At 64.3% G+C, this 56284-nt stretch carries 56 protein-coding genes (1 of these 56 cut by a window edge); 21 read left to right on the top strand and 35 right to left on the bottom strand.

The features are described 5' to 3' along the window. The 3 genes in view from KZO25_RS18360 to KZO25_RS18350 are tightly spaced (at most 7 nt apart) and all read right to left on the bottom strand, a layout consistent with a single transcriptional unit that may run on beyond the window. Positions 1–615, bottom strand: partial view of an NAD(P)H-dependent flavin oxidoreductase gene (locus tag KZO25_RS18360; protein ID WP_223138050.1) — the 5' portion only. It extends 426 nt beyond the left edge of the window; the window shows 615 of its 1041 coding nt (coding positions 1–615); it begins with the start codon at positions 613–615; the stop codon falls past the left edge of the window. Next, positions 612–1604, bottom strand: coding sequence for a YihY/virulence factor BrkB family protein (locus tag KZO25_RS18355; protein WP_066449348.1), 993 nt, complete (start codon positions 1602–1604; stop codon positions 612–614). The genes KZO25_RS18360 and KZO25_RS18355 overlap by 4 nt, the downstream gene beginning before the upstream one ends. 7 nt (positions 1605–1611) lie before the next feature. Continuing rightward, the gene (locus KZO25_RS18350) at positions 1612–2139 is read right to left on the bottom strand and encodes a TIGR02281 family clan AA aspartic protease (protein ID WP_066449346.1); all 528 of its coding nucleotides are present in this window, start codon (positions 2137–2139) and stop codon (positions 1612–1614) included. Positions 2140–2295: 156 nt separating this feature from the next. On the opposite strand from KZO25_RS18350, the gene KZO25_RS18345 reads away from it, so the two are divergent. After that, a complete protein-coding gene (locus tag KZO25_RS18345; RefSeq protein WP_223138049.1) occupies positions 2296–3534 on the top strand; it encodes a homoserine O-acetyltransferase family protein in 1239 nt (412 codons plus the stop codon). Here the strand turns inward: KZO25_RS18345 and KZO25_RS18340 are convergent. Then, entirely contained in the window at positions 3531–4289 is a 759-nt protein-coding gene (locus tag KZO25_RS18340; RefSeq protein WP_235588853.1) for a sulfite exporter TauE/SafE family protein, read from the bottom strand. The two genes, KZO25_RS18345 and KZO25_RS18340, sit on opposite strands and share 4 nt — an antisense overlap. Beyond that, complete coding sequence (locus tag KZO25_RS18335) at positions 4289–5665, bottom strand: MFS transporter (protein ID WP_262489128.1); 1377 nt, start codon at positions 5663–5665, stop codon at positions 4289–4291. Before KZO25_RS18335 ends, KZO25_RS18340 begins: the two co-directional genes overlap by 1 nt. 295 nt (positions 5666–5960) lie before the next feature. On the opposite strand from KZO25_RS18335, the gene KZO25_RS20105 reads away from it, so the two are divergent. The 3 genes from KZO25_RS20105 (at position 5961) to KZO25_RS18315 (ending at position 9090) form a co-directional block, all read left to right on the top strand. Continuing rightward, a complete protein-coding gene (locus KZO25_RS20105) occupies positions 5961–7364 on the top strand; it encodes a substrate-binding periplasmic protein (protein ID WP_262489127.1) in 1404 nt (467 codons plus the stop codon). After that, a complete protein-coding gene (locus KZO25_RS18320; protein ID WP_223138048.1) occupies positions 7361–8632 on the top strand; it encodes a diguanylate cyclase in 1272 nt (423 codons plus the stop codon). Before KZO25_RS20105 ends, KZO25_RS18320 begins: the two co-directional genes overlap by 4 nt. Positions 8633–8724: 92 nt before the next feature. After that, positions 8725–9090 carry a hypothetical protein gene (locus KZO25_RS18315; RefSeq protein WP_235588851.1) on the top strand — a complete coding sequence of 122 codons (366 nt, stop codon included), beginning with the start codon at positions 8725–8727 and terminating at the stop codon, positions 9088–9090. Between the two features lie 20 nt (positions 9091–9110). Here the strand turns inward: KZO25_RS18315 and KZO25_RS18310 are convergent, their stop codons facing one another. From KZO25_RS18310 to KZO25_RS18295, 4 genes are all read right to left on the bottom strand, one after another. Further along, positions 9111–10340 carry a toxic anion resistance protein gene (locus tag KZO25_RS18310; RefSeq protein WP_223138047.1) on the bottom strand — a complete coding sequence of 410 codons (1230 nt, stop codon included), beginning with the start codon at positions 10338–10340 and terminating at the stop codon, positions 9111–9113. 54 nt (positions 10341–10394) lie between these two features. Further along, entirely contained in the window at positions 10395–11342 is a 948-nt protein-coding gene (locus KZO25_RS18305) for a cobyrinic acid a,c-diamide synthase (protein WP_066449335.1), read from the bottom strand. Between the two features lie 85 nt (positions 11343–11427). Continuing rightward, on the bottom strand, positions 11428–12126 hold the full coding sequence (locus KZO25_RS18300; RefSeq protein WP_223138046.1) for an extensin family protein: 699 nt from the start codon (positions 12124–12126) through the stop codon (positions 11428–11430). Positions 12127–12149: 23 nt separating this feature from the next. Next, complete coding sequence (locus tag KZO25_RS18295; protein WP_201025316.1) at positions 12150–12326, bottom strand: hypothetical protein; 177 nt, start codon at positions 12324–12326, stop codon at positions 12150–12152. A gap of 215 nt (positions 12327–12541) precedes the next feature. On the opposite strand from KZO25_RS18295, the gene KZO25_RS18290 reads away from it, so the two are divergent. The 5 genes from KZO25_RS18290 to KZO25_RS18270 all read left to right on the top strand — a co-directional run bounded on the left by KZO25_RS18290 (position 12542) and on the right by KZO25_RS18270 (position 17291). Then, complete coding sequence (locus tag KZO25_RS18290; RefSeq protein ID WP_223138045.1) at positions 12542–13537, top strand: LLM class flavin-dependent oxidoreductase; 996 nt, start codon at positions 12542–12544, stop codon at positions 13535–13537. Next, positions 13534–14250, top strand: coding sequence for an AzlC family ABC transporter permease (locus KZO25_RS18285; protein WP_223138044.1), 717 nt, complete (start codon positions 13534–13536; stop codon positions 14248–14250). The genes KZO25_RS18290 and KZO25_RS18285 overlap by 4 nt, the downstream gene beginning before the upstream one ends. Beyond that, complete coding sequence (locus KZO25_RS18280; RefSeq protein ID WP_223138043.1) at positions 14247–14555, top strand: AzlD family protein; 309 nt, start codon at positions 14247–14249, stop codon at positions 14553–14555. Before KZO25_RS18285 ends, KZO25_RS18280 begins: the two co-directional genes overlap by 4 nt. Positions 14556–14703: 148 nt before the next feature. After that, a complete protein-coding gene (locus tag KZO25_RS18275) occupies positions 14704–15090 on the top strand; it encodes a hypothetical protein (protein ID WP_223138042.1) in 387 nt (128 codons plus the stop codon). A gap of 488 nt (positions 15091–15578) precedes the next feature. Then, positions 15579–17291, top strand: coding sequence for a methyl-accepting chemotaxis protein (locus tag KZO25_RS18270; RefSeq protein WP_223138041.1), 1713 nt, complete (start codon positions 15579–15581; stop codon positions 17289–17291). Between the two features lie 254 nt (positions 17292–17545). Here KZO25_RS18270 and KZO25_RS18265 read toward each other — a convergent pair whose 3' ends face one another. From KZO25_RS18265 to trmB, 17 genes are all read right to left on the bottom strand, one after another. Beyond that, positions 17546–18154 carry a class I SAM-dependent methyltransferase gene (locus tag KZO25_RS18265; protein ID WP_066452332.1) on the bottom strand — a complete coding sequence of 203 codons (609 nt, stop codon included), beginning with the start codon at positions 18152–18154 and terminating at the stop codon, positions 17546–17548. A gap of 127 nt (positions 18155–18281) precedes the next feature. After that, complete coding sequence (locus KZO25_RS18260) at positions 18282–19349, bottom strand: GGDEF domain-containing protein (RefSeq protein WP_223138040.1); 1068 nt, start codon at positions 19347–19349, stop codon at positions 18282–18284. Between the two features lie 307 nt (positions 19350–19656). Continuing rightward, positions 19657–20490: a universal stress protein gene (locus KZO25_RS18255; protein ID WP_223138039.1), complete on the bottom strand. Its 834-nt coding sequence runs from the start codon at positions 20488–20490 to the stop codon at positions 19657–19659. A gap of 84 nt (positions 20491–20574) precedes the next feature. Then, positions 20575–21330 (bottom strand): enoyl-CoA hydratase-related protein, encoded by a 756-nt coding sequence (locus KZO25_RS18250; protein WP_066449318.1) that lies wholly within the window; start codon positions 21328–21330, stop codon positions 20575–20577. 154 nt (positions 21331–21484) lie between these two features. Continuing rightward, on the bottom strand, positions 21485–22804 hold the full coding sequence (locus KZO25_RS18245; protein ID WP_223138038.1) for a flavin monoamine oxidase family protein: 1320 nt from the start codon (positions 22802–22804) through the stop codon (positions 21485–21487). A 412-nt stretch (positions 22805–23216) separates the two neighbouring features. Further along, complete coding sequence (locus KZO25_RS18240) at positions 23217–23882, bottom strand: NapC/NirT family cytochrome c (RefSeq protein WP_223138037.1); 666 nt, start codon at positions 23880–23882, stop codon at positions 23217–23219. Further along, on the bottom strand, positions 23879–24370 hold the full coding sequence (locus KZO25_RS18235) for a nitrate reductase cytochrome c-type subunit (protein ID WP_066449310.1): 492 nt from the start codon (positions 24368–24370) through the stop codon (positions 23879–23881). Before KZO25_RS18235 ends, KZO25_RS18240 begins: the two co-directional genes overlap by 4 nt. Before the next feature lie 24 nt (positions 24371–24394). Next, positions 24395–26899: a nitrate reductase catalytic subunit NapA gene (gene napA / locus KZO25_RS18230; protein WP_223138036.1), complete on the bottom strand. Its 2505-nt coding sequence runs from the start codon at positions 26897–26899 to the stop codon at positions 24395–24397. Next, positions 26896–27207, bottom strand: coding sequence for a chaperone NapD (locus tag KZO25_RS18225; protein WP_066449302.1), 312 nt, complete (start codon positions 27205–27207; stop codon positions 26896–26898). The genes napA and KZO25_RS18225 overlap by 4 nt, the downstream gene beginning before the upstream one ends. After that, on the bottom strand, positions 27197–27694 hold the full coding sequence (gene napF / locus KZO25_RS18220; protein WP_223138035.1) for a ferredoxin-type protein NapF: 498 nt from the start codon (positions 27692–27694) through the stop codon (positions 27197–27199). The genes KZO25_RS18225 and napF overlap by 11 nt, the downstream gene beginning before the upstream one ends. 7 nt (positions 27695–27701) lie before the next feature. After that, positions 27702–27875 (bottom strand): periplasmic nitrate reductase, NapE protein, encoded by a 174-nt coding sequence (locus KZO25_RS18215; protein ID WP_066449298.1) that lies wholly within the window; start codon positions 27873–27875, stop codon positions 27702–27704. Between the two features lie 172 nt (positions 27876–28047). Then, positions 28048–28485 carry a type II 3-dehydroquinate dehydratase gene (aroQ, locus tag KZO25_RS18210; RefSeq protein WP_223138034.1) on the bottom strand — a complete coding sequence of 146 codons (438 nt, stop codon included), beginning with the start codon at positions 28483–28485 and terminating at the stop codon, positions 28048–28050. Between the two features lie 89 nt (positions 28486–28574). Continuing rightward, a complete protein-coding gene (glnE, locus tag KZO25_RS18205) occupies positions 28575–31568 on the bottom strand; it encodes a bifunctional [glutamate--ammonia ligase]-adenylyl-L-tyrosine phosphorylase/[glutamate--ammonia-ligase] adenylyltransferase (RefSeq protein WP_223138060.1) in 2994 nt (997 codons plus the stop codon). 87 nt (positions 31569–31655) lie between these two features. Next, positions 31656–32027 (bottom strand): diacylglycerol kinase, encoded by a 372-nt coding sequence (locus KZO25_RS18200; RefSeq protein WP_223138033.1) that lies wholly within the window; start codon positions 32025–32027, stop codon positions 31656–31658. Positions 32028–32127: 100 nt separating this feature from the next. Then, positions 32128–33570 carry a D-alanyl-D-alanine carboxypeptidase/D-alanyl-D-alanine-endopeptidase gene (dacB, locus tag KZO25_RS18195; RefSeq protein ID WP_066449291.1) on the bottom strand — a complete coding sequence of 481 codons (1443 nt, stop codon included), beginning with the start codon at positions 33568–33570 and terminating at the stop codon, positions 32128–32130. Positions 33571–33628: 58 nt separating this feature from the next. Continuing rightward, positions 33629–33958 carry a DMT family transporter gene (locus tag KZO25_RS18190; RefSeq protein WP_066449288.1) on the bottom strand — a complete coding sequence of 110 codons (330 nt, stop codon included), beginning with the start codon at positions 33956–33958 and terminating at the stop codon, positions 33629–33631. 1 nt (position 33959) lies between these two features. Then, a complete protein-coding gene (gene trmB / locus KZO25_RS18185) occupies positions 33960–34667 on the bottom strand; it encodes a tRNA (guanine(46)-N(7))-methyltransferase TrmB (RefSeq protein WP_223138032.1) in 708 nt (235 codons plus the stop codon). Between the two features lie 189 nt (positions 34668–34856). On the opposite strand from trmB, the gene KZO25_RS18180 reads away from it, so the two are divergent. The 7 genes from KZO25_RS18180 to KZO25_RS18150 all read left to right on the top strand — a co-directional run bounded on the left by KZO25_RS18180 (position 34857) and on the right by KZO25_RS18150 (position 41460). Next, positions 34857–35900: a substrate-binding domain-containing protein gene (locus KZO25_RS18180; RefSeq protein ID WP_223138031.1), complete on the top strand. Its 1044-nt coding sequence runs from the start codon at positions 34857–34859 to the stop codon at positions 35898–35900. Then, the gene (locus tag KZO25_RS18175; protein WP_223138030.1) at positions 35897–36877 is read left to right on the top strand and encodes a 2-hydroxyacid dehydrogenase; all 981 of its coding nucleotides are present in this window, start codon (positions 35897–35899) and stop codon (positions 36875–36877) included. The genes KZO25_RS18180 and KZO25_RS18175 overlap by 4 nt, the downstream gene beginning before the upstream one ends. A 61-nt stretch (positions 36878–36938) precedes the next feature. Next, positions 36939–37691 carry a 2-dehydro-3-deoxy-D-gluconate 5-dehydrogenase KduD gene (gene kduD / locus KZO25_RS18170; RefSeq protein WP_223138029.1) on the top strand — a complete coding sequence of 251 codons (753 nt, stop codon included), beginning with the start codon at positions 36939–36941 and terminating at the stop codon, positions 37689–37691. 320 nt (positions 37692–38011) lie between these two features. Next, positions 38012–38761, top strand: coding sequence for an SDR family oxidoreductase (locus tag KZO25_RS18165; protein ID WP_223138028.1), 750 nt, complete (start codon positions 38012–38014; stop codon positions 38759–38761). A 16-nt stretch (positions 38762–38777) separates the two neighbouring features. Further along, a complete protein-coding gene (locus KZO25_RS18160) occupies positions 38778–39629 on the top strand; it encodes an ureidoglycolate lyase (RefSeq protein WP_223138027.1) in 852 nt (283 codons plus the stop codon). A gap of 12 nt (positions 39630–39641) precedes the next feature. Next, positions 39642–39842 (top strand): hypothetical protein, encoded by a 201-nt coding sequence (locus KZO25_RS18155; RefSeq protein WP_066449272.1) that lies wholly within the window; start codon positions 39642–39644, stop codon positions 39840–39842. Beyond that, the gene (locus KZO25_RS18150; protein ID WP_223138026.1) at positions 39820–41460 is read left to right on the top strand and encodes a UxaA family hydrolase; all 1641 of its coding nucleotides are present in this window, start codon (positions 39820–39822) and stop codon (positions 41458–41460) included. The genes KZO25_RS18155 and KZO25_RS18150 overlap by 23 nt, the downstream gene beginning before the upstream one ends. Positions 41461–41541: 81 nt before the next feature. On the opposite strand, the gene nanR is transcribed toward KZO25_RS18150, so the two are convergent. The 8 genes from nanR to KZO25_RS18110 all read right to left on the bottom strand — a co-directional run bounded on the left by nanR (position 41542) and on the right by KZO25_RS18110 (position 49488). Further along, entirely contained in the window at positions 41542–42264 is a 723-nt protein-coding gene (nanR, locus tag KZO25_RS18145) for a transcriptional regulator NanR (RefSeq protein WP_066451417.1), read from the bottom strand. 65 nt (positions 42265–42329) lie between these two features. Next, entirely contained in the window at positions 42330–43421 is a 1092-nt protein-coding gene (locus KZO25_RS18140) for an Ldh family oxidoreductase (protein WP_223138025.1), read from the bottom strand. Between the two features lie 24 nt (positions 43422–43445). Further along, entirely contained in the window at positions 43446–44825 is a 1380-nt protein-coding gene (locus tag KZO25_RS18135; RefSeq protein ID WP_223138024.1) for a TRAP transporter large permease, read from the bottom strand. Then, complete coding sequence (locus KZO25_RS18130; protein ID WP_223138023.1) at positions 44826–45371, bottom strand: TRAP transporter small permease; 546 nt, start codon at positions 45369–45371, stop codon at positions 44826–44828. It lies immediately after the preceding gene. A gap of 62 nt (positions 45372–45433) precedes the next feature. After that, positions 45434–46429: a sialic acid TRAP transporter substrate-binding protein SiaP gene (locus KZO25_RS18125; RefSeq protein ID WP_223138022.1), complete on the bottom strand. Its 996-nt coding sequence runs from the start codon at positions 46427–46429 to the stop codon at positions 45434–45436. Positions 46430–46523: 94 nt separating this feature from the next. Continuing rightward, positions 46524–47732, bottom strand: coding sequence for a four-carbon acid sugar kinase family protein (locus tag KZO25_RS18120; protein ID WP_223138021.1), 1209 nt, complete (start codon positions 47730–47732; stop codon positions 46524–46526). Next, positions 47729–48727, bottom strand: a complete 999-nt coding sequence (pdxA, locus tag KZO25_RS18115) for a 4-hydroxythreonine-4-phosphate dehydrogenase PdxA (RefSeq protein ID WP_223138020.1) — start codon at positions 48725–48727, stop codon at positions 47729–47731. Before pdxA ends, KZO25_RS18120 begins: the two co-directional genes overlap by 4 nt. Next, positions 48724–49488: an SDR family NAD(P)-dependent oxidoreductase gene (locus KZO25_RS18110; RefSeq protein WP_223138019.1), complete on the bottom strand. Its 765-nt coding sequence runs from the start codon at positions 49486–49488 to the stop codon at positions 48724–48726. Before KZO25_RS18110 ends, pdxA begins: the two co-directional genes overlap by 4 nt. A gap of 231 nt (positions 49489–49719) precedes the next feature. On the opposite strand from KZO25_RS18110, the gene KZO25_RS18105 reads away from it, so the two are divergent. Together KZO25_RS18105 and KZO25_RS18100 are read left to right on the top strand one after the other, a co-directional pair. Further along, positions 49720–51021, top strand: a complete 1302-nt coding sequence (locus KZO25_RS18105; RefSeq protein WP_223138018.1) for an L-fuconate dehydratase — start codon at positions 49720–49722, stop codon at positions 51019–51021. 1 nt (position 51022) lies between these two features. Next, entirely contained in the window at positions 51023–52456 is a 1434-nt protein-coding gene (locus KZO25_RS18100; RefSeq protein WP_223138017.1) for an FAD-binding oxidoreductase, read from the top strand. A 52-nt stretch (positions 52457–52508) separates the two neighbouring features. Here the strand turns inward: KZO25_RS18100 and KZO25_RS18095 are convergent, their stop codons facing one another. Then, complete coding sequence (locus tag KZO25_RS18095; protein WP_223138016.1) at positions 52509–53279, bottom strand: aldolase/citrate lyase family protein; 771 nt, start codon at positions 53277–53279, stop codon at positions 52509–52511. A gap of 163 nt (positions 53280–53442) precedes the next feature. Between KZO25_RS18095 and dgoD the strand changes: the two genes are divergently transcribed. From dgoD to KZO25_RS18080, 3 genes are read left to right on the top strand one after another with little or no spacing between them, the layout of a single operon-like run. After that, positions 53443–54591, top strand: coding sequence for a galactonate dehydratase (gene dgoD / locus KZO25_RS18090; protein WP_223138015.1), 1149 nt, complete (start codon positions 53443–53445; stop codon positions 54589–54591). A gap of 10 nt (positions 54592–54601) precedes the next feature. Next, positions 54602–55564, top strand: a complete 963-nt coding sequence (locus KZO25_RS18085; RefSeq protein ID WP_223138014.1) for a 2-dehydro-3-deoxygalactonokinase — start codon at positions 54602–54604, stop codon at positions 55562–55564. Continuing rightward, the gene (locus KZO25_RS18080) at positions 55561–56166 is read left to right on the top strand and encodes a 2-dehydro-3-deoxy-6-phosphogalactonate aldolase (protein ID WP_223138013.1); all 606 of its coding nucleotides are present in this window, start codon (positions 55561–55563) and stop codon (positions 56164–56166) included. The genes KZO25_RS18085 and KZO25_RS18080 overlap by 4 nt, the downstream gene beginning before the upstream one ends. Positions 56167–56284: the final 118 nt, after the last annotated feature.

Raw genomic sequence — 56284 nt, 5'->3', positions numbered from 1 at the left:
GGCCGCCTTCACCTGGGGCAGCAGCGCCAGGGTGCCAACCTGGGTGGTGAGGTCCTCGGTGAGAAACATCCCACGATGCCCACCCGCCTCAAGCCCCTGGACGATCACCGCATCGGCACCATTCGCCTCGAGCCACAGAGCCTCCTCCACCGTGGTGGCCGAGGAGAGCACCGTCGCCCCCCAGGCCTTGACCCTCTCGAGCAGCACCGGAGACGGCAGGCCGAAGTGAAAACTCACCACCTCGGGGCGGAATGTCTCCAGCACATTGCAGGCCTCGGCGTCGAAGGGCCGCCTGCCGGGACCAGCCGGCACGCTGTCGATGTCGAGGCCCATCTCTTCATAGTAGGGCGCCAGCGCCTGATGCCAGCGCGCGCCGCTGGCAGGATCCGGCTCTACCGGCAGGTGGCAGAAGAAATTGACATTGAGCGGCCGTGAAGTCTGCGCTCGAATCCTTTCAAGTTCGTCGCTCATGACCTTGGGGCTCAGCATGGCGCAGGGCAAGGCGCCGAGCCCGCCGCCCTCGGATACCGCGACGGCCAGCGCCGAGCCCTGGACGCCGGCCATGGGCGCCTGAAGGATGGGAAGCTCGATGCCGAGTCGCTGGGTCAGGCTCATGATTCGTCTCCATGCTGGGTTGGCTTGGGCCGTCGCCAGGGGCGCTTGGCGCCCAGGGTGTCGGCGGCATGGGCACCACGCTCGCCCATGGGTCGCGGCTCGCCGATGGTGGTGTCCTTGCGGGTCTGTCGTTCCATTTCAGCGTTGATCTCGGCACCAAGCAATACCACAAAGGCTGAAAGCCAGAACCAGAGCATCATCACCACGACGGTACCCAGCGAACCGTACAGCTCGGCCATGTCGGCCACATGGCGAACATAGAGCGAAAGCCCGCCGGAACCCAGCAGCCACAGCAACGTCGCAATCACGGTGCCGACACTGACCCACTCCCAGCGCGGCGCACTGCGGTAGGGGCCGAAGCGATATAGCGCAGCAATGACCAGCATCATCACCAGCAGCAGTACCGGCCAGCGCAGCCAGCCGATCACCCTGACCGCCGTGCTGTCCAGGCCGAGCATGCCGATCGCCAGGGGAAAGAATGCCACGAAGATGGTGGCGCCCAGGGAAATCAGGATCAGCCCCACGGTAAGAATGGCAACGACCAGGAAACGCTGGAAAAAAGGGCGCCGTTCATCCTCGCCATAGACGGCATTGAGCCCCACCATCAGGCCACGCACGCCCTTGGATGCCACGAACAGTGCTACCAACAGGCTGATGATGGCGGTCAGACTCAGCCCCGTATCGGTGCTTTCGCTGACTTCTTGCGCCTGTTCATTGATCAGGCTCGCCCCACCCGGCGGCATGAAGCGGCTGATTTCACTGATCTGACTGACAATCTCATGAGGATCAAAGGCCAGCGCCCATAGGGAAATGACGGCGGCAAGTGCGGGAAACAGCGACAGCAGAGCATAGAAGGCAATGCCGGCCGCCAGCAGGTTGACCCGGTCGTCAGCCAGCTCCTGCTTGACCCGCCAGACGACATCCAGCCAGCCAGGTCCCGGTATCTGCTTGGGTCTTTCGGCGCGTCGGCCTCTCGGTTGGTCGGTCATGAGCTCCTCAGGGTTGCTGTGCCGGGCGCAGGATCATCCGGGCATCGCGAATCTCGATATCGAAACGGTTGAGAAAGCTCATCCCCAGCAGAGCCACGTCGCCGTCCAGCCCCGGGCTGATGGAGCCTCTCACCTGATCCGCTGTGAACCCTCCCAAACTGACCTCATTGAGCATCGTCAGATCCCCACGCACACGGCCGTTGGCGGTATTGAACCAGGCCGATCCCGTGCGCTCGAGGCCGAGCCGTCCCGCCAGATCCGCAGGTACGGCGACATAGGTGGCGCCTGTGTCGAGCAGAAATTCCACCGGCTCACCATTGATGCGTCCGGTGGCCATGAAATGGCCCGACCGATTGCGCTCGAGGACAACCGGCTCGTCTTGCCCGCTCACTGCATTGACAAGATGGGCGTTGGGGTTGCGCTGCTGCTCGAGAAAACCGTGAAACCACCAGACACCGGCACCGATGAACAGTATCCAGAACAGCAGCATCATACCCAGCCCGGTCCGTCGGACTGACCCGTCACCACGGCTCATAGCACATCTCCCCTGGCCATTGTCGGAGGCAGCCCCTTTGGCATTGACACCTCTGCGCCTGCTGTCTGTACTGAAGAGCGCCTATCGCCCAGGACCATGAAGGTTCTGGCGTGATCTGACGACTATTGCGCGAATGACTACAACAAGGATAGCCACATGCAAGACAGCTTCGAGTATTCGACCCCCGTCTCGGCAAAGCATTCCCCCACTGGGCAACGCCTTGTCGGCGCAACCCTGTGTATCAGCGCTCTGCTGACATGCAGCTCGGCCGCCCTGGCCTGGGATGGCCTGGTGGAGAAGCAGGTCTTCGAAATGGACGAGTACACCACCGTCAGCGGCGAGACCATCGCCCCGGTGAGGATCGGCTGGGAGGCCTACGGCACCCTCAACGAGGCGAAGGACAACGTCATCCTGATCACTCACTTCTTCTCGGGCACCAGCCATGCGGCGGGCCGCTATGCCGAGGACGATGCCGCACCGGGCTATTGGGATGCGATCATCGGGCCCGGCAAGCCGCTGGATACCGACGAGTATTACATCATCTCCTCGGATACCCTGGTCAATCTCAATGCCCATGACCCCAATGTCATCACCACCGGCCCTGCCTCGATCAACCCGGAAACCGACGAACCCTGGGGGCTGGACTTTCCGCTGGTGACCATACGCGACTTCGTCGAGGTGCAGAAGGCGCTGCTGGAGAGCCAGGGCATCGAACAGCTGCACGCGGTCATGGGTCCCTCCATGGGAGCCCTGCAGGCCTATGAGTGGGCCAGCGCCTACCCGGAGCGGGTCGAACGGCTGATCCCGGTCATCGGCGGGGGCCAGAGCGATCCCTGGCTACTCGCCACCCTGAGCGCCTGGGCGGCCCCCATACGAGTCGATGCCAACTGGAATGACGGCGACTACTACGACGGCGAGGCGCCCCTGGACGGCCTGCGGGAAGCGCTCAAGCTGGTGACCCTGAACGCCAACCACTGGCAGTGGGCCAACGAGACCTTCGACCGCAGCTGGGCTGACGAAGACGCCGATCCGACCCGCGACATCCACGCCCGCTACGCCATCGAGCAGACTCTCGACGACATCGCCGCGGCCCGGGCCGAGATCGCCGACGCCAACCACCTGCTCTATCTGGTCAAGGCTAACCAGGCATTTGTCACCGGTCACGGCGACAGCGTGGAAGAGGGGCTGGCCGACATCGACGCGCCGACGCTCATTCTCTACAGCGAGAACGACCTTGTCTTCGCGCCAGAAGGCGTCCGCGATACCGCCGAGATGATTGGTGCCGACGGCACCTCGGTGGAACTGGTCACTCTCGACGGCAACCGCGGCCATCTCGATGGCGTCGTCGGTATCGACCAGGCCAGCGACAGGATCCGTGCCTTCCTCGCCGATTAGCCGGAGAGTAGTGCGCTCAATAGTAGATAGCTTCCCATGACCAGCAGGCCGGTCAGGAAAACGCGACGAAAGGCAGCCTCCGACAGCCGGTGTCGGAGTCGCTGCCCCAACTGCATGCCGAGCAGTGCGGGCACCACCGCCACCAGCGAAAGCAACGCCAGTTCGACAGTGAGCAGACGCTGCTCCCCCATGGAAAACCCCAGCGCCGCGGTCGTGACCACGAACAGCACGCCCATGGACTGGATCAGCATGTCCCGAGGCAGGCCCAGCGCCTGCAGGTAAGCGACACCCGGAAAGACCGATGAACCGGTCATTCCGGTGATCAGTCCGGTCAAGGCACCATTCACCGCCCCGGCATGGCGGCCATGGCGCATGATCGCCCCTCCCCCGAGGCGGAATAGGCCGGACAGCGCATAGTAGATGATCAGCAGTCCGAGCAGGGCAGAGAGCCAGCGCACGTCGACCCTGGCCAGCACCGACACCCCCAGCCAGACGGTAACCGTGGACGCCAACAGGAAAAGCCACAGACGCCGGAGGATCTGCACCAGATATCCTCCAACCAGTGCCTGCCAGATATTGGTGATGATGGTGGGTGCCAGCAGCAGCGCCATTGCCGAGGGTAGTCCCACGGTGGCCGTCAACAAGGCCAGCGATACGGTCGGCATACCCATGCCGATGACACCCTTGACGGTGCCGGCCACCAGAAAAGTGATGGCCACCAATAGGAGCAGCAGCGGATCTTGCAGCAGCGACACTAGCCTGCTCTTCCCTGAATCGGGTTTCTCGTCTCCCAGTCGCGGGCCGCCTGCTGGCCACGCGCCTGATTGACGGCAAGACAGATCAGGATCGCCGCGATGAACAGCGCAGCGCACAGCAGGATGGAGGCCTGCAGGCCAACCACCGACTGCAGCAGCCCAAGGCCGATGATTCCGATGACACCGGCCAGCTTGTTGGCCAGCCCCCAGAAGCCGAAGAACTCGGCCGCCTTGCGGGTAGGCGAGAAGAGACCCACCAGGGCACGACTGGCCGACTGGCTCGAGCCCAGGCTGAGCCCGGCCAGGCAGCCCACCACCAGGAAGAGATGCTGCGCCTCCCACTCGAGCCCAAGGCTTTCGTTGAGGAAGGCCGTGACTTCCGGCGTGGCCCAGATGGCGAAGATCGCCGCCACCCATAGCGTCAGGGTGAACAGGTAGGTGAGCTTGGTACCGATGCGGTCCTGGATGAAGCCGAACCCCAGCGCACCTGCCGCCGCGGTGATCTGGACGATGATGAACATGATATTGCGGATCGCCTCGTCCCAGCCGATTACCTGGGCACCGTAGATGAAGGCGAAGGCAATGATGATGTAGACCCCCGCCATGGAGAACAGCAGCGAGACCAGGAAAATGCCCAGATCGCGGAAATGCCTGAGCTCATGCAGAGTCGTCGCGACCCGCTCCCAGGCGATCTGCCGGTAAGGCTTGCCTGGCGGCTGCGGTGTGCCCCGCTCCTTGACCCAGAGAAAGGTAGGGATGGCCGTTACCAGGAAAAAGCCGGCAGCGAAGGGCCCCACCCAGCGGATACGCTCGAAGTTGTCGGCGGTGGCCTCGCCCAGTACCAGCAGGGTGAAGCCGGCGGCGAAGAGCCCCCCCACATAGCCCAGCGACCAGCCGAAGCCGGATATCTTGCCCATATCCTCTGGCGGACCGAGGTCTGGCAGGAAGGCGGCGATGAAGGACTCGCCCATGGAGTAGGCGTAGTTGGCAACCACGATCAGCAGCAGGCCCAGCACCACATAGCCGGGCTCCACGAAATAGAGCATCGCCGTGGCACCCACCGTTGCCAGGTAGCTGACAAACAGGAAACGTTTCTTGGCCGCATGGTAATCCATGACCGCACCGCATAGCGGGCCTGTGATCACCACCATGAGGTAGCTCACCGCCAGGGCGAGGCTCCACAGCAGGTTGGCCAGCCGATAGTCGTCTCCCCGGTCACCGACGATCACCGTGGTGAAGAGCTCACCGAAGACCACGGTGATGATCAGCAGGGTAAAGGCCTGGTTGGCGAAGTCGAACATCGCCCAGCCGAAGATCTCCTTTCTCGACGCCCGCTGCCGGGGCGTGTCGCCGGCAGCCACAGGTACCGCGCTCATAGTGTACTTTCCTTGCCGTGGGTGGGCTCTTTCGGCTCATAGCCTACCAGCTAACGACGCAGCGGGAGCATTCACTGACGGCTTGGCATTTCGCTACCGCATGCCGGCAGTATCGGCGACGCTCGCCAGGGGTGCGGCACGGTCCCATGTGGAGGGACGGCGCTTGCGTTGGCGGTGTGAAGATGACTTTACGAAAGGTATCGACTAGGTTAGTTCCGACAGCTGCCGCCAGCAGCCACGTTCTCCATGGAAATTGGCACATAATAATACCCACACAGGAGGCAACGACAGCCGCATGAGAAAATGGCTACTGTTCGCGGTCTGCCTACTCTTGCCTGTCCCGGCCTCTGCCAGCCTGGACGGCCTCACCTTCATTACCGAAGAGTATCCGCCGTACAACTACAAGCGAGAGGAGCGGCTGGAAGGCATCTCCATCGAGATCCTCGAGCGCATCTTCGAAGAGACCGAAACCCCACTGACCCGGGAAGACGTCCTCTTCTACCCCTGGGCTCGCGGCTACGACACCGCCCTGGCCGAGCCCGGCACGGTACTCTTCTCCACCACCCGCACCGAGCAGCGCGAGGCGCTGTTCCAGTGGGTCGGGCCCATCGCCACCGACCGGGTTGTCCTGATCGCCCGGCGCGACAGCGGCATCCAGCTCGACAGTCTCGACGACCTGGTGAATGGCGGCTATCGAGTCGCCGTCATCCGTGAGGACATCGGCGCCCAGCGACTGGAAGAGGCCGGGGTTCCCGCCGATCAGCTGCGCCTGGCGATGTCCAATCTCAGCGCTCTGATGATGCTCGACCGAGGACGGGTCGACCTCTGGGCCTACGGTGAGGATGTGGCGTTCTGGCTGATGCAGGAGCACGACCTTCCCATCACCGATTTCATGTCGGTACTGACGATCAGCGAATCGGATCTCTACTACGCCCTGCATCGCGATACCGACCCGGACCTGGTGGCACGAATGCAGGCGGCTCTGGATGCCCTCAGGCAGCGGGGTGAGCTCGGCGACATCTTTAGCACCGAGGTGATCTTCAATACCGAGGAGTATCCGCCCTACAACTACCTGACGGATGACGGCGACATCGACGGCGAGTCGACCCAGCTGCTGCGGGCCGCCCTGGAAGAGGCGGGGCTTTCCGCCAGGTTTCGGCTGCTTCCCTGGGCCCGCGCCTATACCGAGGCCCAGTTGAAGGATAACCACTGTGTCTATTCGACGACACGTACCAGTGATCGTGAGCCCCACTTCACCTGGATCGGTCCATTGGCGACCAACGAGTGGGCGGCCTTTACCCAGGCGGACTCTGGCATAGAAGCCAGCTCGCTGGAGGACCTCCAGGAGCTGCGCGTGGGTAGCTTTCGTGAGGATGCCGTGGGGCAGTTCGTGGCAAGTCAGGGGGCATCGATCGTTCTGGCAACGAGCGAGCGCGAGAATATCAATCGCCTTCAATCGGGTCTCATCGATGTCTGGGTCACGGGTGAGCAGGCAGCCGACTATCTTGCCGCCGAGGCGGAAATTGACCTGAAACGACTTTTCGGCTTCCAGCAAGCCCAGCTCTATCTCGCCTGCCACCCCTCGGTGCCCGAAGCCTATGTGGCCCGCCTGCAGGCTGCCATCGACAGGCTTCGCCCCCCCGAACCACCTGAGGTCGTAGGGCTCGAATCAAGCGATGACGCGGATGCGGAGCGATGACAGCAGCTCCCCCAGCGCGCCAGCAACGCCCACGCCGCAGCAGCCTGACCGCCAAGCAGGCTGTCTTGACGCTCTCCATCGCGCTGCTGCTGAGCATCATTGCCGGAGCCATCGAACTCGCCCTGGACGCCCGCAAGATGCGGCATGAGGTACAGAATCAGACCCAGCACCGGCTGGATCTGGTTCACGGCACCGCCGCGGAAGCCGCCTTCCAGCTCAACCCCGAACTCGCGACGCAGGTGGTGGAGGGCCTGTTCAGCGGCGGCAGGGTAGCCGACGTGGTCATTCGAGACGACTTCGGCCGCAGCATGGCCTCGCGTGAAAGAGACGTGTCGCCCGATAGCAGCTGGCTGGCCCATGCGCTTTTCGGCGACATCCTGCATTACCAGGAGGTACTGATATACGATCTGGGTACCGCTTCGCCGACCGAACCGGTAGGCGATATCGAAATGACGCTGGCACTCGACAGCCTGGCCCGGGACTTCATGGATCGAAGCCTGCTGATCTTCTCACTGGGCGTCTTCAAGGCGCTGGCCATCGCCGCTCTGCTGGTGGTGGTCTTCCATGCCTTCATTACCCGGCCATTGCTGCAGGTTCATGCGGCCATCATAGAGACCAACCCCAGTCAGCCCGGCCAGTGGCGCAAACCCAATCTGGAACACCATGGCGATGACGAGCTGGGCCATCTGGTCGAGAGCCTGGATGAGCTCCTCCATGCCTTCCAGCGAGGCCTCGACCAGCGCGATCAGCTGCACCAGATCTCCACCGTCGACGGACTTACCGGCATCGCCAATCGGCGCCAGTTCGATACCTTCCTCGAGGCCTCGTGGCAGCGGGCTCGGCGCTCCGGCAAGCCCCTCGCAGTCATCTTCATCGACATCGACCGCTTCAAGGACTTCAACGACCACTACGGCCATGTCGCCGGCGACGACACCCTGCGTGCGATCGCCGATGCCCTGGCCGGCGTGGTCACCCGCTCGACCGATCTGGTGGCCCGTTACGGGGGGGAGGAGTTCGTCTGCGTACTGCCCGATACCGATCTCGCGGGTGCCCGCTTGGTCGCCCAACACATACGTGATGCGATTCGAGCGCTGGCAATCCCCCATGCTTATTCGGACCATTCCGACCAGGTCACCGCGAGCCTGGGGGTGGCCAGCACCGTTCCCGCCGCCAGCGGGATCACCTGCGAACAGCTGCTGGAGCAGGCGGACAGCCAGCTCTACCGGGCCAAGCATCAGGGCCGCGACCGGGTGGCGTGGGAGACATGAGCGATTTGGCCACGCTTGTGGGAAGCCGGCTTCTATCTCATGCTCAAGCGAGAAGAGTCTTGCGATAGCGGGACAGGACGGGGGATGAGACCATGAGCAAACGCGACGAATTCGTCGAGCAGATGAAGGCCCGGCTGGACGAGTGGAACGCCGAGATCGACGAGCTGGCCGCCAGGGCCCGTCAGGCCAGCGACGAGGCACAGGTCAAGTACGAGGAGGATATCGAGCGGCTGAAGCAGCGTCGCGACGAAACACGTCGCCGGCTCGATGAACTACAGCACGCCAGCGAGGCGGCCTGGGACTCGCTACGCCAGGGCATGGAGGAGTCCTGGGAACTGATGCGCAAGGCGTTCCGGGATGCCTGGCGCAATGAGGGGCCTCCGGGCAGCCCGCCCGATACCACACCCCCCGACACCGCTCCCGAGGACGACCGCGACGAGCGCCCCGGCAGGCGATAGTCTCGCCTGCCGGGTGCCGACTAGCTGTCGCCGCGCCGCTCCGATGGTGACGTCTTCTCTTCGACCGACTCGGGCTGGGCTTCGCTGCCGCGCTGGAGTCGGTCGATCGCCTCCCCTCCCTGGCGCGACAGCTTCGCCAACCGGGTGATCTGCTCGTCCAGGCGAGGCAGGGCCTCCTGGCGGTAGCGGGAAAGATCGTCGATGGCCCCCATGACGTCACCGAACGCCTGCTCCAGGGCCTCCATGTCCAGCTGGGCCGAAGCCGCCCGGGTCTGGATCTCCACCCCCTGGTGGCGCAGCGCCTTGGCGGTACCGGCGATCATGTCCGAGGTGGTGGTATTGAGCGATTCGACGCGATCGAGCACCAGCCGCTGGTTGGCCAGCGCCATGGCCACCGCCACCGCCACGGTCAGCGCCGAGACGGTGACATGGATCGCCCGGTCTACCCCGCGAATCAACTCACGGTTGTTGCGGATGATGACTTCCAGCGCCAGCACCCCCTGCTGGCTGACCGCCATCTGCTGCTGCAGATCGACGATGCGCTGGCGCAGCGGGAAGAGCAGCTCCTCCTCGATGAAGGGGCGCTGGGGATGGTCGGCAACGAGTCCGGACAGCGCCTGCTGCAGGCGCCGGTCGATCAGGCGCCCGAGACCGATCTGACGCTGCAACCGCCCCATCAGCTCGCGCAGGGCTTCCTGGTCGTCATTCAGCGTCAGGTTGTCGCGATGCAGCATGTCGCGTCCCGACTCCAGGTCGGCGATGATCGCATCCAGCGCCTGCTGCGCATTCTCGAACTTGCGGAAGTAGCGCTGTACCCGGCTACCGGCGCCGGGAATTCGCGCCAGCAGTCGGTCGAGCCGATTGGGCGAGAGCCGGTGCTGCTGGGGATCCAGTTCCTCCATCCTGCCGCGCAGGTCGACCAAGGCACGGGCTACCGGCCCGCCGTCATCGCCCTGGTGCGCCAGCTTCTTCAGCGGGGTCTGGAGCATCTCGCTCTTGTGCGCCGCCTGCTGTTGCAGCTCCAGGCCCATCTCGTCCACCGCACGGCGTTGACGCTCCAGTGCCGCACCGTCCTCACCGCTGGCCAGCACCTCCTCCACGAAGGCGTCGGCCATCTCGCTCAGCTCAGGGTCATCTGCACCGGGAGTCGCCTCCTCCTCGACCTCGGGCAGGGATTCAACCAGCTCGCTGGCGATCTCCTCCACCGGTGGCAAGGAGAGGCGGGATCCGCGTCCGGACGATTGATTCATGCTACCTTCCCCTTATCTCAAGGTCCTTGATGCTAGGCTAGCATTCTGACAGGTTCAGCGCTGGCCCCCGCGCCCGTAACGCTCAGCCCTGCCAATGAAGCGCCGCAGTTCCTCCAGGGCCTGGTCGGTGGCCACCGATGCCTGTGGACGCCCCGTCTCGATCCGCGCCAGGGCCACGGCGGCATCATCGAGCAGCGTCAGCGCCGACTCGTTTCGCGCCACCAGGCGGCGCAGTCGCAGCTCGGTGTCATCGATCAGTTCCAGGCGGCGCTTCAGCGCAATCCGCTCCTCCACTGACAGCTTGGTGCCGTCCTGCTCAAGGCGGCGACGCACGAAGTCCCCATCGAGCCCCATCACCCCCCGCGCCTGTGCGGCCATGGAGGTGAAGTTGTCCACTGCACCCAGACAGACCTCGGTGACCAGCCCGCGGGAGCGCGCAAAGGCCAGCTCACTGCTATCGAAACGAGCCACCAGCACGTCCATGACGTTGCGATAGCGACTGTAGAATCGGTCCACCTGGATCGCCAGGTCGGGCCGCCTGGTATCGAGAAGAGCTTGCTTGGCGCGGCACAGGGCCATGATCAACTCATCGGCGTCTGACGGGGGATGTGACGGGTCGAGTACCGCCACGCCGGCTTCGCGCGCCTCGCGCTCCTGCTCGGTGCGTCGACGTGCTGCCTCGGCTTCGAGACGCGCCTCCAGCCGGCGGCGATGCCGCCTGGCCCGCCAGCTACGCCAGGCACGTTCGAGGGGCAGCGCCACGGGGACCGCAACCAGCCCGGCCAGCCAGCCGCCCAGGCTAGGGCCGAAACCGCCCCACAGCGACGTCAGCCACAGCAGCATGCTGAGGAACGGGATCAACAGGCAGTAGCGAAAGACCACCTGCAGGCGGTTGGGGGAATCGGTAGGAACCGCCAGGCGTGGATTGGCCATGCCGACCAGCAGCCACGGCAGGCAGGTGACGAAGAGGCCATAAGCAAAGCCCTGGAGAAATCCCAGCATCGGTCTCCTTACTCAGCGACCTTGGAGGATACAGTCAGTGTACGGGGGCTTGAGGTCGCATGCGACAGCTAACCGGAAGCCGGTATCAACGACACAGCCGGTAGCCCCGCATGCCGAAGTGGAAGTGGTCCGCATGGGCGGCGTTGTAGTCGGGGCCCAGCACATTACCGAAAAGATCGCAGGCGCCGTCGCGAACCTCACGCAGGAAGTCGCCTCGTTCGCCCTCCTCACCCCAGTGTTCCTGAAGGGCGATCTGCTGGCCGTCCGCCAGCCGGAATGCCGCCACATCCAGCGCCTCGGCAGTGGCATGCTCGCTCATGCGACCTGTTTCCCGACCATAGACCCGCCGACAGGAATAGCTGCCGTAGTGTTCGACGTGGGCCACCCGGCTGCCGAAATGGGTCTCGGCGGCCGGCTGCAGGCGCTGCCGCTCGAACATCACCCAGGCCAGCGCCAAGGGACAGGCGGCGACGAAGCTGGCATTGAAGTCGACGTCGCTGCCATGCATACGCACCACGTTCTCCAGCGGGCAGCCCTCTACCGGCTCATGATCATCAAGTGGCGTCATGCGCAGTGCCCCTTCGGGTACGGTAGCCAGTGCTGCCAGGCAGTCATCGCGGCTGTCGCCCAGGCGATGGAGCTTCCATTTCGTCACCGGGGTCAGGGGGTCATCCACCGAAATCGGCTTCAAGGGATGCCACTCAGAAGGTATCTGCGCCTCGAACTGCCACCAGGCAATGGCCGCTACCATGCCCAGCAGGGCAAGGGTCAACAGAAAGCGCATACCACCTCACATCCCAGCAGAGATCACAGCAACAGGTTCAGCATCAGGGCCACACCGCCGACAATCAGGGCAGTGATCACGGCGACGTCCACTGCGCGATCGAGCCAGCCATCGAAGCCTCTTCGGCGCTGGCGAGGGGTTTTTCGTCGACGGGTAGCGCCACGGCGGGAGTTGCCGCGGTTCGATCCGATGAGAGACATGGCTGAAGTCCGGTTTCACCCTTTTGCTGAGCTTAAGGCCTGCGCTGTCGCCTGACTACTGTATTGCAACAAACAGCGGAGAGAGCGGGCTCTTTCTGCGGCTCCTCAAGGCTGCCGCCAGCGTTTTCTGACAGCAGGGATTGCATATTTCCGGGCTAGGCCCGATGTTGGTGGCAATACACAGCAGGCTAACCAATTAGCGGATGAACCCGATCATGTCCCGACTCGCCGATACCCCGCTCTCCGTGCTCGATCTGGCACCCATCCGCCAGGGCGGCACCATCGCCGACAGCTTTCGTGAAAGCGTGAGCCTGGCACAGCTGACCGAACGCCTCGGCTTTACCCGCTACTGGCTGGCCGAGCACCATAGCCTCGACGGCATCGCCAGTGCCGCCACCGCCGTGCTGATCGGCCATATCGCCGGTGCCACCTCGCATATCCGTGTCGGCAGTGGCGGCATCATGCTGCCCAACCACCCGCCGCTGGTGGTGGCCGAGCAGTTCGGCACCCTGGCAACGCTCTATCCCGGCCGCATCGACCTCGGCCTGGGCCGGGCTCCGGGGTCTGACGCCGCCACCATGCAGGCCATGCGGCGCGACCCCCATGCCGGTGTGGAGGACTTCCCCCAGCGGCTGGCCGAACTGCAAGGGTTTCTTGGCGAAACCCAGCCCGAACAGCGGGTCCGGGCGGTACCGGGCCAGGGCACCCACGTGCCACTATGGCTGCTCGGTTCCAGCGGCTACAGCGCCCAGCTGGCGGCCCGGGAAGGGCTGCCGTTCGCCTTCGCCGCCCAGTTCGCCCCGGGATACCTGCATGAGGCGCTGCGCCTGTATAGGGACAATTTCCGCCCCTCCGAGACACTCGACAAGCCCCACGCCATGGTCGGCCTGCCGGTGATCGCCGCCGAAAGCGACGAGCGGGCGGAGTTCCTGGCCACCACCGCACAGCAGAAGTTCCTCAACCTGGTTCGCGGCGGGCGCACCCGTTCGCTGCCACCGGTGGAAGCCCTCGACTGGTCTCCCATGGAGCGGGCCCAGGTCCAGCAGTTCCTGGGCGCCGCGATCATCGGCGGGCCAGAGACGGTAAAGGCCGGGCTCGAGCAGTTCCTCGAGCAGACCGGCGCCGACGAACTGATGCTCAATACCGACGTCTTCGAAGCCGAGGATCGGTTGAGGAGCTACGAGATAGTCGCCGAGGCGTGGCGAGGATGAGCCAAGGCCCGAAGAGCGCGCAGCTCGACCTGGCCGGCATTCTCGTCGGCATCCGGCGCATGGCGCCGCTGTCGCTGTTCGTTGTCGTCTTCGGCCTGGCCTTCGGCGTGGCCGCCCTCTCCCGAGGCCTTTCCGGCCTCGAGGCGATGCTGATGAGCGCCCTGGTCTTCGCCGGCGCCTCGCAGTTCGCCGCCCTGGAGCTGTGGGGGCCGGAGATTCCGCTGCTGCCGCTGATCGCCACTACCTTCGCCATCAATGCCCGGCACCTGCTGATGGGAGCCGCCATCCAGCCCTGGCTCGCCCACCTGCCAACGGCCCAGCGCTATGGCAGCGTGGTCATCATGAGCGACTCCAACTGGGCCATGGCCGCCGCCGATTACCAGAAGGGCGAAACCAATGTCGGCATGCTGGTGGGCGGGGGCATCGCGCTGTGGGTGACCTGGCTGTTCGGCACCCTGCTCGGCGTGCTGTTCGGCAGCGGCATCGAGGAGCCGCAGCGCTTCGGCCTGGACGTGATCATGGGCTGCTTTTTGCTCGCCATGCTGGTGGGCGGCCGCCGCGACCTGTCGATGCTGCTGCCCTGGGCCGCCGCCGCGCTGGCGGCACTGGCGGCCATGGCATGGCTACCCGTTCACTCCCATGTCATCGTCGGGGCACTGGCAGGCGGGCTCGTGGGCCTCCTGCTGCCGGCGCGCAAGGGAGAGCAACCATGACCCTTCCCGCCACGCTGGCCGGTGCCATCGCCGCCATCGTCATCATGGCCCTCGTCACCTACCTGACCCGCGCCGGCGGCGTCTTCATCATGTCGCGGGTACCGATCGGCCCCAAAGTAGAGCGTTTCATCAATGCCATGGCCGGTTCCGTGCTGGTGGCGGTGATCACCCCCATGGCCGTGCATGGCGACTGGGGCGCCCGGCTGGCACTGGTCGCCACCCTGGCGGTCATGCTGCTCCTGCAGAAACCCCTGCCCGCGATCACTGCCGGCATCGTCACCGCCGCCCTATGGCGGATGCTGTAGCGCGTCTGCGTGAGAGGTGCCCTGGCAGAAGCGACCGTGGTAGCGTGTCGCACCCCAGGAACGTTTACCCAGTCGTGGCCTCCAAGGGAGAGCCATTCACCCGTCGTCGCCCCTTGATGGCGACGCCATGCTCGCGCTGGAGATATCCATGACCGATCCCAACGACCCGCGCCGCAACGCCGCCTGGCACGCGGCACAGCAGTGGCGTGCCCGCGCTCGCCAGACGCCGCGCGGGCCGCTCGGCGGGCTGAAGCTGATCCTGACCTGGCTGCTGTTCGGCATGCTGCTGATCGTCGGCACGGTGCTCGGCCTGTTCTTCCTGCTGATCGGCTGGGCCATGCTGCCCATCATGCGCTATCGCATGAAGAAGCGCCTCGAGCAGATGCGCGCCGAGCAGGCTAGCGATGTCGGCTCCGGCTTTCACTACCGGGAGACGCGCTATCGCACCCGGACTGGCGGAGATTCCCACCACGAACAGCAGGTGCTGGAAGGCGACTACGAGGTCCGTGAAGACGAGCACAAGAACTCGCCCTAGCCAACTCACAGTATTCTTGTCATGGCGCACTGAATCACTCCGCAACGCCTGATATCACTCTGATAAATCTGCGACTTCACACGGCCGCCCAGCACTTCACTCCCAACCCGTCTACCAGCCTGCTCCCTGACCAGTGTCAGTAAGCAGGCTGGGCAAGCACTAAGTACTCAGCTTTCCTGCGCCCTGCCTGATTTCAATGACAACGGCAGTTGGAAACTGTCTGTCGCCATCAAGAATATTAGATATCTGATCAGGCGGCCCATGCATGTCACTATCACCATGTACAGATCACCTACAATAAAAACCTTTTATATCATGCGAATAAATGACAATACTCAAGAATAGCTGTACATTTTGGAAATATACTACCCCAATGCATAGCTTTTGTGTCATTATTTTGAGGATAATACTTGACATGAAAGGCATGCGCACAGCCAATCTCTGGCATCGCTTGCTAGCCGCTTATTGACCCTGCCAGGAATCCGGGGATGAACCTCACCATCAAAGCTCGACTGACCGTGCTGATCACCCTGCTGGTCGCACTGATTGCCATCGTTGGCAGCCTCGGCATACGCGGAATGACCGCACTGAGCAGCGCTATCGACACCATCTACGAGGACCGGCTGGTGCCGGTGCAACAGCTGACCCGCATCGATGAACTGATGCGGGACACCATCATTGAGCTCAACCAGATCAGCCTGACCAATGACCATGCCGGCGGCGAGGCAGCCAGTCAGACAAACCGACAACCCTACCTGGATGCCGTGGGCGCCAATATCGCGGCGATGGAGCAGGTCTGGACGACCTACATGGCAACCTTCCTGACCCCACGCGAGGCGGAGCTTGCCGAGCGCTATGCTGATCAGCGCCGTGCCTTCTTACAGCAGGGAGTGGAGCCGGCCATCGCCCTTTATGAGGCCGGCCAGATCGATCAGGCATCTGCCCATATGATCGAGGCGACACGCCCCGCTTTCGTTGCCGCCAACCAGACGCTGCATGAGCTGATCGACCTTCAGGGGGAAGTGGCCCGTGCCGAGTATGCTGCGGCCCAGTCGACCTCCGATTTCATGCGCTTGCTGACCGCAGCCATGATCGTCCTGGCATTGATCATAGCCAGCCTGGGCGGCTGGACCCTGATTCGCGCCATTACCCGGCCCTTGGGACGCATGATCGAGTACTTCCAGGCGATTGCCGCCGGCAGCCTCGACAACCGCATTGAGGTGGAACGCCGTGACGAGATCGGCCTCGCCCTACAGTCCCTGAGTGAAACCCAGTCCCAGCAGCGCGAGCTGGTGGCCCGGATCCAGTTCTCCGCTCAGGCCATCCATGCCGCCTCCAGCGAGATATCCTCGGGCAATCACGATCTCTCCCAGCGCACGGAAGAGCAGGCCGCGAGCCTCCAGGAAACGGCCACCAGCATGGAGCAAGTCGCCTCGACGGTGAAGCAGAACGCCGACAACACCCGCCAGGCCAACGAGCTTGCGCGCAATGCTCGTCTGCTGGCCGATAACGGGGGCGACAAGACGGCGCAGGCCATGGGTAAGATGCAGGAACTCGAAGAGAGTGCGGAGAAGATCGGCAGCATCATCTCAGTGATCGACGGTATCGCCTTTCAGACCAACATCCTGGCACTCAATGCCTCGGTGGAAGCCGCCAGGGCCGGCGAGCAGGGCCGAGGGTTCGCCGTAGTAGCCGGCGAGGTACGCAACCTGGCCCAGCGCTGCGCCACGGCCGCCAAGGAGATCCAGACGCTGGTCACCCTCGATGGCGAGCTGGTCAAGGACGGCAGCGCCCTGGTCAAGCAGGCCGGCGAAGCCATGGAGCAGGTCGTGGGCAGCGTTCGCCAGGTCTCGGAGCTGATGGCCGACATCAACGCCGCCTCGGAGGAACAGTCCCAGGCGGTCGAACAGGTCAGCGTTGCGGTTAGCCAGATGGATCAGGTCACGCAGCAGAATGCTGCACTGGTGGAGCAGTCTGCAGCGGCAGCCTCATCACTGCAGACCCAAGCCGAACTGTTGGCAAATGCAGTCAGCTCATTTCGTATGGGAGAGAAGTCATCCTCCTCAACAACGGGCAACTTGGCACCGGCCATCCCCAGCAGCTTCATTTCATCCAACCAGGTAGAAATGGATCGCGATCCCATGCCGCGATCTCGTCAGCAGCGAAAGACAGCAGAGGAGCCGGAATGGGAAGCCTTTTAGGCTTTCCAGCCCTCTGAGCAAGGAGATGCCGTCCCGTTCGACTGTCGCGATGTCGGAACCTTCAGTCGGCGTTTTTGTATCAAGGCACCTGGCGCTACTGGCCCTGGCCGCTGACGCAAGCAACAGCTTTCTTGATTGATTTGCTCTACCGTAGCCTGTCACCAAGGACGTGGAGTGAGGCAAGCCAATGCGGTGATGGACCTTTCACAGCCCGCAGGACATCCTGCCGTTGAGCGTGGAATGGTTCGAAAGAGTCAGCTTCGTGGTCGTGCCACGGCCAGGCACGAGGCTCGATTGCCGTGACGCGACAGCACCGTTAACTCTTCCAGCGACAGGCCGGCGGCGTCGAGCTGCGCCTTGAAGGCATCTTCATAGGTCACCCGCCCGAAATCGATGCTGGTGAGCCGCTTGAGCATGGGCTTGAACCACTCCATCCCGCGCGAGGGCCGCTGCTGGATGGTCTGGGTGAAGAAGATGCGTCCGCCCGGGCTGAGCAATGCCGTGCAGTGGCGCAGCGCCCGTTCGGGCTCAGGCAACAGCATGAAGCTGGCCGAGAAATAAACGGCGTCATAGGGGCCGGCGCGGTGGTCGTAGACAGATTCGAGACGTACTTCGGCATGGGCACCGAGCGCTGTCTCCTCGAGCCGGCGCCTTGCTCGGACGATGTAATCGGCGTCGATATCAATGCCGGTAATGCGCACCCCCTTGCACCTCACCGTCTCGGCGTTGGCCGCCAGCGCCCCGGCCGTGCCTATCCCGACATCCAGCAATACTGCACCTGCGGGCAGGCGCTTGAGCACCTCGGCATACCAGCGGGCCGTGAGCCTGAGGATGAGGGAGTCATAGACCCAGCTTCGAAACATCGCTTGGTTTCCTGTGCTCTCGGCCCCGGCCGTCAGGCGATAAATGTCACCTTAGCCGCCCCTGCCAAGGCCCAGCATAGGCAATCCTGCCAGCGAGAGCGAACGGCAAGCGGCGTCGGAAACAACATCACGGCGACAACTGCCCCACCACCCGATCGCGCCCCCTTGCCTTGGCGGCATACAGGCGCCTGTCCGCATCCGCGAACATCTCGTTGAACCCCTGGGACCGAGGATCCCCATCGGCGACCCCCGCACTGATCGTCACCATCACACTCTGGCTGTCCACCGCCACCGGCTCAGCACCGACAACCCGACGGAGCTCCTCGGCACGGCGCCAGGCATCGCTGCCCCCGCAGTCGTAGAACAGGACGCAGAACTCCTCTCCACCCAACCGGGCTACCAGATCCTGAGACCGAACGGCCGAGAGAATGCGTCGGGTGACAGCAACAATGACCTGGTCCCCCACGGCATGCCCGTGGGTGTCATTGACCGACTTGAAATTGTCGATATCGATGAGAACCAGGGAATACTGCCCGCCCAGGAGGCACAAGGCTTGGCGATCCCGCTCGAAGCGCTGCAAGAAATGGCGGCGGTTCGAGATGCCGGTCAGGCTGTCCTGGTTGGCCAGGGCTTCGATCCTATCGTGGGCGGCTTCCCGGGACCGTTCCTGATAGTAGGCCGCGGCACCGAAAGCCATCATCCCGCCGAGGATATTGGTCAGTGCGGCTCCCGATGCCAGTGCTGCCCAATCTTCTCGGTATGCAACGGTCATCGAGAGGATGACCGCGAAGAAGACCAAGTAGACTGGCAAGCCCTTGCGCGTGCCGAGCAGGAAGAAATTGATGATAGCGAAGAAAACCGTCCATACCGCCGCCGAGACATCGGCCTTCACGTACCAATAGAAGAACGCCGAGAGGCCGCCACAGGACAACACCGTCACCCAGGCCGATCGCTCGATATTACGGTTGACCCGCATGTCGGCCAGTGCCAGCACGACGATGACGAAGAAGGCCAATTCGACGGCCGCCAGCAGGATGGCCTCGAACAGGAAAAAGTTGACCACGGTATAGACCAGCGAAGTCAGCGCAACGATGATCAAGAAGCAGTTGGCCAGCCAAAACCGCCGCGAATCCGCTCCCGAACCGGCATCGGTATCGCTCGCGCCCCGCCAACTCAGCCACTGCGGTGTCTTCATGGGTACCCGCACTCCCTGCTGTCGCGCACCCATCGAGTAAGCAGGCCTCACGAAAGCAAGACCTCACCCGCCGCTGGCGATCATGTTTGCAAAAGGTGATAAAGGTTTATCGGCTGGGCTGCAGAGGTCTTTAAATTTTTTTCAACACCCACAGTATGGAGTAGGCTTTGCTGCGCCATTGCGCCCGTCGCAAGGGCGAGCTCCCCACACAGGCCATGCGGGAAGCCAATGTGATTCTTGCTGTGCTGGTGGAGAATCGCCGCAGCGGGCGCTATCCGAAATAGTGAAAACTCCCGAAGAAGTGCCATCACCCCCCTTTTACCGGGCGCATAATCCCCACCGGACAGTGCGCCTTGTGCAATATCTCGCGGCTGACACTGCCTGTGGCCACTTGTGAAAAACCACTGCGTCCATGGGTCGTCATGACAACCATGGCATTGGTACAAGGAGTCAGGTAACGGTGGATAGCCTCTGCAGGGCTGTCCCCATGCAGCACTTCCCACTCCACCTCGAAACCGTCCGCCTCGCGAATCCGGCGCGCCAGGCTTTGCACATACCCCGACTCCATGATGTCGCCATGCCCCGTACCACCAGGCAGTACTGATGCCGCATCGGTCTCGACCTCTACCACATGCAACAATTGCAGCCTGGCATCGAGTCGCCTGGCCAGATTGACTGCAGGCTCGAGCACCGACTCAGCTGGGCGCGATCCATCGACGCAGACCATCAGGGTATCGATACGCCCCTGCCTGCCAGGATCGAACCGGGGGCCGCCAAGCACCACCAGTGCGCCAGCACGGCGCACGGTTTCTGCCGCAACGCTGCCAAGCAATAACTCGGACGCCGGACGTCGACCATGGGAGGTCATGCACAGCAACCCTTCGCCAGGGTCGGAAGCCAGCCCGGCCAGCACATCGGCGGCATCACCTGTCACTATCTCGAGTGACTCCCGATAAGCCCCCAGCTCTTGCCGGTCTAGCGCATCATGCAGCGCGGCCCGGCGCTTATCCACCTGGTCGGATGACGCCACGACGGAAACCAACGCCATTGTGCCGCCCCACTGACGATGTAACAGCTCGCCCAAGTGGATGCCCTGCAATGAGCGCCTGGACTCGTCCACTGCCACATGAAGTACCTGCATATCGTCCCCTTCTATCGCGGCTGGTCTTGCCTTCATTACAGCAGATCAGCAAGGAGTTGCGAGCAGCTGGCTAGACGCTTATCGCTAGTGGCTCGCTTTCTTGGCAAAGAAAGCGTCAATGGCACTCTGGGCTTCCGCGGAGCGGCACCGCTCCAGCAGCTGCCTTTCTTCCCGGTCGAAGGCATGGCCCACTGCTTCGGCTTCGCTCTCCCGCAGCAGCGCCTTGGTGGCCAACAGCGTATCGGAGGGCTTGGCGACAAGCCGCGTGGCACAGTCGATCGCCTGCTCCAGCGCCTTGCCATCGGGGGTGGTATCAGTCAGCAGGCCCAGGTCACAGGCACGGGACGCGGAAAGGGATTTTCCGAGCATGAGCATTTCACTGGCCAACTTGTTACCGGCCAGCTTGGGCAGCAGATGTGTCGTGGCGCCCAGGGGCGTCAGGGCAAAGTTGATGAAGGGCAGGTAGAACTTCGTGGAATTTCCCGCATAGGCGAAATCGCAGTGCAGAAGAATCGACGAACCAATCCCCAGGGCGAGACCCTCTGCAGCGGCAATGGCAGGCTTGGGAAAGGCATGCAGGCGACGCAGGAAGGTGATGGCCGGCACCTCAGTCGCCTCCGCCAGTGCCTTGTAGTTGGCCAGGTCGTTGCCGGCGGTAAAGCAGTTCTCGCTGCCCGTGATGATCAGGACCTTGACCCCATCGTCCGCCTCGGCCGAAGCCAGCGCATCCATCAGTTGGATGTAACTTGCCTCGTCCAGGATGTTGCGTCGTTCAGGGCAGCTGATCCTCACCAGCGTGATGCCGTCCTCTCTGCGGGAGGTCGTGATTCGAGTCGCCATGAGCTATCTCCGTTGCGGGCAAGGGGCCTTGCCTTCAGCATAAGCACTTTTTAATGAGCATGCTAATGTTTGATCTGCCCGGTCTCTCGCAGCTCGAGAGTCTGCCCCAGCCACCTTCACCTGCCAACTCGTTCGTTTCCTCTCGGCAAGAAGCTTAGCGCAGCAGCCTAAGCAAACGAGCCGCACAGGATCTGCCGGCATCCAAGGCACCTTCCATGTAACCCGGGAACCGCTCAGCGATCTCCGAGCAGGCGAAAAGCACTCGTCCTTCCACCCCGCGCAGCCGTGCCGCAGCATCCGGCATCCCTCCGAAACGGATGTGTGCGTTATACCCGCCGCCACACCAGGGATGTTGGACCCAGACGGTATCCGTCATTTCAATGGGTTGCCTTGCCTTACCGTCATCGAAAGCCTGCACCAGCAGATCGATGGCGTCGGATTGTCGCTCAGCCTGACCAAGCTGGGCCAGATCGCGGGCGCGTCTCCCGCCGGTGAACATCGTCAAACGTGCCTCGTCTTCTCCCACCCTCGACGTATCCGTGAGAGTCACACCCATCGGATCGATGCAGACGACCTCTCTGATCGGCTGGCCGCCATGCCAGTCGGCCGGCTGGCGCCAGAAGGCGTCACGATAAACGAAGGTGGTCTTGATCATCGCTCCGGGGATATAGCTCTCAAGGGCGGCGCAAACCTCGTCTGCCAGAGGCGGGGGTAGTTCGATCTCACGGGCGGCGACCGGTGGCACCGCCAGGATGACAGCGCCGGCGCGATAGGCACCATGAGAGGTGGCGACATCGAATGCATCACCACCCGGCCCTGCCACTCTCGACACAGCCATCGCGGCCGTGTGGTAATGAGGCACACGTAACAGGCCATCGACAAGCCGGGCGACGACGGTAGCGAGGGGGCCTGTCACCTGACATTCCCCATCCTCTCGCTGCGAGTCATACCTGGCATAGATTTCCAGCACGCCTTGCGCGCTGATATCGGAGAGTTCATGGCATAACAGCTCACAGAGCGAGCTTTTCATGAGAGCGGCGCCCTTGGCGTCAGAGGTAATCTCCTGAATCAGCTCGGCGACCGAGCGGTCGGGGCGACCACTCTGATAGCCCGCAGAGGACACCAGGTCGGGCCATGCCTCATCCATCGCCCCCAACCAATCATCTGTTCCAATGACCCCCGATGCCCCGAGGCCCGCCGTCGCGCCTTCCGAGCTCACCATCAGCTCCATTCCGGCTTCATGCACCAGCTCGACGAGGCCCGTCATGTCCTGATTCAGAAACTGGGCCCCTTCTTCGATCGGGTAGCCGTTTTCACCGGTTGAGGAGCGGACACGCCCGCCAGCACGACCCTGCGCCTCCATCACCTGGCAGCTCAGTCCAGCCGCTTCGAGCTCCCGCGCCGCTGAAAGGCCGGCCAGGCCGGCGCCCACCACGATGACGTCGGCTCTCCTCTCGGCTTCATTGCGTTGCATATCGACTCGATCCTTGTCGCCCGTGATAACCCTGCGTCCCTCTAATCAGAGTATGCCTCACCAGCCTGCAACGCCAAATCAGCAGCCTTACCTGGTCATCAGCCAGCTGCAAGACCCAATATTTCGCGAGCCTGCTGCCAGGTCAGCCACTGGACGCTCGTACTGCTCGCACAGCGACACGGTGCGTTCCCCCAGGGCCGCATTCGACAAAGCCAGGGTATTGCAATCGAGACGCAGCGCCTTGCTGGGTGGTATCAATATCAGCACCAATGCCGCTCGCGTGGATCTCGACACCCTGATGCAGGAGTACCTGCCGCTGCTGCAGGCCGCTGCTGCAGGAGAAAGCCCGGCAGATTCGCACCACGATCAATTGAGCTGCGAATCTGCGGGCTCTTCGGTTAGGAGGTAGGGTTCAGTTGCTCGAGTACCCATGCGCCGGAGCATCCCGCTCCAGGTGCGCCACCCAGGATTCGATGTCGGGTAGCCTGGTGGCGGTACCGTGGTAGTCGCTCATGTCCGGTAGCTCGTGGGCGATGCCTTTGTGGCAGGTTATGCAGGTCGCCTCTCCCTCGGCGAGCGTGGTCGAGTGTGCACGAGCCGCCCTGGAACTCTGCATGGTAAAGTCCATCGAGTCGAAGTCGTGACAGTTGCGACACTCCAGGGAATCGTTGGCCTCCAGCCGCGTCCATTCCCGTTCGGCCAGCTCACGCCGCTTGTCCTCGAACTGCTCTTCGGTGCGAATGGTACCGAAGATCCAGCCCCAGACCTCCTTGGAAGCCTCCATCTTTCGCGCCATCTTGTGGGTCCAGCCGTGTGGGACATGGCAGTCCGCACACTGAGCGCCGACCCCGGAGCGGTTGACGTCGTGGATGGTGCCCTGCATTTCCCGGTAGGGGTTGCGCTCCATCTCGTGACACGAGATGCAGAACTGCTGGGTATTGGTGGCCTCCACCGCGGTATTGAAGCCACCCCAGAAGAAGACCCCGGCAATGAAGCCCCCCAGCGTCAGGAAGCCCAGGCTGAAGTGCATGCTGGGGCGAGACAGGATACGCCAGTAACTGGCCAGCCAGCGCTTCATTGTCCACCCCCATCACGCCGCTCCCGGAGCATGTCGCCCAGCACCTCGTCGACGGTGAGGAAGGTGTTGGGGACGATGGGACTGGCATCGGTCTGAGGCACATGACACTGGGTGCAGAAGTAGCGGTCCGGCGATACCGCCGCCAGCACCTGCTGATGACGGTCACGGAAGTGGCTGATGCTGACCATGGGGGCGCCGGCCTGTACCGCCTCGCTGCGGCTGTGGCAGGTCAGGCAGCGATTGGCACGGGCATCGACCTGATAGTCGCGAATGCCGTGGGGAATGACCGGGGGCTGCTCGGGGTAGTTGAGCACTTCACGCCCCGCGTCCCGGGGCTCGCCGGCCAGCGGTGGAGCCGGCAGGGACTGGCTGAGGGTACCACCCGGACGCAGGCCGTCCGGTGCAGAATCGTCGCGGTGCTCTTCGGCGATTACCAGGCCGGCGACGACCAGCGCCAGCGCAAGACTGAGCAGTGTGAGCCATTTCATTGCATTTCTCCTTGCGTCTCGGCCTCAGGCCAGGCTGATCAGTTCCAGACGGACCGCACACTTCTTGAAGTCCGTCTGCTTGGAGATCGGGTCCGTGGCATCCAGCACCACGTTATTGATCAGCCGATTGGCATCGAAGAAGGGCACGTAGACCAGCCCCTGCGGCGGAGTAACCCGGCCCCGTGTCTCGACCCGCAGACGCACCTCGCCGCGCCGGCTGATCACCTTCACCTCGCTGCCCCGCCGCATACCCTCTGCACGGGCATCTTCGGGATGCATGTACAGCAACGCCGCCGGTACCGCTCGATGCAGCTCGGGGACCCGGCGTGTCATCGAACCGGTATGCCAATGCTCCAGCACCCGTCCGGTCGAGAGCCAGTAGGGGAATTCATCGTCCGGCGATTCGGGGGGCGGCTCGTCGGGTACGGCGAAGATCAGCGCCCGGTCATCAGGCTTGGCATAGAACTGCACGCCCCGCCCCTCCTCTACATAGGGGTCGAGTCCTTCGCGATAGCGCCACAGGGTTTCCTCCCCGTCTACCACCGGCCAGCGCTTGCCGCGGTTCTGGTGGTAGTTATCGAAGTCGTCCAGGTCCTTGCCCTTGCCACGACCGAAGCGGGCGTACTCCTCGAACAGCCCCTTCTGGATATAGAAGCCGAACGCTTCCGCTTCCCGGTTGGCGTAGCCCTCCTCCATGTCCGAGAGCGGGTAGCGATCCACCTGCCCGTTGGCGTAGAGCAGATCGAAAAGGGTCTTGTCCCGGAGCTCAGGAGCCTTTTCAAGCTGCTCGGAAGGCCATACCTCATCGACCCGGATGCGCTTGGAGAACTCGACCAGCTGCCAGAGGTCGGAGCGGGCCTCTCCCGGTGCATCGACCAGCTGGTGGAAGAACTGAGTGCGACGCTCGGAGTTGCCGAAGGCACCTTCCTTCTCCACCCAGGAGGCAGCCGGCAGGATCAGGTCGGCGGTCTGTGCCGAGGCGGTGGGATAGATATCGGAGACGATGACGAAGGCCTCTGGATTACGCCAGCCCGGCAGGATCTCCTGCTGGGTATTGGGCCCGGCCTGCATGTTGTTGCACACCTGGGTCCAGTAGACCTTGATCTCGCCATCCTTCAGCTTGCGGCTTTGCTCGACTGCGTGGAAACCCACCTTGCTGGGGATAGTTCCCTCGGGAAGCTTCCAGACCTCCTCGGCAAAGGCGCGGTGCTCGGGGTTGGTGACCACCCGGTCCGCCGGCAGGCGGTGGGCGAAGGTGCCTACCTCACGAGCCGTGCCGCAAGCCGATGGCTGGCCGGTCAGCGAGAAGGGGCTGTTGCCGGGCTCGGAAATCTTGCCGGTCAGCAGGTGCAGGTTATAGATCAGGTTGTTCACCCACACGCCGCGGGTGTGCTGGTTCACACCCATGGTCCAGAAGGTCATCACCTTGATATCGGGGTCGGCATAGAGCTCCGCCATCTGCTCGAGCCGGCTCTCGGAGACGCCGGACTCCCGCGCCGCCCGCTCCAGGGTAAAGTCAGAGACATGGTCGGCAAATTCGTCGAAACTCATCTCTGTCCAGCGGTTGGGGTCATCGGCGTTGGCGGCTGCCTGCTGCAGCGGATGTTCGTCCCGCAGGCCGTAGCCGATGTCGTCCACGGCGCGTACGAAGTTCGTATGGCTATCGACGAAGTCACGATCGACCCGGTCGGTCTGGATGATGTGGTTGGCGATGTAGTTGAGGATCACCACATCGGCATTGGGCTTCATCACCATGGGGATGTCGGCCAGGTCGAAGCTGCGGTGCTCGAAGGTAGAGAGCACGGCTACCCGAGTGTCAGGAAATGAGAGCCGGCGGTCGGTGACCCGGGTCCACAGGATCGGGTGCATCTCCGCCATGTTGGAGCCCCACAGCACGAAGGCATTGGCATGCTCGATGTCGTCGTAGACGCCCATGGGCTCATCAGAACCGAAAGTGCGCATGAAGGCGAACACCGCCGAGGCCATGCAGTGACGAGCGTTGGGGTCGATGTTGTTGGTGCGCAGCCCTGCCTTGAACAGCTTGCTGGCCGCATAGCCTTCCCAGATGGTCCACTGGCCGGAGCCGAACATGGCGACGCTGTCGGGGCCGTGTTCCCGAATGGCACTCTTGAACTTGTCGGCCATCAGGTCAAGGGCCTCGTCCCAGGAGACCGGTTCGAAGTCGCCCCGCTTGTCGTAGACGCCGTTGCGCTTGCGTAACATCGGCTGCTGCAAGCGGTCCTGACCGTAGAGGATCTTGGAAAGGAAGTAGCCCTTCACGCAGTTGAGCCCACGGTTGACCTCCGACTGGGCATCGCCGTGAGTGGCAACGATACGGTTGTTCTGGGTGCCCACCATCACACTGCAACCCACCCCACAGAAGCGACAGGGTGCCTTGTTCCAGTTGAGCTGCGTCAGTTCGGCGTTGGTGATCAGGTTACTGGCACCGGCCGGCAGGACCATTCCGGCGGTGGCAGCCGCAACGGCTGCCGCATTGGCCTTGGCAAATTCACGGCGAGTCAACTTCATGTCGGCATCCCTTCTGCTGGGGCTTGTTGTTCCACGGAGTCGGCGGGTTCATCGGCAGTACCAGGCTCGAGCATCTGGTGATAGACCAGGGCCGCACCCAGCACGCCGGGGCGGGTTTGAACCGCATCGATCAGGTCGAGAATGCGGCCCTCTCGCTCACTCTCCATCACCACCACGAGCTTGCCGGACGGATCCTCGGCACGAATCTCACTGTCGGGCTGGGCAGCCAGCCATTGCGCCACCGTCTTGCACTCCTCCGGTTGGACATGGACCAGAAAACTGGCGATATGCAGGGCATCATTCGGCATGGGCCATCTCCTCGCTTGTCATTGTGATGGCGTGATTGGGACACTGGGCCTGGCAGGCACCGCAGCCGGTACAGGCCTCGAGGTTCAGCCGCGGCTTGGGGGGACGCCCCAACTGCGGGGGAAAGGCGATCGCATGCCATTCACAGGCATCCTGGCAGCTCTGGCAGTGGATATCGGCCAGTGCCAGGCAGTGGGCTTCGATGCGGGCTCGCCAGGGAAAGGCGTTGCGCCGGATATCGAAGACAGGCTCGTCGCAGGCGTCGACACAGGCGCGACACAGGCTGCAGCCTTCGTGCTTGAAACGGATCTCGGGATAGCCGCCCCCACCGTGGAACAGCACCTGCTCTGGGCAGGCGTCGATACAGGCTGCACAGCGAACGCAGCGCTCGGTGAAGTCATCGCCGGTCCAGGGAGGCCGCTGGATCGGGCCATGTCCGCCAAGGGAGCGAAAGAATTGCCGACGTCTGTTGTTATTCGTTTTTGTCATGCGGCCCTCAGCCCGGGGGCCCGGGTGGGCCGGTGAAGGTCTGGTAAATCCATACGGAGAAGCCGAAGCTTCCGACCAGGGCTATCGCCAGGATCGGAAACAGCAAAATAGCAATGAAGAGGAACAACTTTAGCTCCTTCTTCTTACGCTCCTCCGGTGCCAAGGTATCCGGGTCTTCCATGCCACTCCCCCTCATTACCCGATAGCAGATTATTGGTCACCCTGACTTTCAGGGTAGCTAATATTCCACCCCTGCCAGGCTTTGTTACATAAAAACAACAAATCGAGCCCGCCAGTTGGCGGGCCCGAACAGAAGAGGAGCTTGCGCAGGGCTGTTATCAGCCCGCTCGGGGCTACCCGGCACCCCTGATCAAAGAATCCAGCGCGGCCTGGTAGCCCTGGCTGCCGAGCCCGGCGATAACGCCGTCGGCACGCAGCGAGACATAGGAGTGATGACGGAAACTCTCACGCTTGTGCACGTTGGAGAGATGCACCTCGATAACCGTGCCGTCGAAGGCGTTGAGCGCATCGAGGATCGCCACCGAGGTGTGGGTATAGGCGGCGGGGTTGATGATGATCGCCGCGGTGCCGTCGACACGGGCGGCATGGATCGCATCGATCAGTTCGCCCTCGTGGTTGCTCTGGCGACAGGTGACGTCCCAGCCGTTCATCGCCGCCTTCTCGTAGAGGGCATTGTTGATGTCGTTGAGGGTCTCGCTGCCGTAGATCTCCGGCTGGCGGGTACCCAGCAGGTTGAGATTGGGGCCGTGCAGTACCAGTACTTTGTTCATCTCGTTGTCTCTTTCGTGTTAGGGAAACACTGCACAAATGCCTGCGAGATAGCGGAAGGAACCGCGCCCCGACAAGGCCGGTTCTGATTTCATGTCGACGGTTCGAGCAACCGCTGCCAGGCATCGGTCACGACCTGCCGGTGCGCCTGGAAGTCACTGTCATCACCGCGAGACGCGTCGCGGGTCAGCGAGGTACGGTGAACGGCGCTGCGGTAGGCCAGGTAGGCTTCGCGCAGGCGCCGACAGTCGTCGGCGGGCAGGCGGCCGCTGCTCTCCAGGGTCTCGAGGATGCGCATGTTGTCGCTCCACTGGAGCAGCTCGGGCGTGTCGTGCCCCATGGAGAGCACCGCGAACTGGCAGATGAACTCGATGTCGATCATGCCGCCGGCGTCCTGCTTCAGGTCGAAGGTACCGGATTCGCCCTTGCTGCCCAGGTGGTCGCGCATCTTGCGCCGCATCGCCACCACCTCCTGGCGCAGCGCCTCGACGTCGCGGCTGCGTCCGAGAATCTCCTGGCGCACCGCATGGAAACCCTCTGCCAACTGTGGGTTGCCGGCCACCACCCGGGCTCGAACCAGCGCCTGGTGCTCCCAGGTCCAGGCCTGGTTGCGCTGATAGTCGGCGAAGGCAGTCAGCGAGGTCACCAGCAGGCCGGAATTGCCCGAGGGCCGCAGGCGCATGTCTACTTCATAGAGCGTGCCGGCCGGGGTCACCGCCGTCAGCAGGTGGATGATGCGCTGCCCCAGGCGGGTGAAGAAAACCGCCACGTCGACGGGGCGAGGACCATCGGTGCTGGCGTTGGCATCGGCATCATGGACGAACACCAGGTCCAGGTCCGAACCGTAGCCCAGCTCGATGCCGCCCAGCTTGCCGTAGCCGATGATAAGGAACTCCGGCTCGGCACCGGCCCGGGAGCCATCCCCACGCGCCGGGTAGCCGTGCTTGCGCACCAGATGCCGCCAGGCCATGGAAAGCACCGCCTCCAGCAGCACCTCGGCGATATAGGTAAGGTAGTCGCTGACCTTCATCAGGTGGCGGGTGCCGGCGATATCCGAGGCGGCGACCCGCAGCACGTGGGCGTGCTTGAAGACCCGCAGCGCCTCGAGCTGGGCCTCTTCGTCATCCTCCGGAATGCGACCCAGCGCCTGGCGCAGCTCATCGGCCAGCCGCGCCTTGTCGGCGGGGGTATAGAGCGTTTCAGGGGTCAGCAGCTCATCGAGCAGTAGCGGGAAGCGGGCCAGCTGCTCGGCGATCCAGGGGCTGGCACCACACAGTCGCATCAGGTGACTCAGGGCCTCGGGATTCTCGCGCAGCAGCGCCAGGTAGGCGGTGCGCCGCAGCACCGACTCGACCAGCGGCAGGACACGCTCCAGCGCGGTATCCGGGTTCTCGCTCTCGGCGACGGCGTTGAGCAGCATCGGCATCAGGGCATCCAGGCGCTGGTAGCCGATGCGCTGCATCGCCTGCACCTGGCGCGACTCACGCAGCGACACGAGCCGGCGCAAGGCCGTGTCCGGCGCGGAGAAATCGGTCTGGGTCAGCAGTTCCAGGCTCTCCTCCTGGTTGAACTCGCCCTGCCACAGCGAACGCCACGCCTCGAGCGAGCCGGCACTGCCATCTTCCGCCTCGTCGCTCTCTCCGTTTTCACCCCCGTTTTCCCCCTCCGGGTCGGCGATCACCGCGTCGAAGTGCTGACGCACCCGCTCACGCACCTCGTCGAGGCGGGCGATCACCCCCGGCCAGTCTTCCATGTCCAGTGCCAGCGCCACCCGCTCGCGGTCCTGGTCGTCGCCGGGCAGGCTCTGGGTCTGACGGTCCTCCAGCGCCTGCAGGGCATGTTCCAGGTCGCGCAGGAAGACATAGTCCGGCAGCAGCTCATCGACCACCTCCTGGGGCAGCAGCCCCACGTCGGGGAGCCGCTCCAGCGCGGTCTTGAGCGAGGTCACCTGGAGCTCCGTGTCGCGCCCGCCGCGAATCAGCTGGAAGGCCTGGACCACGAACTCCACCTCGCGGATGCCGCCGGGGCCGAGCTTGATATTGGCCTGCATGCCCTTGCGCTTCACCTCGCGGTTGATGAGCCCCTTCATCTCGCGCAGCGACTCGATGGCGCCGAAGTCGAGGTACTTGCGATAGACGAAGGGCCGCAGGTTGGCCAGCAGCTCGCCGCCCGCCTCCAGATCGCCGGCGACCGGCCGCGCCTTGAGCAGGGCGTAGCGCTCCCATTCGCGCCCCTGGTCCTGGTAGTAGGAGGCCAGCGAGGCGAAGTTGCCCACCAGGGGCCCGCCGTCGCCCAGCGGGCGCAGCCGCATGTCGACGCGAAAAGCGAAGCCATCGGCGGTCACCGCGTCCAGGGCGGTGATCAGCCGCTGCCCCAGCTTGGTGAAATACTCCTGGTGCTCGAGCGCCTTGCGGCCGCCCTGGGTCTCGCCTGTCTCGGCGTAGGCGAAGATCAGGTCGATATCCGAGGAGAGATTCAGCTCGCCGGCGCCGAGCTTGCCCATGCCCAGCACCACCAGGCGCTGCTCCCTGCCGTCGTCACGCGGGGCGGGGCGCCCCCAGCGGGGCTCGAGATGAGCTTCAAGCCAGCCCAGGGCGCCATCCAGGCAGACCTCCGCGAGGCGGGAAACCGCCGCGCTGGTATGCCACATGTCCACGCCGGCAGGCCGTGTCAGGTCGCGCCACACGATGCCCAGCATGCGCGCACGCCGAAACCGACGCATGGCCGCATGCAGGGCAGCCTCGTCCTCGGCCGCTTCCAGCCGCTCGCCCAGCGTATCGCGCAGCGTCGCCTCGTCGGGGGCCGCCTCCAGCTCGCCGCCGGCATCCAGATGCAACAGCCAGTCGGGATGGCGCACCAGGGTATCGAGCACGAAGTCGGAGATGACCAGCACCCGGGCCAGCTGGCGGCGGCGCTGTTCATCGAGCGCCTCCCAGCTCTCCGAGGGCCGCTCCTGCCCCGTCATCTCGGCGACATTGTCGGCCTGGGCCAGGCTGTCGCTCAGCCGCTGCCAGGCCTTGCCCAGGGCGGGCCTGAGCGGAGCGGGAACGTCATCGTCGGGGAGGAAGTCATCGGGAAGGACCATATGCAGCTCGCCTTGTCGCAGCTCGGATGTCTCCAGCATAACGAAGGCGAGGCCTTACCGGCACCCCGCAGGAGCCCATGGCGCCATTCAGCTCAGGAATTTCTGCCAGGTCAGCAGGCCCCAGGCCAGGCCGGCCAGCAGCAGCGACAGCATCACCGCCGCCGAGCTGATGTCCTTGGCCCGCCCCGAGAGTTCATGGTGCTCGGTGCCGATGCGGTCCACCACGCTCTCTATGGCGCTGTTGAGCAGCTCGACGATCAACACCAGCAGGCAGCTGCCCAACAGCAGGATCCACTCCACCGGCCCCTCGCCGATCCACCAGGCCAGCGGCAGCAGGATCACGCAAAGGGCCAGCTCCTGGCGAAACGCCGCTTCATGGCGGAAGGCGAGCTCAAGCCCCTTGAGCGAATAGCCGGTGGAGTCGATCAGATGGCGCCAGCCGGTGTGTCCACGCTTCATGATGCTGTGCTTCCTGTCTCGGGCCCCTGGCGAGCTGAGTTAAGGGCTCTGGGTGAATGGCTCTGGGTGAATGGTTCTGAGTAAAGGGCTGACGGCCAGGTCAGTGGGCCTCGATCATGCGCTCCAGATCCTCGGCCAGGGGGTCGAGCACCTGGGCCCAGTTGAGCCACGGCGTCGTCGCGGTTCCATTGACCAGTACGGTGAAGACCCCCCAACGCCCGGAGAGGGTTCGGAAGTAGCCGCTCACGGAGCGCACGGCAATGGGCTGGTTGAGGGTCCCGGTCTTGAGCATGACGTGGTTCTGGAAGGTGGACGAGCCCCGCTGGATGAAGCGCGACACACCGTTGGCCGGCGACTGGAAGCTGGCAACAAAGCTAGGGAACAGCGCCGTGCGGTGAAACATGCTCTCCAGCAGGATGTTGGAGCCATGGGCCGAGGTGCGATTCTCGGTGGTCAGCCCGCTGCCGCTCAGCATGATCAATGGCCCATGGTCGGGCATCCCCGCCACGTAGTGCTCGATGGCGTCGCCGGCCTGCAGCAGGCTGCTGCGCGGCGTGTCGACCAGGTTGAGCGCCAGCACATCGGCCATGAAGTTATTGGAGTAGTTCATGGTTCGCAGCAACAGCTCCTGCAGCGGCTTGCCATCCACTGCCGCCAGGGTGCGGGCGGCGGCGGGGGGTTCCTCGACGCTGGTGGTATAGCCCTGGCGCACCGCGATCCCTGCCTGCTCGAGCATGGCCGTCATGGTCCGCGCCGTCTGCTGTGCCGGGTCGCTGCTGGCCCGGTAGACCTCGCGTGGCGAGGCGTTAAGCGATATCTGGCCACGCAGCACCATGACATCGCCGTCATCACGAGTGACCCGTTCTGCATTGAGCTCGGTGCCGCTGTTGGGGGGCTGGGTCTCGACCTGGTTGTCGATGCCGACGATGGTGGTCTGGCTGTCACAGCTGGTGATCTGCGCCGGCTGGCCGGCTGCCGCCCCGGGGGCCACGCTGACGCACCAGCTGCCGTAGTTGACCCCAGCCGACGAGAGCAGCGCACTGTAGGCGTTGGCCGTGCGCGTACGGGCCTGGCAGCGATCGGTGGTGATGCACTCCACGGGGCCGAAGCGCCACTGGCTGACTACCAGGCGCCCTTCCACCTCGCGTACGCCACGCTGGTGGAGACGCTGCGCCAGGCGCCACAGGTCCTCGGTGGTCAGCGCCGGGTCGCCGCCTCCCTCGAGGATCAGATCGCCGGCCACGACACCGGAGCCGTTGAGCTCGGCATCGCTTGCCAGCCGGGTTGTGAAGCGGTGCTGGGGCCCCCAACGATCCAGTGCCGCCGCCGCCAGGTAGGCCTTGGTCACCGAGGCGGGCGAAAGCTGGCGCTGGGGATCGATGGCACCGAGCACTTCGCCGGTGTCGAGCAGCTTGGCCTCGGCACTGACCAGAAAGCCCCTCTCGACCATGCGCTCCAGTTCCGGAAAGCCGGCACCCGCCGCACCCAGTGGCAACAGCAACCCCAACAGCAATCCCAACGGCAGGACAAGCCAACGCGACATGAACAGGAACCTCGTATTGTAAGAATGTCGAACCCATGTGGCCGACCCGAAGTACGCCTCAGTGTACGGATACCCGGGAAAACAGCTGGATCACCACGACCCCCGCGATGATCAGCGTAATCCCCAGCATGGCCGGCAGGTCAGGCCGCTGACCGAACACCAGCGCACCGACGAGTGCCACCAGTACGATCCCCATGCCGGCCCATATCGCGTAGGCGACACCGACGGGGATGGTACGCAGCACCAGCGACAGCATGTAGAAGGCCAGCACGTAACCGACTACCACTATCAGGCTGGGCCAGAGCCGGGTAAAGCCCTCGGTGGCCTTGAGCGCGCTGGTAGCGACCACTTCGGCCACGATAGCCAGGGCCAGATAGACGAACGCCATTTCAACACTCCTCCTTGGCTGCGGTGGGCACCAGGCCAGGCGCATGGGGCAGTGTGACAGCGAGTCGCCATAAAGACTGACCGCTGACATGGTACTTATGTTCAAAGGGCGTCAGATAGTGCGCACCGGGGTCATGGTCTTCCACGACAGCCTTCAACCCGGTGGCCTGCTCCAGCGCCTGGGCAAACTCCTCGACGTAGAGCCGCCAGTTGGAGCGCAGCTCCAGGCGTCCGCCCAGCGCCACGATCACCGGGAAAATGGCATGGCCGTGCCAGCGGGCCTTGAGATGGGCCGACTTGGGGTAGGGGTTGGGGTAGAGCAGGTAGTGACGCGCCGGCTGCCAGCCGGCTGCCAGCGCCAGGCGCCAGAAATCCACCAGGTCGGCACGCACCAGCAGGGCATTGTCGGGAAGCGCGCCATGATCGCGGGAAAGGCGGTCGGCGCTGCGATCCACACCGATGACCCGATGATCGGGGAAGCGCCTCGCCAGATGACGGGTGGAAAGCCCCACGCCACAGCCGGCATCCAGGATCAGCGGTGCCCCGGCTGCGCCCTGCGCCAGCCAGGCATTCGCCTGCTCGAAGGCCACGCGAGTATGGTCGGCGATGGGCTTGCGCAGGGGATGGCGCAGGGCACGCTCGACGCGGCGGGCCAGGTCCCGATGGGCCCCCGGCTGGTTGGTCACGATGTTACGGGAAGTGGCATGCATGGGGCATCGGCTTTGGCGATTGCGAAACCAAGCATTCTACCAGTCATGGCGACGCACGCGAGGTGCGGTGCACGCTAAGCAGAGAAATGCCCAACGAGCCGGCAGGGACGGCTTTGCATGGCACCTGGAGTGTCGCGAACGTAACGGCATCGACTACTATGGGAACGGTTCCAGCTATTCGGCCCGCCCATGACTCAATCTCACCGCGCTACCATTATCGAGGTTGCCCGTGCAGCCAGCACCTCAAAAACCAGCGTCTCACGCTATTTCGGCGAAGAGCGTGAGCGGCTATCCCCGCCCCTTCAGGCGCGCATCGCCGAGGCGGCCAGCCACCTGGGGTACCACCCCAATCAGATGGCCCGTGGTCTCAAGGGCGGCAGCTCACGGCTGATAGGTATGCTGGTGGCCGACATTCGCAACCCCTTCTCTGTCGCGGTGATGCATGGGGTGGAGCAGGCCTGTCGAGAGCAGGGGCTGTCGCTGCTGGTCTGCAACACCGACAACGACCCCGCTCAGGAGCGGGAGCATCTGGCACTGCTCACCGCCTACCGAATCGAAGGGCTGGTAGTAAATGTTGCCGGCAGTCCGCACCGGGAACTTCAGAATCTTGCCGCACAGGGCGTCCCGATGGTGCTGCTCGACCGTGAACTGGTCGATGTGGACGCCGAATTGGTGGGACTCGACAACCCCCTGGCCATCGACATGGCCCTGGATCACCTACAGGCTCAAGGCTACCGGGAACTGCTGTATGTCAGCGAGCCGCCCGGCCAGGCAAGCCCACGTACTACGCGTCTGGGCTGCTATCAGCGAGGCTGTGAAGCCCGCAGCCTGACCGGCAAGGTCCACTACCAAGATCTGGCAGACACCGCGATGCTGCACCAGGTGATTGCCGCCTTCCTCACTGGGTCAACCCGCTCGCCCAAGGCACTACTCTGCGCCAACGGCAACGTCACCCTGGCCGTTACCCGAATCCTGCACACTCTTGGCGCCAGGCTTGGTGAAACGGGCCTGATCGGCATCGACGAGCTCGACTGGTGTGCACTGGTCGGACCCGGCATCTCCACCCTGGCCCAGCCCACCGACGCCATTGGCCGCGACGCGGTGCAGTGCCTTCTGGCGCCCGGCAACCGGCGGGTGGCACCAAGAGGACTCCACGCACCCACTCTTATTGCCCGCGGCTCGACCCGGCGACCGGCCCAAGCCCCAGCCCAAGAAGAGGAACCTGAACAATGAAGAAGCGCATCCTGGCCTATGGTCGCCTGAACGAGGACCAACTGGCCCAGCTCGCCCACGAATTCGAAGTCCAGACCTTCAGCAACCTGGCTTCCGCCGACGATCCCGACTTTCGCACCGCGCTCGCACATGCCCACGGCCTGATCGGCGCTAGTCTGACCATCACCCCCGAGCTGCTGGATGAGGCCCCTGAACTCGAAGCCATTGCCACCATTTCAGTAGGCTACGACAACTACCCGGTAGAGGAGCTGACCCAGCGCGGCGTCCTGCTATGCAACACGCCGGACGTACTTACCGAGACCACCGCTGACACCGGCTTCCTGTTGATGATGGCCACAGCCAGGCGCGCCATTGAGCTGGCCGAGTGGGTCAAGCGCGGCGATTGGCAGGCCGGCTTGGGGGCCGAACACTTCGGCAGCGACGTGCATGGCAAGACCCTAGGCATGATCGGCTTTGGCCGCATCGGTGCTGCCGTGGCCCGGCGCGGCGCCCTGGGGTTCGACATGCGGGTGCTCTATTCCAATGCCTCCCCCAAGCCAGAGCTGGAGAAGGTGCTCGGCGCAGAGCGCCGTGAGCTGGACGCGTTGTTGGCCGAGGCTGACTTCGTTTGCGTCACCGTGCCGCTCACCCCCGAGACCGAGCACTTGATCGGCGAGCGGGAGTTCGCCTTGATGAAGCCGTCGGCGATCTTCGTCAATATCGCCCGCGGCAAGGTGGTTCACGAGGCGGCGCTCATCGAAGCGCTGGAGATGGGGCGTATCCGCGCTGCCGGCCTTGACGTCTTCGAGCAGGAGCCGCTGTCGCCGGAGTCGCCGCTGCCACATTTTGCCAATGTCGTCGCCCTGCCGCATATCGGCTCGGCCACCCACGAAACGCGCACCGCGATGGCCCAGCGGGCCGTGGATAACCTCATCCTGGCGCTAAAGGGCGAGCGCCCGATCAGCCTGGTCAACGAGGCAGCCTGGAAGCCGGCCTGACGTCGCGTCCTGCCCGGCAGTGCCTACAGCCCTGGCGCACCTCATCGAACTGGAGAGTCTCATGTCACGCTTTGATCTGCATGGCCGAGTGGCCATGATCACCGGCTCCAACAAGGGCCTCGGTCAGGGCCTGGCCGTGGCGCTGGCCGAGGCCGGCGCCGACATCGTCGGGGTCAACCGCAGCGCCGCCGACGGGACCCGCTCACTCATCGAGGCGCTGGGATGCCGCTATATCGACGTCCGGGCCGAACTGAGCCATGACGCCCCGGCCGATATCGTCGCACGCGCCCTTGAGGCAGCCGGCCGGCTCGATATCCTGATCAACAACGCGGGAACCATCCGTCGCGCACCCGCCCTCGAATTCAGCGAGGAGGACTGGGACGCTGTAGTGGACGTCAACCTAAAGGCTTCGTTCTTCCTCGCCCAATCGGTGGCCCGCCATCTGGTAGAACGCGACGCGCCGGGGCGCATCGTCAACATTGCCTCTGTATTGTCATTCCAGGGCGGCATCCGGGTTCCGTCCTACACCGCCAGCAAGAGCGGCATCCTCGGCTTGACCCGGCTACTGGCCAACGAGTGGGCCACCCACGGCATCACCGTCAACGCCATCGCCCCCGGCTACATGGCTACCGATAACACCCAGGCGCTACGCGAGGACACCACCCGAAGTGCCGAGATCCTGGGTCGCATACCCGCCGGCCGCTGGGGCACCCCCGAGGACCTTGCCGGCGCCGTGATCTTCCTGTGTTCCGACGCCGCTGCCTACGTCAACGGCCATACGCTGGCAGTGGACGGCGGTTGGCTGGCACGTTGACCTGCAAGACATCTGCCGTTTGCTTTGCCCGGTAGGCTTTCAAAGCCTGCCGGCGGGCCTGCTTCCTGCGGCACCCAGGAATGGTATCTCGCTGGGCGAGACCCACCTTGATGGATGGCAAATCACACTTTGGCGGCCCTTGGGCCGCTTTTTTTCGGCACAGGCATCCGCAAGCGATCGAGCAAACCTGCCAGCCATGTTGGCAAGCCTGGGGAAGTGAGCCATAATTTGGCATACCATCACGCTAGCATCCTGTCATACCAAAACGCACTACGGCTCCTTATCCAATAATCCCAAGACACTCTCAGGAAGCCCAACACATGCGATTGAAGGACAAGACGGCCTTGATCACCGCTGCCGGCCAGGGCATCGGCCGCGCTACCGCCCTACGCTTCGCCGCGGAGGGCGCACGGGTCATCGCCACCGATCTCGATAGCGAGAAGCTGCAGGACCTGGACGGTAAAGAACGGATCGAGACCCGCCGCCTGGATGTGCTCGACGCCCAGGCCATGGAGGCACTGGCTGCAGAGTTGCCACCCCTGGACGCACTCTTCAACTGTGCAGGATTTGTGGCCAGCGGCTCTCTGCTGACCGGCTCGGACGATGACTGGGAGCTGTCGTTGGCGCTCAACGTCACCGCCATGGTACGCCTGACCCGAACTTTGCTCCCGGCCATGATCGACCACGGAGGTGGCAGCATCATCAACATGGCCTCGGTGGCCTCCAGCCTCAAGGGGGTACCCAACCGCTGCGCCTACGGCACCACCAAGGCGGCAGTGATCGGCTTGACCAAGTCGATCGCCGCCGACTACATCGACAAGGGCATCCGCTGCAACGCCATCTGCCCCGGCACCGTGGATTCCCCCTCGCTGCGCCAGCGTATTCGCGATCAGGCCGATCAACAGGGACGCACCGAGGCCGAGGTGCTAGCCGACTTCCTTGCCCGCCAGCCGCTCGGCCGGCTAGGCACTCCAGAAGAAATTGCCGCCCTGGCCACCTATCTCGCCGCGGACGAATCCGCCTACACCACCGGCACCGCCCAGGTCATCGACGGCGGCTGGCTGATTTGAAGTGAAAGGAGACCCCATGAAATTGCTGCGCTTCGGCCCCAAGGGCCAAGAAAAACCCGGCCTGCTCGACGCCGACGGCGTGATCCGCGACCTATCGGCCCACCTGCCCGACCTTGACGGCCATCACCTGAACCGCGACTTCCTGGCCCGGCTGTCCGCGCTTGACGCGTCAAGCCTGCCAGAGGTCTCGGCCGATACCCGCCTCGGGCCCTGTGTGGGAAATGTCGGAAAATTCATCTGCATCGGCCTCAACTACTCCGACCATGCCGCCGAAACCGGGGCCAGCGTCCCGCCGGAGCCGGTAGTCTTCAACAAATGGACCAGCGCCATCTGCGGGCCAAACGACGACGTCATCATCCCCCATGACGCCACCAAGACAGACTGGGAAGTGGAGCTTGGCGTGGTGATCGGCAAGGAAGCGCGCTACGTGAGGGAGGCCGACGCCATGGATCACGTGGCAGGCTTCTGCGTTGTCAACGACGTCTCCGAGCGCGAGTTCCAGCTCGAGCGCAGCGGCACCTGGGACAAGGGCAAAGGCTGTGACACCTTCGGCCCGCTGGGACCTTGGCTGGTGACCCCGGACGAGGTCTCCGACCCCCATGCCCTGGACCTCTGGCTGGAGGTGGACGGCCACCGCTACCAGGACGGCAACACCCGCACCATGGTCTACCAGATTCCTTTCCTGATCAGCTACCTGAGCCGCTTCATGAGCCTGCAGCCGGGCGACGTCATCTCCACCGGCACGCCGCCCGGCGTGGGAATGGGCCAGAAGCCGCCAACCTACCTGAAGCCCGGTCAGCGCATGCGCCTGGGCATCGAGGGGCTCGGCGAGCAGCATCAAACCGTCGTTGCCGAACCCAGCCACTGATCGGGAGTCGCCATGCGAACCGTCGTCTGCCAGGAGCCCGGCCGCCTGCCCGCCAGTGCCATGATCACCCACCGCGCCCCACTCGACGAGATGCCAGAGCGCCTGCCCGTCTGGTGCGAACCAGGCAGCGGGATGATCAAGGCGATGATCGAACTCGATTCCCCAGAACACGCTGTAGCGGAGGACGACCATGCCCCAGACCATCGCCAGTGATCGCGGCCAGCTGGCCAGCCTGCGTGTACACGCCGACGACAACGTGCGTGTCGCCCTCAAGGACCTGCCAGCCGGCAGCGAAATCGACGACGGTGGCCGAGTCCTGCATCTCACCGAGGCGATCCGGCACAAGCACAAGTTCGCCATGCACGATCTTGCCGAGGGTGACACCGTGATCATGTACGGAGTCACCGTAGGGCGGGCCACTCGCCCCATCGGCGCGGGCGCGGCCATCACCACCGCCAACACCGAACACAGCACCGCCACCACCCAACCTCAGGCGCGGCGCGGCAAGTGGCGCGCTCCTGACGTCACGGCCTTCCGTAACGCCAGCTTCGATGGCTACCATCGACCCAATGGCCAGGTGGGCACCGAGAACGTCTGGCTGGTGGTTCCCCTGGTGTTCTGCGAAAACCGCAACATCGAGGTACTCCGCCAGTGCGTGGCCGATGCATTGGGCGAAGACCCCTACTACGACTACAAGCGCATGGCCCGGGAGCTTCTCCACGGCGTCGCTGGCACCGCCCCACCCGAGCCACCGGGAGAGCGGCTCTTCCCCAACGTCGACGGGGTTCGTTTCTTGACCCATACCCTGGGCTGCGGCGGCACCGACGACGACGCCGAGGCGCTGTGCCGGCTGCTGGCAGGCTACATCTGCCACCCTAACGTGGCCGGCGCCACGGTGCTGAGCCTGGGCTGTCAGAAAGCGCAGATCGATATGCTCAAGGCCGCCGTGGCAGATCGCGATCCCGGCGGGCTGCGCCCGGTACACTACCTGGAGCAGCAGGCAAGCCTCAGCGAGTCGGCGCTGATCCGTGAGGCACTGACGACCATCTTCGATGGCCTTGCCGAGGCGAACCGGGTCGAGCGCACCCCGGCGCCGCTCTCGGCGCTAACCCTGGGCGTGGAGTGCGGCGGCTCGGACGGTTTCTCCGGCCTCTCCGCCAATCCTCTGGTGGGCGCCGTGGTGGACCGCCTGGTGGCGCTGGGCGGGAGCGGCATTCTCAGCGAGTTCCCCGAGCTGTGTGGCGTGGAGCACGAGCTGATCGCCCGCTGCCGCGACGACGCCGTCGCCCGGCGCTTCAGCGAGCTGATGGACGCGTACCAGCGTCATGCCGCCCGGGTCGGCGCGGACTTCTCCATGAACCCCTCCCCCGGCAACATCCGTGACGGCCTGATCACCGACGCCATGAAGTCCGCCGGCGCGGCGAAGAAGGGTGGCGACAGCCCGGTGGAGGACGTCCTCGACTACACCGAGCCCCTCACCAGGACCGGGCTCAACCTGCTCTGCTCCCCGGGAAACGACGTGGAATCCACCACGGCACTGGCTGGCTCCGGCGCCAACCTCATCCTTTTTACCACTGGACTCGGTACACCCACGGGCAATCCCATCACCCCGGTACTCAAGATCTCGAGCAACAGCGAGCTGGCCTCACGTATGAGCGACGTGATCGACTTCGATGCCGGCCCCATCATCCGAGGGGAAAGGAGCATTGCCGATCTGGCGGAGCAGTTGCTGACGCTGTGCATTGACACCGCATCGGGGCGTTACCGGCCGCGTGCGGTGGAGCTGGCCCAGTACGATTTCATTCCCTGGAAGCGTGGCGTGTCTCTCTAGTGAGGCGCCACCATGGAGAAGGCCCGCTGCTCAGGCTGCGGGCCTTCTCCATGGTGGCGGTACTCGATGCTGAGGCACCGATCACTCATCGGTAGCGAGACGCTTCTTGAGCTTCATATAGGTGCCGTAGTGACGATCGAGGTGCCGGCGCATGGCCGCCTCGGCGGCGTCCGGGTCACGGGATTCGATGGCCGCGACGATCTCGACATGGGCCGCCAGCGCCGCCTTGTCCTCATCCTTCTGCTGCAATACCTGGGCCCTGCGGTCGTCGAGCCACTCGGAAAGCGCGACGTGAATGGCATCGAAGATGGGATTCTGCCCGATGCTGGCCAGCACGCCATGGAAGTCGTTGTCGGAGCGCTTGAAACGCGCCTCATCACCCAAGGCATCGCGGTTCTCCTGCAACGCCGCACGCAGGCGAGCCAAGTCCTCGTCGTCGGCGTGGCGGGCAGCATAGCGTGCCAGCGAAATCTCGAACAGCGCCCTGGCCTCCTGGAAATACTGCTGACCGTCGGGTTTGGAAAGCAGCTGGCGGGTCACCCCGGAGAGCCGTGCCATCACCGCCTCGGCGGTGGGCCGGATGACCCTTGCCCGAGTTCCGCTATTGATGGCGATCAGACCGAGCTGCTGCAGGTAGAACAGCGCCTCTCGCACCGCCGGGCGTCCCACGCCGAACTGCTCCATCAGTTCACGCTCTGAGGGCAACTGATCGTTCTCGCCAAGCCGGCCCTCGAGGATGTCCGCCTCGAGCTGCTCGGCGACCTGCTCGGAGAGCGTCTTTCGCTCGATCCGGTATCGGGACATGGGCTATTTCTCCTGGTTGACCCGGTATTGGGTAGCCATGTTACCGCAATCCGGCCCCTCCACGCTCAGGCCAGCGGACGCAGTGGCTGGACACTCAATGACTCGGCCAGCGTCGCATAGGCCACCTGGTTGGCGCTATCCAGGGGGATTCCCTCGGCATCTCGCCGTGCCAGGCAGCGCCACTCGCGATCCCCCGGCGCCAGCACCTCGCCACCATCCGAGGCCGGCTGGGCGCGCAGATCGGCCAGGTAGTCGGCCAGGCAAGACGCGAAGGTCACCTCGTCGACGAAGGCCGCCGGATTCAACGCCAGGAAGAAGTGTCCGACACCGCGGGGGGTCGACATGTCCGCCCCTCCCATGGGCAACAGTCGGAAGCCATTGAGCATGCCGGACAGCGTCGAACTCAGGACCTCGACCATGCCGCCGAGTCCTGCTCCCTTGAAGCCGAAGTCGCTGCCACCCAGCGGCAGCAATGCAGCGACCTCGGCCGGTATCCGGGTGACACGCCCCTCGCCATCGGCGGCAACCTGGTCCGGCAGTTCGCGTCCAATGGCACCGTACTGCTGGACACGGTTCCAGGGCACCGAACTGGTGGCCATGTCCAGCAGGTAGGGCGACTGTCCCGTTACCGGCGCCGCGAAGGCGATAGGATTCGTGCCATGGAAGGGTGCCAAGCTATTGTGAAGCAGGACGAAAGGGTCCGAATTGCAAAACGCCAGGCCGATCATGCCACGCTCGGCGGCGGCCAGTGCATAGCAGCCGGCGGCCCCGAAGTGGGAAGAGCGCCCCACCGCCACCGCGCCCATGCCGACCTCTCCGGCCATGGCTACCGCATGCTCCATGGCCGTGTAACCGGCCAGGTGGCCAACGCCATCACCGGCGTCCAGGAAGCCCGTGGCCGGCAGGCGCCGTGTAAAGCGCATCTCGGGCGCCCCCTTCAGGCGGCCTCCCTGCAGCGCCTTGATATAGTGCGGCAAGAGCCGCAGGCCATGGCTATCGGTCCCCATGCGCGAGGCGGTCACCAGGGCTCGGGTCACGGCGGACGAGGATGCCGCATCGGCACCGGCCCGGCGAAGCACTTCCAACATGAATCGTTCGAGGTCCTCGGCCGCCACGCGGAAGTCATGCTGTGGTGAATCCTGACGGGTCTGGTTCATCGGGAAGCTATCTCTCTCGGTGGCTCAACGGTAGATCAGCGTCGGCAGCCACATGGAGATGGCCGGTATGAAGGTCACCAGCAGCAGGCAGAACACCAGCGGGATAAGAAACGGGATGGTGCCGCGCATGCAGTGTTCGAAACTGACGTTGGACACCCTCGATAGCACATAGAGCACCATGCCTACCGGAGGTGTCTGCAGGCCGATCATCAGATTGAGCACCATGATCACACCGAAATGAACCGGATCGACACCCACGGCAATGGCCATGGGCAGCAGTACCGGAACCAGGATGGTGATCGCGGCAATGGTTTCCATGAAGCAACCGACGATGATCAGCACGATATTGGAGAACATCAGCACGGCGATCTTGCTGTCGGCGAAAGGCCCCAACAGCGCCACCAGATTCTGGGTCACCTGGTTGCTCGACAGGATCCAGGCGAAGATCGAGGCTGCCCCTACGATGAACAGAATGATCGCTGTGGTCTCGATGGTTTCCATGCTCACCTTGAGCAACTTGCGCCAGGTGAGCGTGCGATACACCACCAGTCCCAGCAGCAGAGCGTAGACCACCGCCGCCACCGCCGACTCGGTGGGCGTGAAAGCGCCAGTCAGGATGCCGCCGACAATGATCACCGGCGTCATCAATGACAGGAACGCCTGGCCGAAAGTGCGACCCAGCGTCCCGAACGAGAAGCGGGCATCGGGGGTATAGCCTCGCCGCCGGGAAATCAGGAAGATCATCACCATCAGCATGCCACCCATCAGCAATCCCGGCACCACGCCGGCGGCGAACAGCTGTCCCACCGAGGTCGAGGCCATGACGCCATAGATCACCATGGGCAGGCTGGGTGGAATGATCGGCCCGATGGTCGAGGACGCCGCGGTGATGCCGACGGCGAACTCCTCGTCGTAGCCGGCGTCCTTCATCGCCTTGACCTCGATCATGCCGAGGCCCCCGGCGTCGGCCACTGCCGCGCCCGACATGCCGGAAAAGACTATACTCGCCCCGACGTTAACGTGACCCAATCCGCCACGCATCCATCCCATCAGCGCCTTGGCAAAATTGAAGATGCGCTCGGTAATGCCGGCATTGTTCATCAGGCTGCCGGCAAAGATGAAGAAGGGAATGGCCAGCAGCGGAAAACTGTCGATACCATTGATCATGCGATGGGCCACCACGATATCCGGAACCTGGCCGCTGACCAGCACGAACATCAAGCAGGCACCGGCGAGACTGATGGCAATGGGTACGCCCAGCACGAGCATGGTGAACAGCGAAAAGAACAGAAACGAGAGGTGATAGCCACTTGCGGCCAGGATGACGCAGCCAAGCACCGCCGTGGCCGAGAGGAGCGGTGTCACCAGTGGTGCATGCCAGCGTGTCAGCGATAGTCGAGACATTCAGCCCCCCTCCTGGCGTGCGGCTCGGATACGAAGGTAAACACGCTGAATGCCGCGCAGCGCCATCATCACGAAGCTGGCACAGACGATGAAATAGAGCAGGCTCTTGGGGAGATCCACGGAGACCATCATGCTGGCGGTACGGTCGGCGAGCTTGTAGGTGATCCAGGCCATGGCCAGGTAGAAACCAATGCTCACCGTCTCGCACAAGCCGGCAAAGAGCCGGCTCAGCCACGGCGGCATATAGCGGTAGAAGAATTCGACCATGATATGCGTGCCCTTGCGAACCGCCAGCACGCTGCCCACGAAACCCACCACGACCAGCAGATAGCGAGCGACCTCCTCGGTCCAGGTCGTCGAATCACCGAGCACGTAGCGGGTGAAGAACTGCAGTGAGACGACAAAGATCAGCATCCAGAACACGACCAGGGCGACGTAGTCCTCGGCAGCATAGTCACTGAAATGGAATTCTTCGCTGTCGAAGGCCGATTCGAAATCGATCATCGGGTCGACAGCATTATCGAGCTCATCGGGTTTGTTCTGCATGACGCTCCTCCTACCCCGCCCCACCCGAAACGGGTGACGCGGGGCCCAGTGGCATGGCTAGGTCACTGGCCGATGGCCTGCAGACGCTCGTAGGTCTCTTCGTCCCAGGTGGCGGCATCACCGAGGTGGTGGGGTACGGTGATATCGCGGAAGGGCTCGCGATCGACCTCGTTAATGACGTTACCCTGCTCCTCGAACCAGGCAGCAAGCTCCTGTTCGGACTGGACGATATCCGCAGTATTGTTCTCGGCCGCTTCCTGGAACACCTCGCGGAAAATCTCGCGGTCCTCCTCGGAGAGCTGATTCCAGCGGGTGCCACTGACAATGGTAATCAGCGAGTCGGTGACATGCCCTGTCAGGTTGATGTACTCCTGCACCTCATGGAAAGCCATGGCACGAATCGCCGGCAGCGGGTTTTCCTGAGCATCCACCACACCCTGCTGCAGCGCCAGGTAGACCTCATCGAAGGCGATAGGCGTGGGGTTGGCGCCAGCCGCCCGCGGGAACATCATGTACAGCGGCGCACCCGGCACCCGAATCCGCAGGTTCTCCATGTCCTCTGGAACGTTGATCGGCTTGTTCGAGGTGACATGCCGCTCGCCATAGTAGTTGAGGGCAATCGGCACATGGCCGGTCTGATCCTGATACCCGGCGGCGATTTCCTCGAACAGCTCGCTCTCAGCGTAAGCCTGCCAGTGATCGAAATCGCGGAACATGTAGGGTGCACCGGCGATACCCATGGGCCCATAGGCGTGTCCGGCGAACTGCGCACCGGTATAGATGATGTCCACGGTACCCAGGGTCAGCCCCTCGTTGATGTTCTCCTCGTTGCCCAGTGAAGAGGCCGGATGCACGCTGATCGCGTAGCGCCCGTCGGTGCGTTCCTCGATCTGCTCAGCGGCCCACTCGGCCCAGCGGTGGAAGGGTTCAGAGGTCTCGTAGACATGAGCGAACCGCAGGTTCTCCTGCGCCTGGGCCATCCCGGCGATGCCGATGCCCGAGGCCAGCAGGGTCATGGAAAACCAGCGGACCAGCTTGAGTTGGCGTGAATGAGTCATCTTGTTGTTCTCCATTAGACTGAATGTCTTGCTGTATACGTATCATACCACCACTGACAAACCTAGACCGTCCCGAAGGGTGGCGCAACCTCCACTATCGCCGACGTTGGCCACAGTGCCCCTGCCTGCCATCAGCTGCCCCCAGCACGTCCTCCAGCACCGCCAACAGGTCGGGCTCACCGAAGCCTCCCGCCTTGGTGATCACCGCTCTCAGCGGATCCCCATCGAGTCGTCCCAATACGACTCCGGGGGCCCACTCACCGTCGACCTCAATGGATTCCACATCCAGCCGCTGAAGGGCTGCCATGGCGGTATCACCGCCGGTAAGAAGCAGCACCCCGGCACCCCCAGGCCAGTGCGCCACCTGCATCGCGACCCGTTCACCCATGGCGGCGGCGACGGCCTCGGCCGACTCCTCCCCGGCCCCCGTGCCAGGCACCAGCACCATGGCACCCTCGTCTCCTGCCGGTGCTTCCGCCTGGGGTCGTAGCGCCTCGCTCACCGGAAGCCGGGGCGAGGCCTGACACAATCTCGCCAGCTGCTCCACGGCACGGGGGCTACGCGAACCCACCACGTAAAGGCGTCGTCCGAAATCCCCCAGCGAGTGCCTACGTGCCCTCTGGCAGCCGAACAGGTGCTGGGCCATGATCGTAGCCAGCCCCGCTGCACCCACCGCCAGCCACCGGGAAGCCTCGGTGGCCATGGCCTCATAGACATGGAACAGGTCAGCCTGATCGGCCGTATCGCAGACGCAGTCCCCGACCGGCAGGGTAGCCCCCTGCGCCGGCCGATACCGCACCATGGGCAGCCCCTGGTCGGCGAACAAGCGGTCCAGCGCACCTGGCGGAGGCGCCGCTCGGGTATCCTGCCCGTACGACGTTGCGCCCAGAGGTATGCCGTCAACATGGACCTCGGCATTGCACACGGTGCGCCCCTGGGCCGGCACCGCCGGGGCCAGCACCAGGCGACGGCCGGTAAACCGTCGCAAGGCGAGTGACTCGGCCACCACCTGGCCCCGAAGGGTCGAATCGATCTTCTTGAACCACAGCCTGGGCTCAACCCGTGACAGGCAGCGAGCCGCCCTCTCCACCCTCGCCGCCGCGGCCACGGCCGCCAGGTGCCGAGACTCGGTATTGACGGCGATCACCTCGGGCCGCTCACCCTCCCAGGCCTCGAGTGCTCCCTCGAGCCGCTCCAGCGCGATCACCACCCGCGTCGAGGCACCGCGGGCGGCGAAGGGAGCGGCGGCATCCAACGCTCCGGTCAGATCATCGGCGATGATCGCGACCCGGCAGCGGCTCATGCACGACTCCCTGCCACCAGCCGGCGAGCGTAGGCGATGGCCGAGCCCAGATTGGTGGCGTCCGCCCGACCCTGCCAGGCGATATCGAAAGCCGTGCCGTGATCCACCGAGGTGCGCTGGACCGGCAGTCCGAGGCTGACGTTGACCGTGGTGTCGAACGCGATGAGCTTCACCGGGATGTGGCCCTGGTCGTGGTACTGGGCCACCACCAGGTCGAACTCGCCGCGGCTCGCCCGGTAGAAGACGGTGTCCGCCGAGATCGGGCCCTCCACGTCCAGCCCCGCCTCGCGCAGCGACTGCACCGCCGGGGCGATGATACGGTCGTCCTCGTCGCCGAAGATGCCGCCCTCACCGCAGTGGGGGTTGAGCCCGGCCACGGCGATGCGCGGCGCCGCCGTGCCGAGAGCGACCAGATGCGCATGCCCTGCTCTCACCGTGGCTGCGATGCGCTCGGGAGTGACCCGTTCGATCGCCTCGCCCAGCGAGACATGGGTGGAGACATGCAAGGTCGAGAGTGTCTCGGAAGCCAGCAGCATGAACGAGGACGGCGCTCCGGTCAGCGCCGCCAGCATGCCGGTATGGCCGTCGTAGTGATGACCGCCGGCATGCAGTGCCGCCTTGTTGAGCGGGGCAGTGACGATCACCCCGGCGCGCCCTGCCTGCACCAGCTCTACCGCAGCTTTCACGCAGCGGAAGGCCATGTCACCGGCGGCGGCACTGATTCGTCCGTCGGGAATCTCCACGCCGTCGGGCTGCTCAACCACTGCGACCGCGACACTGCCCTCGGGCGCTGCCCGAGAGTCGAGCGGGGCGAATACCAGCTCGACATCGAGCAATCCCGCAGCACGGCGATAGATCGCCGGATCACCGACCAGCAGCGTAGAGGCCCGCTCGGCGGGGGACATGACATCCAGTGCCCGGCAAATGATCTCGGGGCCGATGCCCGCCGGGTCTCCCATGGTGATGGCGATAGCGAAGCGGGTATCGGCACTCATGGCATCAGCTGCCCGCCGTTGACTTCGATGACCTGCCCCGTGACATAGCCGCTCAAGGCATCGGTGGCCAGGAACAGGTAGGCCCCGACGCACTCCTCCGAGGTACCCAGTCGGCCCATGGGGATGGAGGCACGCGCGGCCGTCAGGTGGTCCTCGTTGGAATGACGACCATGGAAATCGGTGTCGATGGTGCCGGGGGCCACGGCATTGACGCGAATGTTTTCCCCGGCCAACTCCTTGGCCATGTTACGGGTCAGGGTGCTGACGAAGCCCTTGGCCGAGGCGTAGAGGCCGGCACCTAGACCACCGCCGTTGCGTGCAGCGATGGAGGTGGTGTGTATGATGTTCCCGCTGCCCTGACGGCGGAAATGGGGCAGCGCTGCCTGGCTCGCCATCACCACCGAGCGGGCGTTGAGATCCATCACCCTGTCGTACTGGCTGTCGTCCATCTCACCCAGGGAGACCCGACCCAGCATGTCGCCGGCATTGTTGATCAACACATCAAGCCCCCCCAGCCTGTCGGCGGCTTCGTCGACGATGCGTGCCACCTCGCTGGAGCTGCTGACATCGCCCTTGAGCGTGAACCCCTCCCCTCCGGCATCACGAATCGCCGCCACCACCGCTTCGGCAGCCGCTTCGCTGGCGTGATAGTGAACGGCCACCGTGGCCCCCAGTGCGCCTAGCTGCCTGGCCACTGCCGCCCCGATACCCCGGCTGGCGCCGGTTACCAGCACCCGCTTGCCTCTCCACTCGTCGAACATGCGTCTCTCCCGATGCGGGCCATCCCGTGTTGTCAGTGAGCCGCAGACGCGACGGCCAGACTGACTATCGAAGGATCGCGACTCGTTGCTATAGTGTTCATGGCATACCTGTCATACAAGACGACATCAATAGCATGTTAGCCCAAGGCTGACCAGACGCCAGCTTTCCACCCCGCAAGCCGGCGGGCCCAGGCCGAATGACATCGGCCTGGGCCATCACAGGAGACCCCCATGCCCACCATCACCCGCGTCGAGATTCAGGACATTCGTTTCCCCACCTCGCGCTCGCTGGACGGCTCTGACGCCATGAACGCCGCGCCTGACTACTCCGCCACCTACGTGATCCTGCATACCGATGACGATGGCCCTGAGGGGCACGGGCTCACTTTCACCATCGGCCGCGGCAATGAGATCGTGGTCACCGCCGTTCGCTCGCTGGCACCACTGGTGGAAGGACGCTCGCTGGCCTCCATCACCGAGAACATGGGCGCTTTCTGGCGCGAGATCACCGGTGACAGCCAGCTGCGGTGGATTGGACCCGACAAGGGTGCCATTCACCTGGCGACAGCCGCACTGGTCAACGGAGTGTGGGACCTGTGGGCCAAGTGCGAGGGCAAGCCGGTCTGGAAGCTGCTGACCGACATGACCCCGGAGGCCCTGGTGCGCTGCCTCGACTTCCGGTTCGTGACCGATGCGCTGACGCCCGAGGAGGCCATTGCCCTGCTCCGCCGCCAGGCTGCCGGCAAGGGCGCCCGGGAGGCGGAGATGCGTCGCGAGGGCTATCCCGGCTACACCACCTCGGCGGGTTGGCTCGGCTACGACGATGACAAGGTGCGGCGGCTGGCTCGCGAATCCCTGGCCGAGGGCTGGACCCACTTCAAGCAGAAGATCGGTGGCAACATCGAGGAGGATGCCCGCCGGGCCGCGCTGCTGCGTGAGGAGATCGGCTGGAACAACGTATTGATGATGGATGCCAATCAAGTGTGGGAGGTCGACGAGACGGTAGCCAAGATGCGCCGCCTGGCCGAATTCGATCCCCTCTGGATCGAGGAACCCACCAGCCCCGACGACATCCTCGGCCATGCCGAGATTCGTCAGCGCGTATCGCCCATCGGCGTGGCCACCGGCGAGCACTGTCACAACAAGGTGATGTTCAAGCAGTTCTTCCAGGCCGAGGCGCTGGACTATTGCCAGCTGGATGCCGCTCGCCTGGGCGGCCTCAACGAGGTGATCCTGGTGGTACTGATGGCCGCCAAGTTCGGTGTGCCGGTCTGTCCCCATGGCGGCGGCGTGGGGCTTTGCGAGTACACCCAGCACATCTCGCTGTTCGACTACATCGCTGTCTCCGGCAGCCTCCAGGGACGAGTGCTGGAATACGTCGACCACCTGCACGATCATTTTCTCGATCCTGTGGTGATCGAGCGCGGTCGCTACCGGGTGCCCGAAGCGCCGGGCTACAGCATCACCATGCACCCCGAGTCCCTGGTCCGGCACCGCTACCCGGATGGCGCCGCCTGGCAGGAGGAGGCCTGACATGTCCCGTTCAACCTCGCACGGCGACTTGCTCGACACCCTGCACCAGCGCCTGGGGGCCCGCGGCCTGCTCCGCGACCCCGAGGCCATGGCCCGTTATCTGAGCGACTGGGCGGGTGACCGTCTTGGCCTGCCCCTGGCGGTGGCTCGGCCAGCCACCACCCAGGAGGTGGCCGAGACAGTGCGACTCTGTCATGCCCACGGCGTGGCCATGACACCCCAGGGGGGGCACAGCGGCCTGGTGGCCGGCGCCATGCCCGCGGCTGACGGCGGCGAGCTGGTGATCAGCCTGGAACGCCTGGATCGAATCCGCGAGATCGATGCGGTGAATTTCACCATGACGGTGGACGCCGGCTGCATCCTGGAACACGTCAAGCAGCTCGCTGCCGAGCAAGACTGCGACTTCTCCCTCTCGCTGGGCGCCCAGGGCAGCTGTCAGATTGGCGGCAACATCGCCACCAACGCTGGCGGACTCAACGTATTGCGCCACGGCATGATGCGCCAGCTAGTGCTGGGCCTGGAGGTGGTGCTGCCCGACGGACGCATCTGGAACGGCCTGACCGCCCTGCACAAGGACAACCGCGGCTACGCCCTGTCCCAGCTGTTCCTCGGCAGCGAGGGCACGCTGGGCATCGTCACCGGTGCCGTGCTCAAGCTCTCGCCCCGCGCCACACAGAGCCGCACGGCGCTACTCGGACTGCCCTCGGTGGACGCAGTGGTCGACCTCTACGGCCGGGCACGCCGCGAGTGCAGCGACCTGCTCAGTGCCTTCGAGCTGATGCCGCGACGCTGCCTGGAGCTGGCAATGGAGGCTAGCCCCGAGCTGAGCGACCCTCTGGGCACCTCCTACCCTTGGTACGTACTGATGGAAGTGAGCGCCAGCGGTGCCCTGGACCTGGACGTCATGCTCGAACAGCTGCTGGAACGGGGAATGGAAACCGGGCTGGTGCTGGACGGTGCCCTGTCCGGAAGCGAGGCCCAGGCCGCACGCCTTTGGCAGTTCCGCGAGAGCATGCTGGAAGGGCAGCGGCGACGTGGCGAACACCTGCGCACCGACATCTCGGTACCCATCTCGGCGATTTCCGCCTTCGTGATACAGGCCAGCCAGGCAATACTCGAGCGCTCACCCGACTGCGAGATCATCGCCTACGGCCATGTGGGCGACGGCAACCTGCACTTCAACATCCTGCCGCCAACCGACATGCCTGAGGAGGAGAAAAAGCCGCACCTCCACGCGCTGGAGGTGCGGCTGTTCGAGATTCTCGACGACTTCGGCGGCAGTATCAGCGCCGAGCATGGCATCGGCCGTACCAAGCAGGCCGCCTACCTGGCACGTCTCTCGCCGGTGGAGCGTGAACTGGCGGAGGGCATCAAGGCGCTGTTCGACCCTGAGGGGCTGATGAATCCAGGCCGGATCCTGCCTGCGCACCGCTGAAGCGCCACCTCGAAGCCTGTCCCGGCCTACGGCCCAGCAGCACCCCAAAGCATCAGGCCGGGCGGAATCGCCCGGCCAGGTCACGTAGCGCCTGGGCCAGCAGCAGGGCGTCGACCCCCACCCCGACAAAGCCGCACCCTGCCGCCTGGTAGCCGCGGGCCTCCTCCTCGCTCAGGGAGATGATTCCGGCCACCTTGCCGGCGGCACGAATACGCACGATGGCATCGTCGATGACCGTGCGAACCTCCGGATGCCCCGGATCACCGCGATAGCCCATGGCTGCGGAGAGGTCTGCCGGCCCCACGAACAGGCCATCGACCCCGTCCACGGCGGCAATGGCCTCCAGATTGGCGAGCGCTCGGGGGCTCTCCAGTTGAAGGATCAGGCAGATCTCGTCATCGGCACGCTCGAGGTAATCTTCAATCTGGCCCCAGCGCGAGGCACGGGCCAGCGCACTGCCCATGCCACGGATACCCTGCGGTGGATAGCGGGTAGCGGCCACCAGCTCGGCGGCCTGGTCAGCCGTTTCCACCATCGGAATCAGCAGGTTCTGCACCCCGACATCGAGGTACTGCTTGAGCAGCGCAGTGCTGCCCTCGGGTGGGCGCACCACGGGTGCACTGGCATAGGGCGCGATGGCCTGCAACTGGCCGAGCAGGCTGGCGAGGTCATTGGGAGCGTGCTCGCCATCCACCAGCAGCCAGTCGAAGCCGGCAGTGGCCGCAAGCTCTGCCACATAGGGGTTCGCCAGCCCCAGCCAGATACCGGCCAAGGGCTCACCGCCCAGCAGTCGCCGCTTGAAATCGTTTCGTGCCAAGTGCATGGAGACCCTCCTGTATAGGGCAAGTCGACAAGATCCGAGCCTTGGGTTTTTCACTGACGCAACTTGTCATACAAGCATACATGCTCTAGAAATGGACTGACATACAACAGCCAACACTCGGACAGCCACCCATCAGTGACGCCTGTTCTACGCGAGGCATACGATGAAGATCACCCGACTCAGGACCTGGCAGGTGCCGCCGCGCTGGCTGTTCCTAAAGATCGAGACCGACGAGGGCTGCTACGGCTGGGGCGAGCCGGTCATCGAGGGCCGTGCCGCCACCGTGGAAGCCGCCGTCCACGAGTTGGCCGACTATCTGGTCGGCCAGGATCCTCACCGCGTCGAGCACCTGTGGAACCTGTTGTACCGCGGCGGCTTCTACCGCGGCGGCCCCATCCTGATGAGCGCCATCGCCGGCATCGACCAGGCGCTGTGGGACCTCAAGGGTCGCGACCTTGGCGTGCCGGTCCACCAGCTGCTGGGCGGCGCGGTGCGCGACCGGATGCGCATGTACGCCTGGACCGGCGGCGACCGCCCCGATGACGTCGGCGCCGGCGCCAGGGCGCTGGTGGAGCAGGGTTTTACTGCCTTCAAGATGAACGGTACCGCCGAGATGCAGATCGTCGACAGCCACCACAGGATTGACGGGGCCGTTGCCCGGGTGGCCGAGGCACGCGAGGCGGTGGGTCCGGATGTGGGCATCGCCATCGACTTCCATGGCCGGGTGCATCGCCCCATGGCCAAGGCCCTGCTGCGCGAGCTGGAGCCCTTCCACCCGATGTTCGTCGAGGAGCCGGTGGCCCCCGAGCACCTGCCCTGCCTCAAGCAGATCGCCGGTGGGCTCGGCTACCCCCTGGCCACCGGCGAGCGACTGCACACCCGCTTCGAGTTCCGCGATCTGCTGGCCGACGGCATGATCGATATCGTTCAGCCCGACCTCTCCCACTGTGGTGGCATCAGCGAGGGATTGAAGATCGCCACCCTGGCATCGGCCCATGACGTGGCACTGGCACCCCACTGCCCGCTGGGCCCGCTGACACTGGCCGCCTCGCTGCAGCTGGATGCGGTGTGCCACAACGCCTTCATTCAAGAGCAGAGCATGGGCATTCACTACAATCGCGACAACGACGTTCTCGACTATCTGGTCGACAAGTCGGTGCTGGCCATTGAGGACGGCTTCTGTGCCATTCCTTCGGGTCCCGGGCTCGGTGTGGAGATCGACGAGGCCTTCGTCGAGGAGCGCGCCAGGGTCGGTCATCGCTGGCGCAATCCGGTGTGGACCCATGCAGACGGCTCCATCGCTGAATGGTAAGAGAGGCAACATGCCAACACACACTAGGAGGCCCAGTTGGATCGCAGTGGACTGGGGCTCCAGCAACCTGCGCGCCTGGGCTCTGGACGACCAGGGCGAGGTGCTGGTCCGTGGCAGCAGCGAGCGCGGAATGCTCTCGCTATCGCCTGGCGAATACGAGAATGCACTGCTGGAGGTGATCGGAGACTGGCTGTCAGGCACCGGCCTCGTTGACGTCGTGATCTGCGGTATGGCGGGTGCCCGCCAGGGCTGGCGAGAGGCCGCCTACCTGGCAGTGCCGACCCGACTGGAGGACCTGGTGCAGGGTGCCGTGTCTCCGCCGCTCAGCGACCCGCGCCTAAGAGTACGGCTGCTGCCGGGGCTCTGCCAAACCGCACCTGGCAACTTCGACGTCATGCGCGGCGAGGAGACCCAGCTGGCAGGGCTGGTTGCCCGCGAGCCCCTCTTCTCAGGCCTGGCCTGCCTGCCGGGCACCCACGCCAAGTGGGCACGGCTCGAGAATGGCGCAGTGACACACTTCACCACCTGCATGACCGGAGAGCTCTACAGACTGCTGGCTCGTGAATCCGTGTTGAGACAATCCATCGGCGAAGACGACCTGGCCGATCCCGCCTGCCGTGAGGCCTTCTGCACCGCCATCCACGAGATCCTGTCAGTTCCCGGCCGCTTCCCGACATGGCTTTTCGGCCTTCGAGCCGCCGACCTGCTGGACGCTGACTTGCCCACCGGAGAGGCTCGCGGAGCACGGCTGGCCGCGCGCCTGTCGGGGCTGACCATCGGCCTGGAACTGGCCGGGCTGGACAAGCTGGATGGCCCCATTACCCTGATCGGTAACGCCGCGCTCAGCGCACGCTACGCCATGGCACTCGAGGCTCTCGGACACGAAAGCCGGCGCCTTGACGGCGAGACTGCAGTACTGGCCGGCCTCGAACTGGCATATCGGGCGCTTACAAACTCTGGAAAATCCCCATGACCTTGCCCCTGATCGGCATTCTGCGTGGCGTCACCCCCGATGAGTCGGTGCCGATGGGCGAGGCGGTAGCCGCCGCCGGCATCACCATCCTCGAGGTACCACTCAACTCCCCCGAGCCTCTGGAAAGCATCCGCCGCCTGGCCGAAGCACTGGGCGACCGTGCTCTTGTGGGCGCCGGCACCGTGCTGACGACAGCGCAGGTGCACGACGTTCATGCTGCCGGCGGGCAGCTGGTGGTCTCGCCCAACTGTCACCCGGCAGTGATAGAGGAAACCCGCCGCCTCGGCTTGCAGAGCTGGCCAGGGATCGTTACTCCCTCCGAGGCCTTCGACGCCCTGGAGGCCGGTGCCACCGGGCTCAAGCTATTCCCCGCCGTCCAGGTGGGCATCGCCGGGATGCAGGCACTGCGCGCCGTGCTGCCTGCGGGCTGCCAGCTCTATGCGGTGGGCGGCATCGGTATCGAGACCTTCTCCGCTTGGCGTGCCGCCGGCATCGACGGTGCAGGACTGGGTAGCGCCCTCTACAAGCCTGGCCAGTCCCCCGAGCAGGTAGAGCAGCAGGCTCGCGAGCTGGTAGCCGCCTGGCAGGTCGCTGGCGAGTGAAGTCAACCGAATGGTTATAGGATGGCAGGGGCGTGTAAGTGCTGGCACTGATCGACTTGACCGAAGAGCGAATCGAGTAGGAGGGGGAGTCGCCTCCCCCGTCCTCTCACACCACCGG

Origin of the sequence: Halomonas sp. ANAO-440 (genome assembly GCF_019915905.1) — a bacterium.
Classification (GTDB): Bacteria; Pseudomonadota; Gammaproteobacteria; order Pseudomonadales; family Halomonadaceae; genus Halomonas; species Halomonas chromatireducens.
The sequence above is the reverse complement of the archived record's forward strand: the minus strand, read 5'-3'. Positions and strand labels throughout refer to the sequence as shown.

Coding starts and splice junctions, on each gene's coding strand:
- KZO25_RS18355 (WP_066449348.1), bottom strand. CDS start 1,604: ATGACCGACCAACCGAGAGGCCGACGCGCCGAAAGACCCAAGCAGATA.
- KZO25_RS18350 (WP_066449346.1), bottom strand. CDS start 2,139: ATGAGCCGTGGTGACGGGTCAGTCCGACGGACCGGGCTGGGTATGATG.
- KZO25_RS18345 (WP_223138049.1), top strand. CDS start 2,296: ATGCAAGACAGCTTCGAGTATTCGACCCCCGTCTCGGCAAAGCATTCC.
- KZO25_RS18335 (WP_262489128.1), bottom strand. CDS start 5,665: ATGAGCGCGGTACCTGTGGCTGCCGGCGACACGCCCCGGCAGCGGGCG.
- KZO25_RS20105 (WP_262489127.1), top strand. CDS start 5,961: ATGAGAAAATGGCTACTGTTCGCGGTCTGCCTACTCTTGCCTGTCCCG.
- KZO25_RS18320 (WP_223138048.1), top strand. CDS start 7,361: ATGACAGCAGCTCCCCCAGCGCGCCAGCAACGCCCACGCCGCAGCAGC.
- KZO25_RS18315 (WP_235588851.1), top strand. CDS start 8,725: ATGAGCAAACGCGACGAATTCGTCGAGCAGATGAAGGCCCGGCTGGAC.
- KZO25_RS18310 (WP_223138047.1), bottom strand. CDS start 10,340: ATGAATCAATCGTCCGGACGCGGATCCCGCCTCTCCTTGCCACCGGTG.
- KZO25_RS18305 (WP_066449335.1), bottom strand. CDS start 11,342: ATGCTGGGATTTCTCCAGGGCTTTGCTTATGGCCTCTTCGTCACCTGC.
- KZO25_RS18300 (WP_223138046.1), bottom strand. CDS start 12,126: ATGCGCTTTCTGTTGACCCTTGCCCTGCTGGGCATGGTAGCGGCCATT.
- KZO25_RS18295 (WP_201025316.1), bottom strand. CDS start 12,326: ATGTCTCTCATCGGATCGAACCGCGGCAACTCCCGCCGTGGCGCTACC.
- KZO25_RS18290 (WP_223138045.1), top strand. CDS start 12,542: ATGTCCCGACTCGCCGATACCCCGCTCTCCGTGCTCGATCTGGCACCC.
- KZO25_RS18285 (WP_223138044.1), top strand. CDS start 13,534: ATGAGCCAAGGCCCGAAGAGCGCGCAGCTCGACCTGGCCGGCATTCTC.
- KZO25_RS18280 (WP_223138043.1), top strand. CDS start 14,247: ATGACCCTTCCCGCCACGCTGGCCGGTGCCATCGCCGCCATCGTCATC.
- KZO25_RS18275 (WP_223138042.1), top strand. CDS start 14,704: ATGACCGATCCCAACGACCCGCGCCGCAACGCCGCCTGGCACGCGGCA.
- KZO25_RS18270 (WP_223138041.1), top strand. CDS start 15,579: ATGAACCTCACCATCAAAGCTCGACTGACCGTGCTGATCACCCTGCTG.
- KZO25_RS18265 (WP_066452332.1), bottom strand. CDS start 18,154: ATGTTTCGAAGCTGGGTCTATGACTCCCTCATCCTCAGGCTCACGGCC.
- KZO25_RS18260 (WP_223138040.1), bottom strand. CDS start 19,349: ATGAAGACACCGCAGTGGCTGAGTTGGCGGGGCGCGAGCGATACCGAT.
- KZO25_RS18255 (WP_223138039.1), bottom strand. CDS start 20,490: ATGCAGGTACTTCATGTGGCAGTGGACGAGTCCAGGCGCTCATTGCAG.
- KZO25_RS18250 (WP_066449318.1), bottom strand. CDS start 21,330: ATGGCGACTCGAATCACGACCTCCCGCAGAGAGGACGGCATCACGCTG.
- KZO25_RS18245 (WP_223138038.1), bottom strand. CDS start 22,804: ATGCAACGCAATGAAGCCGAGAGGAGAGCCGACGTCATCGTGGTGGGC.
- KZO25_RS18240 (WP_223138037.1), bottom strand. CDS start 23,882: ATGAAGCGCTGGCTGGCCAGTTACTGGCGTATCCTGTCTCGCCCCAGC.
- KZO25_RS18235 (WP_066449310.1), bottom strand. CDS start 24,370: ATGAAATGGCTCACACTGCTCAGTCTTGCGCTGGCGCTGGTCGTCGCC.
- napA (WP_223138036.1), bottom strand. CDS start 26,899: ATGAAGTTGACTCGCCGTGAATTTGCCAAGGCCAATGCGGCAGCCGTT.
- KZO25_RS18225 (WP_066449302.1), bottom strand. CDS start 27,207: ATGCCGAATGATGCCCTGCATATCGCCAGTTTTCTGGTCCATGTCCAA.
- napF (WP_223138035.1), bottom strand. CDS start 27,694: ATGACAAAAACGAATAACAACAGACGTCGGCAATTCTTTCGCTCCCTT.
- KZO25_RS18215 (WP_066449298.1), bottom strand. CDS start 27,875: ATGGAAGACCCGGATACCTTGGCACCGGAGGAGCGTAAGAAGAAGGAG.
- aroQ (WP_223138034.1), bottom strand. CDS start 28,485: ATGAACAAAGTACTGGTACTGCACGGCCCCAATCTCAACCTGCTGGGT.
- glnE (WP_223138060.1), bottom strand. CDS start 31,568: ATGGTCCTTCCCGATGACTTCCTCCCCGACGATGACGTTCCCGCTCCG.
- KZO25_RS18200 (WP_223138033.1), bottom strand. CDS start 32,027: ATGAAGCGTGGACACACCGGCTGGCGCCATCTGATCGACTCCACCGGC.
- dacB (WP_066449291.1), bottom strand. CDS start 33,570: ATGTCGCGTTGGCTTGTCCTGCCGTTGGGATTGCTGTTGGGGTTGCTG.
- KZO25_RS18190 (WP_066449288.1), bottom strand. CDS start 33,958: ATGGCGTTCGTCTATCTGGCCCTGGCTATCGTGGCCGAAGTGGTCGCT.
- trmB (WP_223138032.1), bottom strand. CDS start 34,667: ATGCATGCCACTTCCCGTAACATCGTGACCAACCAGCCGGGGGCCCAT.
- KZO25_RS18180 (WP_223138031.1), top strand. CDS start 34,857: ATGACTCAATCTCACCGCGCTACCATTATCGAGGTTGCCCGTGCAGCC.
- KZO25_RS18175 (WP_223138030.1), top strand. CDS start 35,897: ATGAAGAAGCGCATCCTGGCCTATGGTCGCCTGAACGAGGACCAACTG.
- kduD (WP_223138029.1), top strand. CDS start 36,939: ATGTCACGCTTTGATCTGCATGGCCGAGTGGCCATGATCACCGGCTCC.
- KZO25_RS18165 (WP_223138028.1), top strand. CDS start 38,012: ATGCGATTGAAGGACAAGACGGCCTTGATCACCGCTGCCGGCCAGGGC.
- KZO25_RS18160 (WP_223138027.1), top strand. CDS start 38,778: ATGAAATTGCTGCGCTTCGGCCCCAAGGGCCAAGAAAAACCCGGCCTG.
- KZO25_RS18155 (WP_066449272.1), top strand. CDS start 39,642: ATGCGAACCGTCGTCTGCCAGGAGCCCGGCCGCCTGCCCGCCAGTGCC.
- KZO25_RS18150 (WP_223138026.1), top strand. CDS start 39,820: ATGCCCCAGACCATCGCCAGTGATCGCGGCCAGCTGGCCAGCCTGCGT.
- nanR (WP_066451417.1), bottom strand. CDS start 42,264: ATGTCCCGATACCGGATCGAGCGAAAGACGCTCTCCGAGCAGGTCGCC.
- KZO25_RS18140 (WP_223138025.1), bottom strand. CDS start 43,421: ATGAACCAGACCCGTCAGGATTCACCACAGCATGACTTCCGCGTGGCG.
- KZO25_RS18135 (WP_223138024.1), bottom strand. CDS start 44,825: ATGTCTCGACTATCGCTGACACGCTGGCATGCACCACTGGTGACACCG.
- KZO25_RS18130 (WP_223138023.1), bottom strand. CDS start 45,371: ATGCAGAACAAACCCGATGAGCTCGATAATGCTGTCGACCCGATGATC.
- KZO25_RS18125 (WP_223138022.1), bottom strand. CDS start 46,429: ATGACTCATTCACGCCAACTCAAGCTGGTCCGCTGGTTTTCCATGACC.
- KZO25_RS18120 (WP_223138021.1), bottom strand. CDS start 47,732: ATGAGCCGCTGCCGGGTCGCGATCATCGCCGATGATCTGACCGGAGCG.
- pdxA (WP_223138020.1), bottom strand. CDS start 48,727: ATGAGTGCCGATACCCGCTTCGCTATCGCCATCACCATGGGAGACCCG.
- KZO25_RS18110 (WP_223138019.1), bottom strand. CDS start 49,488: ATGTTCGACGAGTGGAGAGGCAAGCGGGTGCTGGTAACCGGCGCCAGC.
- KZO25_RS18105 (WP_223138018.1), top strand. CDS start 49,720: ATGCCCACCATCACCCGCGTCGAGATTCAGGACATTCGTTTCCCCACC.
- KZO25_RS18100 (WP_223138017.1), top strand. CDS start 51,023: ATGTCCCGTTCAACCTCGCACGGCGACTTGCTCGACACCCTGCACCAG.
- KZO25_RS18095 (WP_223138016.1), bottom strand. CDS start 53,279: ATGCACTTGGCACGAAACGATTTCAAGCGGCGACTGCTGGGCGGTGAG.
- dgoD (WP_223138015.1), top strand. CDS start 53,443: ATGAAGATCACCCGACTCAGGACCTGGCAGGTGCCGCCGCGCTGGCTG.
- KZO25_RS18085 (WP_223138014.1), top strand. CDS start 54,602: ATGCCAACACACACTAGGAGGCCCAGTTGGATCGCAGTGGACTGGGGC.
- KZO25_RS18080 (WP_223138013.1), top strand. CDS start 55,561: ATGACCTTGCCCCTGATCGGCATTCTGCGTGGCGTCACCCCCGATGAG.